At 33.4% G+C, this 57,671-nt stretch carries 50 protein-coding genes and 1 other RNA gene (2 of these 51 cut by a window edge); 19 read left to right on the top strand and 32 right to left on the bottom strand.

Annotation, left to right across the window (positions count from 1 at the left end; translation table 11 throughout):
* The 3 genes from BMX53_RS12750 to ggt form a co-directional block, all read right to left on the bottom strand.
* Positions 1-875 carry the 5' portion of a WG repeat-containing protein gene (locus tag BMX53_RS12750; protein ID WP_074746736.1) on the bottom strand. 649 nt of this gene lie to the left of the window's left edge, so the window shows 875 of its 1,524 coding nt (coding positions 1-875); the start codon lies at positions 873-875; the stop codon falls past the left edge of the window.
* Positions 876-1,009: 134 nt separating this feature from the next.
* Complete coding sequence (locus tag BMX53_RS12745; RefSeq protein WP_074746734.1) at positions 1,010-2,233, bottom strand: hypothetical protein; 1,224 nt, start codon at positions 2,231-2,233, stop codon at positions 1,010-1,012.
* 256 nt (positions 2,234-2,489) lie between these two features.
* Entirely contained in the window at positions 2,490-4,166 is a 1,677-nt protein-coding gene (gene ggt / locus BMX53_RS12740) for a gamma-glutamyltransferase (RefSeq protein ID WP_074746732.1), read from the bottom strand.
* 143 nt (positions 4,167-4,309) lie between these two features.
* Here ggt and BMX53_RS12735 point away from each other — a divergent pair, with 143 nt between their 5' ends.
* A complete protein-coding gene (locus BMX53_RS12735; protein WP_074746730.1) occupies positions 4,310-4,747 on the top strand; it encodes a hypothetical protein in 438 nt (145 codons plus the stop codon).
* Positions 4,748-4,861: 114 nt separating this feature from the next.
* Here BMX53_RS12735 and BMX53_RS12730 read toward each other — a convergent pair whose 3' ends face one another.
* Together BMX53_RS12730 and BMX53_RS12725 are read right to left on the bottom strand one after the other, a co-directional pair.
* The gene (locus tag BMX53_RS12730; RefSeq protein WP_074746728.1) at positions 4,862-5,371 is read right to left on the bottom strand and encodes an HPP family protein; all 510 of its coding nucleotides are present in this window, start codon (positions 5,369-5,371) and stop codon (positions 4,862-4,864) included.
* Entirely contained in the window at positions 5,372-5,905 is a 534-nt protein-coding gene (locus BMX53_RS12725) for a TetR/AcrR family transcriptional regulator (protein ID WP_074746726.1), read from the bottom strand. It lies immediately after the preceding gene.
* Positions 5,906-6,284: 379 nt separating this feature from the next.
* On the opposite strand from BMX53_RS12725, the gene BMX53_RS12720 reads away from it, so the two are divergent.
* Both BMX53_RS12720 and BMX53_RS12715 read left to right on the top strand, forming a co-directional pair.
* Positions 6,285-7,016: a hypothetical protein gene (locus tag BMX53_RS12720; RefSeq protein ID WP_074746724.1), complete on the top strand. Its 732-nt coding sequence runs from the start codon at positions 6,285-6,287 to the stop codon at positions 7,014-7,016.
* 67 nt (positions 7,017-7,083) lie between these two features.
* On the top strand, positions 7,084-8,337 hold the full coding sequence (locus BMX53_RS12715) for a hypothetical protein (RefSeq protein ID WP_074746722.1): 1,254 nt from the start codon (positions 7,084-7,086) through the stop codon (positions 8,335-8,337).
* Positions 8,338-8,354: 17 nt separating this feature from the next.
* Here the strand turns inward: BMX53_RS12715 and BMX53_RS12710 are convergent, their stop codons facing one another.
* From BMX53_RS12710 to BMX53_RS12700, 3 genes are all read right to left on the bottom strand, one after another.
* Positions 8,355-8,591 carry a hypothetical protein gene (locus BMX53_RS12710; protein ID WP_074746720.1) on the bottom strand — a complete coding sequence of 79 codons (237 nt, stop codon included), beginning with the start codon at positions 8,589-8,591 and terminating at the stop codon, positions 8,355-8,357.
* 144 nt (positions 8,592-8,735) lie between these two features.
* The gene (locus tag BMX53_RS12705; RefSeq protein WP_074746718.1) at positions 8,736-9,458 is read right to left on the bottom strand and encodes a ZIP family metal transporter; all 723 of its coding nucleotides are present in this window, start codon (positions 9,456-9,458) and stop codon (positions 8,736-8,738) included.
* 4 nt (positions 9,459-9,462) lie between these two features.
* On the bottom strand, positions 9,463-10,194 hold the full coding sequence (locus tag BMX53_RS12700; protein ID WP_038986398.1) for an SAM-dependent methyltransferase: 732 nt from the start codon (positions 10,192-10,194) through the stop codon (positions 9,463-9,465).
* A gap of 226 nt (positions 10,195-10,420) precedes the next feature.
* On the opposite strand from BMX53_RS12700, the gene BMX53_RS12695 reads away from it, so the two are divergent.
* Positions 10,421-11,569 carry a THUMP domain-containing class I SAM-dependent RNA methyltransferase gene (locus BMX53_RS12695; RefSeq protein WP_083394416.1) on the top strand — a complete coding sequence of 383 codons (1,149 nt, stop codon included), beginning with the start codon at positions 10,421-10,423 and terminating at the stop codon, positions 11,567-11,569.
* 2 nt (positions 11,570-11,571) lie between these two features.
* Positions 11,572-11,805, top strand: coding sequence for a hypothetical protein (locus BMX53_RS12690; RefSeq protein ID WP_038986396.1), 234 nt, complete (start codon positions 11,572-11,574; stop codon positions 11,803-11,805).
* Between the two features lie 220 nt (positions 11,806-12,025).
* On the opposite strand, the gene BMX53_RS12685 is transcribed toward BMX53_RS12690, so the two are convergent.
* Positions 12,026-12,571: a GNAT family N-acetyltransferase gene (locus tag BMX53_RS12685; protein ID WP_074746714.1), complete on the bottom strand. Its 546-nt coding sequence runs from the start codon at positions 12,569-12,571 to the stop codon at positions 12,026-12,028.
* Positions 12,572-12,737: 166 nt separating this feature from the next.
* Between BMX53_RS12685 and BMX53_RS12680 the strand changes: the two genes are divergently transcribed.
* A complete protein-coding gene (locus BMX53_RS12680; protein WP_074746713.1) occupies positions 12,738-14,108 on the top strand; it encodes a Gfo/Idh/MocA family protein in 1,371 nt (456 codons plus the stop codon).
* 61 nt (positions 14,109-14,169) lie between these two features.
* Here BMX53_RS12680 and BMX53_RS12675 read toward each other — a convergent pair whose 3' ends face one another.
* The gene (locus BMX53_RS12675; RefSeq protein WP_074746711.1) at positions 14,170-16,374 is read right to left on the bottom strand and encodes a S9 family peptidase; all 2,205 of its coding nucleotides are present in this window, start codon (positions 16,372-16,374) and stop codon (positions 14,170-14,172) included.
* A gap of 486 nt (positions 16,375-16,860) precedes the next feature.
* Between BMX53_RS12675 and BMX53_RS12670 the strand changes: the two genes are divergently transcribed.
* The gene (locus tag BMX53_RS12670) at positions 16,861-18,213 is read left to right on the top strand and encodes a glycosyltransferase family 2 protein (RefSeq protein ID WP_394333465.1); all 1,353 of its coding nucleotides are present in this window, start codon (positions 16,861-16,863) and stop codon (positions 18,211-18,213) included.
* A gap of 221 nt (positions 18,214-18,434) precedes the next feature.
* Here the strand turns inward: BMX53_RS12670 and BMX53_RS12665 are convergent, their stop codons facing one another.
* The 7 genes from BMX53_RS12665 to ffs form a co-directional block, all read right to left on the bottom strand.
* Complete coding sequence (locus BMX53_RS12665; RefSeq protein WP_074746707.1) at positions 18,435-21,395, bottom strand: S9 family peptidase; 2,961 nt, start codon at positions 21,393-21,395, stop codon at positions 18,435-18,437.
* 62 nt (positions 21,396-21,457) lie between these two features.
* On the bottom strand, positions 21,458-23,110 hold the full coding sequence (locus BMX53_RS12660; protein WP_074746705.1) for a fatty acid--CoA ligase: 1,653 nt from the start codon (positions 23,108-23,110) through the stop codon (positions 21,458-21,460).
* Positions 23,111-23,276: 166 nt separating this feature from the next.
* Positions 23,277-23,609: a hypothetical protein gene (locus BMX53_RS12655; protein ID WP_038986386.1), complete on the bottom strand. Its 333-nt coding sequence runs from the start codon at positions 23,607-23,609 to the stop codon at positions 23,277-23,279.
* A gap of 152 nt (positions 23,610-23,761) precedes the next feature.
* Positions 23,762-25,180, bottom strand: a complete 1,419-nt coding sequence (locus BMX53_RS12650) for a sigma-54-dependent transcriptional regulator (protein WP_074746703.1) — start codon at positions 25,178-25,180, stop codon at positions 23,762-23,764.
* Between the two features lie 412 nt (positions 25,181-25,592).
* A complete protein-coding gene (gene tamL, locus BMX53_RS12645) occupies positions 25,593-27,902 on the bottom strand; it encodes a translocation and assembly module lipoprotein TamL (protein ID WP_074746701.1) in 2,310 nt (769 codons plus the stop codon).
* Positions 27,883-32,943 carry a translocation/assembly module TamB domain-containing protein gene (locus BMX53_RS12640; RefSeq protein ID WP_074746699.1) on the bottom strand — a complete coding sequence of 1,687 codons (5,061 nt, stop codon included), beginning with the start codon at positions 32,941-32,943 and terminating at the stop codon, positions 27,883-27,885. The genes tamL and BMX53_RS12640 overlap by 20 nt, the downstream gene beginning before the upstream one ends.
* 121 nt (positions 32,944-33,064) lie before the next feature.
* Positions 33,065-33,163: signal recognition particle sRNA small type (ffs, locus tag BMX53_RS12635), an RNA gene on the bottom strand.
* 88 nt (positions 33,164-33,251) lie between these two features.
* Here ffs and BMX53_RS12630 point away from each other — a divergent pair.
* Positions 33,252-34,346 (top strand): glutaminyl-peptide cyclotransferase, encoded by a 1,095-nt coding sequence (locus tag BMX53_RS12630; protein ID WP_074746697.1) that lies wholly within the window; start codon positions 33,252-33,254, stop codon positions 34,344-34,346.
* A 59-nt stretch (positions 34,347-34,405) separates the two neighbouring features.
* Here BMX53_RS12630 and BMX53_RS12625 read toward each other — a convergent pair whose 3' ends face one another.
* The 4 genes from BMX53_RS12625 to BMX53_RS12610 form a co-directional block, all read right to left on the bottom strand.
* Positions 34,406-35,383 carry a hypothetical protein gene (locus tag BMX53_RS12625; protein WP_074746695.1) on the bottom strand — a complete coding sequence of 326 codons (978 nt, stop codon included), beginning with the start codon at positions 35,381-35,383 and terminating at the stop codon, positions 34,406-34,408.
* Positions 35,384-35,443: 60 nt separating this feature from the next.
* Positions 35,444-36,118 (bottom strand): DUF2461 domain-containing protein, encoded by a 675-nt coding sequence (locus BMX53_RS12620; protein WP_074746693.1) that lies wholly within the window; start codon positions 36,116-36,118, stop codon positions 35,444-35,446.
* Positions 36,115-36,612, bottom strand: a complete 498-nt coding sequence (locus BMX53_RS12615; RefSeq protein ID WP_074746691.1) for a DNA-deoxyinosine glycosylase — start codon at positions 36,610-36,612, stop codon at positions 36,115-36,117. The genes BMX53_RS12620 and BMX53_RS12615 overlap by 4 nt, the downstream gene beginning before the upstream one ends.
* Positions 36,613-36,700: 88 nt before the next feature.
* On the bottom strand, positions 36,701-37,513 hold the full coding sequence (locus BMX53_RS12610; RefSeq protein ID WP_074746689.1) for a helix-turn-helix domain-containing protein: 813 nt from the start codon (positions 37,511-37,513) through the stop codon (positions 36,701-36,703).
* A gap of 129 nt (positions 37,514-37,642) precedes the next feature.
* On the opposite strand from BMX53_RS12610, the gene BMX53_RS12605 reads away from it, so the two are divergent.
* On the top strand, positions 37,643-38,566 hold the full coding sequence (locus tag BMX53_RS12605) for a GNAT family N-acetyltransferase (RefSeq protein ID WP_074746687.1): 924 nt from the start codon (positions 37,643-37,645) through the stop codon (positions 38,564-38,566).
* Between the two features lie 70 nt (positions 38,567-38,636).
* On the opposite strand, the gene BMX53_RS12600 is transcribed toward BMX53_RS12605, so the two are convergent.
* The 4 genes from BMX53_RS12600 to BMX53_RS12585 form a co-directional block, all read right to left on the bottom strand.
* Positions 38,637-39,167, bottom strand: coding sequence for a GNAT family N-acetyltransferase (locus BMX53_RS12600; RefSeq protein WP_074746685.1), 531 nt, complete (start codon positions 39,165-39,167; stop codon positions 38,637-38,639).
* Between the two features lie 47 nt (positions 39,168-39,214).
* Positions 39,215-40,066: a pyridoxal kinase gene (pdxY, locus tag BMX53_RS12595; RefSeq protein WP_074746683.1), complete on the bottom strand. Its 852-nt coding sequence runs from the start codon at positions 40,064-40,066 to the stop codon at positions 39,215-39,217.
* A gap of 191 nt (positions 40,067-40,257) precedes the next feature.
* Positions 40,258-41,325 (bottom strand): SDR family oxidoreductase, encoded by a 1,068-nt coding sequence (locus BMX53_RS12590; protein ID WP_074746681.1) that lies wholly within the window; start codon positions 41,323-41,325, stop codon positions 40,258-40,260.
* A gap of 90 nt (positions 41,326-41,415) precedes the next feature.
* Positions 41,416-41,988 carry a Crp/Fnr family transcriptional regulator gene (locus tag BMX53_RS12585; protein WP_038986368.1) on the bottom strand — a complete coding sequence of 191 codons (573 nt, stop codon included), beginning with the start codon at positions 41,986-41,988 and terminating at the stop codon, positions 41,416-41,418.
* A gap of 82 nt (positions 41,989-42,070) precedes the next feature.
* Here BMX53_RS12585 and BMX53_RS12580 point away from each other — a divergent pair, with 82 nt between their 5' ends.
* From BMX53_RS12580 to BMX53_RS12565, 4 genes are read left to right on the top strand one after another with little or no spacing between them, the layout of a single operon-like run.
* A complete protein-coding gene (locus BMX53_RS12580; protein ID WP_074746679.1) occupies positions 42,071-42,445 on the top strand; it encodes a hypothetical protein in 375 nt (124 codons plus the stop codon).
* Between the two features lie 2 nt (positions 42,446-42,447).
* Positions 42,448-43,104 (top strand): hypothetical protein, encoded by a 657-nt coding sequence (locus tag BMX53_RS12575; protein WP_074746677.1) that lies wholly within the window; start codon positions 42,448-42,450, stop codon positions 43,102-43,104.
* A 6-nt stretch (positions 43,105-43,110) separates the two neighbouring features.
* On the top strand, positions 43,111-43,650 hold the full coding sequence (locus BMX53_RS12570) for an NADPH-dependent FMN reductase (protein ID WP_074746675.1): 540 nt from the start codon (positions 43,111-43,113) through the stop codon (positions 43,648-43,650).
* Positions 43,647-44,138 (top strand): GNAT family N-acetyltransferase, encoded by a 492-nt coding sequence (locus tag BMX53_RS12565; RefSeq protein ID WP_074746673.1) that lies wholly within the window; start codon positions 43,647-43,649, stop codon positions 44,136-44,138. Before BMX53_RS12570 ends, BMX53_RS12565 begins: the two co-directional genes overlap by 4 nt.
* Before the next feature lie 301 nt (positions 44,139-44,439).
* Here the strand turns inward: BMX53_RS12565 and BMX53_RS12560 are convergent, their stop codons facing one another.
* The 7 genes from BMX53_RS12560 to dnaK form a co-directional block, all read right to left on the bottom strand.
* A complete protein-coding gene (locus tag BMX53_RS12560) occupies positions 44,440-45,177 on the bottom strand; it encodes a hypothetical protein (RefSeq protein WP_074746671.1) in 738 nt (245 codons plus the stop codon).
* A gap of 15 nt (positions 45,178-45,192) precedes the next feature.
* Positions 45,193-45,930 carry a hypothetical protein gene (locus tag BMX53_RS12555; RefSeq protein ID WP_074746669.1) on the bottom strand — a complete coding sequence of 246 codons (738 nt, stop codon included), beginning with the start codon at positions 45,928-45,930 and terminating at the stop codon, positions 45,193-45,195.
* 42 nt (positions 45,931-45,972) lie between these two features.
* Positions 45,973-46,719 (bottom strand): hypothetical protein, encoded by a 747-nt coding sequence (locus BMX53_RS12550; RefSeq protein WP_074746667.1) that lies wholly within the window; start codon positions 46,717-46,719, stop codon positions 45,973-45,975.
* A gap of 347 nt (positions 46,720-47,066) precedes the next feature.
* The gene (locus BMX53_RS12545) at positions 47,067-47,771 is read right to left on the bottom strand and encodes a DUF1444 family protein (RefSeq protein WP_074746665.1); all 705 of its coding nucleotides are present in this window, start codon (positions 47,769-47,771) and stop codon (positions 47,067-47,069) included.
* A 69-nt stretch (positions 47,772-47,840) separates the two neighbouring features.
* Positions 47,841-48,176 carry a type II toxin-antitoxin system RelE/ParE family toxin gene (locus tag BMX53_RS12540; RefSeq protein ID WP_074746663.1) on the bottom strand — a complete coding sequence of 112 codons (336 nt, stop codon included), beginning with the start codon at positions 48,174-48,176 and terminating at the stop codon, positions 47,841-47,843.
* 4 nt (positions 48,177-48,180) lie between these two features.
* Positions 48,181-48,414, bottom strand: a complete 234-nt coding sequence (locus BMX53_RS12535; RefSeq protein ID WP_074746661.1) for a hypothetical protein — start codon at positions 48,412-48,414, stop codon at positions 48,181-48,183.
* 134 nt (positions 48,415-48,548) lie between these two features.
* Positions 48,549-50,444, bottom strand: coding sequence for a molecular chaperone DnaK (dnaK, locus tag BMX53_RS12530; RefSeq protein WP_074746659.1), 1,896 nt, complete (start codon positions 50,442-50,444; stop codon positions 48,549-48,551).
* 628 nt (positions 50,445-51,072) lie between these two features.
* Between dnaK and BMX53_RS12525 the strand changes: the two genes are divergently transcribed.
* From BMX53_RS12525 to BMX53_RS12500, 6 genes are all read left to right on the top strand, one after another.
* Positions 51,073-52,497, top strand: a complete 1,425-nt coding sequence (locus BMX53_RS12525) for an L-serine ammonia-lyase (RefSeq protein WP_074746657.1) — start codon at positions 51,073-51,075, stop codon at positions 52,495-52,497.
* A gap of 4 nt (positions 52,498-52,501) precedes the next feature.
* A complete protein-coding gene (locus BMX53_RS12520; protein ID WP_074746655.1) occupies positions 52,502-53,680 on the top strand; it encodes an SH3 domain-containing protein in 1,179 nt (392 codons plus the stop codon).
* 53 nt (positions 53,681-53,733) lie between these two features.
* The gene (gene panB / locus BMX53_RS12515) at positions 53,734-54,552 is read left to right on the top strand and encodes a 3-methyl-2-oxobutanoate hydroxymethyltransferase (RefSeq protein WP_038986350.1); all 819 of its coding nucleotides are present in this window, start codon (positions 53,734-53,736) and stop codon (positions 54,550-54,552) included.
* A 140-nt stretch (positions 54,553-54,692) separates the two neighbouring features.
* Positions 54,693-55,391 carry an RluA family pseudouridine synthase gene (locus tag BMX53_RS12510; RefSeq protein WP_074746653.1) on the top strand — a complete coding sequence of 233 codons (699 nt, stop codon included), beginning with the start codon at positions 54,693-54,695 and terminating at the stop codon, positions 55,389-55,391.
* A gap of 161 nt (positions 55,392-55,552) precedes the next feature.
* Entirely contained in the window at positions 55,553-57,079 is a 1,527-nt protein-coding gene (locus BMX53_RS12505) for an AbgT family transporter (protein WP_074746651.1), read from the top strand.
* Between the two features lie 112 nt (positions 57,080-57,191).
* Positions 57,192-57,671, top strand: the 5' end (the start) of a protein-coding gene (locus tag BMX53_RS12500) for a hypothetical protein (protein ID WP_074746649.1). Its footprint extends 600 nt past the window's final position; 480 of the gene's 1,080 nt are visible here — the first part of the coding sequence; its start codon is at positions 57,192-57,194; its stop codon lies off the right edge, out of view.

Raw genomic sequence — 57,671 nt, 5'->3', positions numbered from 1 at the left:
TCTTGTATACTTCTCTCACTCTTAATATTAATAACCTTTAAGTGAACAGGAATATACATATCAAACTCATAGTTAACATAGTAACGTCCATTACCTGTAGTATCACGGCAAATAATAGGTTTAGCCACTAAATGAGAATCCTCAGTATTCATCTGCACTTTGTACTCTTTTCCTTTATACGTAATCGGAAATATAGGTTTAGGGATAATCTCATAAGACTTAATGCGTTTTCCTTTTAGGTTATACACCCTTACTTCTTCCTCATTTACCTTACGCACCCATCTTAACCCATTATCATAAGTACTTACTACCTTTTTGACAATGCGTTTAAGCCTATCTTTTTTAGCAAAGTATAAGTCTTCATCTATCTGAATCAACTTAGCCCCTATCTGATTTATCTTAATAGATATACTTCCTAGATAAGGTCTTTCTTTAGTTGCCGTTTTAGTCTCCAAAACTTGCTTAGTATCTAAAACTAATACAATTAATTTCTCTCTTATTACCTCTGTTCCCCACAAAGGCATAAAAGAAGAACCAGAGTTCATAATATTAAAGTTTGGCAAAAACTTCCATTGCCAAAAACGACTGTGAACAGTATATGAATGGACAGTCATAGCAATTGTAAAGCTTCCTACTTCATACAACTCTATCTTGTCATACTTACATTTAAGGACTTCTTTATTATCTAGATCAATCACACCACACAGTCCTAACTTATCGCGCACTACAGCATAACCCGATTTTGTGAATAGCTCACCATCGGCATACTGTTGATTGATTACGATCTGTTTATCTTGATTACAATATCCATACATCCCTTTTTGATCTACAAAAGGGTATATAACAGCGGTCTTATTAGTTAAAGTGGTGTTCATAAGCCTGAAGTTTTAAAGTCTTCTAAATATAGTGATTTTATATAAATATATCACACTTATTTTACTCAATATCAACAAATAATACAACCTAAAAACAAAAAAGCAGATTATACAATCTGCTTTTCTTTTATCTCTTATTTCAACTTAGATTCTAAGCTCTTTACTTTTTTCTTTAATTTTTTAAGCTTATCATCAATCTCCTCTATCTGAAACTTTAATTCTGACTTCTTATTTTTCAACTTCCACTTCTTATTATATAGCTTTACTAGATCTAAACGCCTTCTACTTAGTTTTTTATTCTCTTTATCTCCTATTAAATCAAATACCTTAATACTCGAGGTCAACGTTTCTGAGGAATTAATATCTAATTTTTCAAAATTAGTTTGTAACCATTGAGCTGCTTCTTTAGAGATTACATTATCCATATCATTGATTTTCAGTATAAGTTTTACAATAATTTGTGTATAATTATTTACACAACTTTCTTCATACCAATTATCCATCTTCTCTAAACAAATTAATCCTTCGTAGAGTCTAGACCAACTCTTTTCAAAATCTTCTATATTCAGATAACAATCACCTAAACTATAAAATATGTCTACTCGTTGTTTATTTTCTAAATCAAAAGACAATAGCGCTTCTTGAGCTTTTACTATCTTATCTTTTTGATCTAATTCTTCATAAAACTCTAGAAACATTATCCATTGTTCTTCCTTCCATTCCTTAACTTGTTTCTCCCATTGTGATACAATCTCTGATGCTGTATCAGTATCCCCTATGCATGAAAAGAAATGAAAGAAACCATAGTCTCCTAACCCAGGTTCTATATACCATTTATTCATACATTTACCTACATTACCTTTCCATCTTTCAATATCTTCTTCATTCCATGTCAATGTGTTATCTGGCCCATTATATAGATACATGAAATCATCTTTCCATTCCAAATCATTGTTATTGACATAACTTAAAGTTTTCTCTACGCCATTGCTCAAGATATAATCTCTATCAAAAGCACAATGCATATCAAAATTAGAATTTTTAGCACGTATAAACAGAGGGATATATTCCATCTTTTGATATAGACTCACTAAATAGGCTCCTATCTTCACTGCATCACTAGTACCTCCCCAATTATCATTCTCTCTACTCTTTATTTCTTCTATAAAGAGATTTACTATCGCCTCTTCATTTCTCTGATCTGGATGAAGTAAAAAAGCATATAATCCCCAAGCTCTGTTTGCTCCATTCTTTCCTTCTGTTTCACTATCAATATATTGATAATCTTTCATAGAATAAGCAGATGCACGCATTCTTTCTAATACTCTAAGAGACTTATCAAACATCCATTCTTTCATATCTTTTTCACTTTATTTATTTACTCTAAATTGCATTAAGATAAAGGGTAAGGCACACTGTATAGTGTGTTCATATCATATATAATTAATGCCTTAGGCAACATTCTTAATTCCTCATTCCCTATGTTTAGGTGATATAGGGCAGTATAATTAATACCCTATGGACATAGATTGTGGATGTTGTTTGGGGTAGACGCAAAGTATTGCCTATACATTGACATAATGCCCTAAACAACATTCTTAATTCCTCATCCCCTTAATATCCCTTTGCTACATCATCACCACGAGTATCTGCACCTGCTTGATACGTTCCGTTCTTATTTACTAAGATACCCTCTACACGTCCATAAGGATTGCGTTCTTTTAAGATATATCCTTTCTCTTCAAGGGCTTTACGCACTCCTGCAGAAATAGCTGTTGGTTCATAATCTATATGATCTGGTAACCATTGATGGTGAAAACGAGGAGCTGCTACAGCTTCATGCATATTCATTCCAAACTCTGTTACATTAAGAATAGTCTGAAATACAGAAGTAATAATCGTCGAACCTCCAGGAGTTCCAACTACCATATACAGTTTTCCATTTTTCTCTAATATAGTAGGTGACATCGAACTTAGCATGCGCTTCTCTGGCTCTATTGCATTTGCCTTACCTCCTACTAGACCATACATATTAGGTGTACCTGGCTTTACTGAGAAATCATCCATCTCATTGTTTAATAAAAACCCAGCACCTCCTACAATAGTTCTTGAACCATATGAATTATTTAAAGTAGTAGTAGCAGACACAGCATTACCCCATTTATCTACTACACAGTAATGCGTAGTTTCGTCACTTTCATATCCACCAAGTTCACCAGCTTTTATATCTGAACTTTTACTTGCTTTATCAAAAGACATAGACTCCATACGACCTACGTTATATGCTTTATTTACTAATTGAGCCACAGGTACATTATAAAAATCAGAATCACCTAAATGTTCTGCTCTATCCGCATACACACGGCGTTCAGCCTCTACCATTACTTGTATTGCTTTCTCAGATTGGAATCCCCATTTTGCTAATGGATACTTCTCTATAGATTGAAATAATGAAATTAACGCTATTCCTCCACTACTCGGCGGTGGCATAGAGATAACTTTTAAACCTTTATACTCTCCTGTGATAGGAGTTCTCCACTTGGCCTCATAACGCTTAAGATCTTCTAACGTAATCATTCCATTTCCTCTCTGCATCTCTCCTACAATAAGCTCTGCTGTCTTTCCTTCATAGAATCCTTTGCGTCCCTCTTTCTGCACACGCTTCAACGTTTCTGCTAAATCAGGTTGAATAAATAACTCTTCTTTTACCCACTGTTCTTTAGCTGTCAAGGCAGTACCTTGTGTACTATACTTTACAAAATCATTGTGATATTTAGCAAATTCTCCTGCTTGCTTTTCTGTGATATTAAATCCTTTCTCTGCTAAATCTATAGCCGGTTGCACTAACTCTTCCCATGGTAGAGAACCATATTTAGCATGAGCCTTTATCATACCATCTATTGTACCAGGCACACCACTAGCTAAAGCCCCTTTCATACTCAATTCTGTTATTGCTTCTCCATCACCACCCCAATACATATTTTCTCTTGCTTGCATCGGTGCTTTCTCTCTATAATCTAATGCATCTATCTTACCATCATGACCGCGATACACCATAAATCCTCCTCCACCTATATTACCAGCATTTGGATATACTACAGCTAATGCCAATTCTACGGCTACAGCAGCATCTACTGCATTACCTCCTTTTTTAAGGATATCTACTCCTACTCTACTAGCCTCTGGATGTGCGGACACGATAACTCCATTTTTATACGCTTGAGGATTCTGTGCTACTACCTGTAACAAGCTTCCACAAAGGATAAAGGCTGATAATATTACTTTTTTCATGTATTGTTGATTTTGTTACCTGCAAGATAGATATTTTGAGTTTAGCACTAAAATACTTGTTCAGTTATCTTCAATAATTTTGTTCACATTAAAACAGATTATACTTTTGTTTATATATAAACACCACAATCTAATATTTACTAATGCATTTTAAAAATACTATTCTATTTATAGGCTTAACACTAACAATGGGAGCCTGTGCCACCTATACTTTACCTGTAAATAGCTTAACAGAACAACTACAAGAGGCTAAATCAAACCCTCAGCAAATCAACACTAAACTTAATGGCCCTACCGTTATGGGGAACTTCTCTTATCAAATGAATGGAGTAGATACACTTAAGGTTTATAATTCTAAAGGTCAAATAGTAAAAATCAAGAATGCTCCTTCTATAGAAATGCAATTAACACTCAAAAATGGCAAAATAAGGACTTACTACTTCGATTCTGTTACTTTAACAAACGATTCTATTAAAGGGTGTTATAGTCGTTTTCTAAATAGATACAGTACAATTGCTATAAAAGATATAGAATCCATTGGCGTACAAAATGCTAAAAAAGGATTTAACTATGATAAGTAAAATTATTCTTTACTTATCTATTTGAAGTATAGATTCACTTTATTTGAATTTATTAAATAACAAAAAAGGAGTATATAACTTAACGTTTATGTACTCCTTTTTTGTTTACATTACCTACCACCAATATTTAGGATATTTTCTGACTTTGCTAATATTATTAAACAGCAACGCGATAACTGTAATAATCACTGCACCTGTCAATACTGGATTAATCAGAAATGACCAACTAGCTCCCCCTAATATAATTACTAATGGATCTGCACCTGCGGGTGGATGCGTAGTTTTAGTTAGCAACATTAATCCAATAGCCGCTCCTACTCCTATAGCTAGAGAATACCACTCTGTACCAAACAATGTAAGACATAACAATCCTACTACACTTGCTAGTAGATGCCCTCCTATAATATTACGAGGTTGGGCTAACGGGCTATCAGGCACTCCGAATGCTAACACACAAGTAGCTCCAAATGGTGCCATAATTAATGGCATAGACAATTCTTTAGTCATATACGCGATAACACCTATAGCGATCATCCCTCCAATACCGGAGTAAATAGAATGCTGTGATGTAGCAGATTTAGGACTTACTTCATTCGTTTTAAACTTAGCTATATATCTTTTCATTTATAATAAATCGTTTTTAAGTAATTCTATTGTTTTGTTTACACAGTCAGAGTTTTGGTACACCTGACTCTCTGTTAGTGCTGCTTCAAATAACATATATAACATAAATGCTCTACCATTATCGTTAACTAAAGCTTTAAAGAACTCTTGCAGCTCTAATTTATGTTGATGGATAACATCGTATATCTTTCCTTTATGTTCTGGTAACTCTGATAACATATTGAGAAACGCACACCCTCTAAAGCCTTCTTTATCATTCATCTCTATAATATAAGTAAAGGCTGCTATGATGCGTTCTTTTACTGTGCGCTTCTTCTCTACTAATTCTCTCAATCCCATAAACCAATCATTATGTCTAGCTTTTAGATACTCCACTCCTAAGTCTTCTTTAGTTTTGTAGTGATCATAGAAGCTAGCCTTAGCTACTTTGGCTTCTTCTATTATGGCATTAATACCTGTGCTATTATATCCGTGTTGATGAAAAAGTAAAGTAGCTGCCTTTAAAACTCTTTCTTTAGGAGAATGTTCTTTCATAAGGCAAAGGTAATAATAAAACAGACAAGTCTGTCTGTTTTATTTAGTTCATACTAGTCCTATTTTGAGTCTTATAAGGGCTTTTTTTGCCCTTTTTTGCCCTTCCTTCAAAAAAAGATAACATAGTTCAATACTTTTCCAAAAGCAAATATCAACGAATAAATGTAGTAAACAGAACAAGTTATATTCGAGATTAGTTTTAGAACTAATTGAGTTTTGTTTTGTGTGAGTCCTTAGTGAGTCCGTAATGAGTCCGTAAATTCTTATCAAAATACGGACTCATCACATACTCATGATTAACTCAATACTGATACACCCCACACTAGATTAATACTGAAGTAACACTTGGATAAAAGATAACCACTAAAACTTAAATATTATGGCAATTATTGACACTAAAGGTAGGCCTAGAGGAAAGTTCCTAAATGCAACTTTCAGAGCACTAAATGGTAAATGTGTTATGCAAAGCAAATCTAATTCTCAAAAACAAACTGTTCGCACACGACAGGCTGCTTCAGACTTCGGTAAAGTCCAAAGTTATAATAAGCTACTGAGACGCCCAATACAATACGCTCTGAACAACAATCATTGTAAGAAGATGTATAAAAGACTAAACAGCCTTGTTTTAAAACAATTCCATCTTAATGAAAAAGTTCCGCTAGGTCAACGTACTTTCTTAAACACTGATTTAAGTAATCTAGTAGGATTTGATTTTAACTCAAACTCTCCATTTAATCAGTATTGCTCCTTACCAATTAAATTTGAGAAACAGGGTAATATGAAATTAAAAATCACAATACATAGTTTTACAGTCAATGACTATTTTAATTTTAAAGAGAACATATCCGAAATAAAAGTTGATTTATTTATACTTCACCAACAATTTAACTACCAGGAAACAAGAGAATACGAAACCATAAATTTTTCTGTTTATGACAATAAAAAAGTCTCAGCTAAAGAATGGATCATAGAGTTCCCTCTGAATGAAAGCCTTACAGTAATTATAGGACAACTATGGTGCATAAAAAAAACAATAACCCAACAGGCTGTAATGATTAACAATAAAGACTTCCATCCTAGTTGTATTCTATATCTTGATAATGGTATATAAACACAAGTAAAATAAAGGTAGAGATTAACTGATATTCTCTACCTTTATCTTTCTAAATAGATAAGCGATGGGTTTCTTTAAAAGAAAGAACAGATTTCCGACAGAAGATATAAACAGAGGTGAAGTACTACTAACGAATGATGAGATTATTATCAAAAATAACTCTTATGAGAGCGATGATGAAATTATCAAATTTAAAAGTATTGAATATATCTATCTAGAAACAAGTGATTATAGCGAACCTAGTATGTTTATCTACCAAGGAAGACAATACTACATCCCAGGTGATTATGTAGGTACTGAACGATTATGGACGTATTTAGCTGAGCGATTTAACTTTGATATGCATATTGTTTATGCTCATCTTCAAGACAGAAAGAATGCTATATATAAACTTTATCGCACTACATATACTAAGAACTATAGCATCACCTCAACCAATACTAATGACTACTTAGAAGGATTTGAAATACAATCTCCAACTCCTTTATTTATTCCATGGAATACTACTAAAGAAGATTTATTAAAATGTCCTTATATCTCATCTGATGGTTTTTACTTAGATATAACCTATCCAGTACGCATTGGTAATATTATCATAGATAACTTAGGTACTTATATCAATGATGTGAGATCTGATGTATCACCACAGAACTATTATGCCAAATGCTTCGCAACTGATGGTTCTGATAAAAGTCTTTATGAGTTAAAGAATACAATAGAACAAGACCTTGGTAGTAAAGCCTCTTATAGTTTTAACGATGATGGCAACTTATTCTTTTATGCAAAATCAAATGACATCACATTAGAAATAAGTTATTCTAATGATGATAATGATTGTAGAACGATAGCTTACAGCTTCACTTCTCTACACATATCTACCCACTATGAGTATCCTAATCTATTAAATGATACTAATTATATGAGTAAGTTAGAACTATCTAATACATTTATCTTTAAATACCCACTAAATACACCTACAAACTATCACAGAGATGATCGAATTAAACATACTCCTGAAATAATACAAAAACATAGTAAGGGTAAATCCATAATATGGATAGATAATGCTAATAACATACTAGGTTTTGCGGATAACGAATATGCTATTTGGTTTGATAGAATGGAGATTGATTCTCTTACTTTATGGAATATGTTACCAGCTAAAGGTGGTGGCTTTTGCAACTTGTCTATTAACCTAAATACAGGAGAGTCTGTCACTGTATTCGAAGGAGAACACGATACATTAAAGCATCAGTTGGAAGAATTAGAGAAGTTTTTAGGTTTAAAAGTAACCTTTTATGAGGATTATAACTGTTAGAGGAATTGATACATAGCTTACATTTTATCAACTAAATCATGAAACTCATCCTTACTAATAGTTTCTAAACCAATTTCATTCATTGCATCAATTGTCATTTGATTAGGTTCGTGATAATTAGTTGCTTGTATCAATAATATTTCTAACAAATTATTAAAACTATGATTATTCTTCTTTGCTAACTCTTCTATATGCTTATAAAGACCTCTATCTAATCTGAAAGAACCAGCCTTCTTTGTTTCTTTTGTATTCATATGTATGTAATTATATTATTTTGTATGACAAACATACTATTAAATCAATTTAAAATAAAAATCTTAACTCATTAATTTAAAAACAGATACAACAAAAAAAGACGACTCTTTCGAATCGTCTTTACTATATCTTCCTATTCTGTTTTATATAAAATAGGCAGCTACTACTCCTAGTATAATAGCAATTAACTTATTGATATTAAATGAATGTCCTTCATTACTCTCAAAGATAATAGTAGAAGAAATATGAAATAAAATACCTACTACTATAGCTGATATCTCTGCATAATATTTACTCAAAAACTCAACATTTCCAGAGACTAATGTACCTAGTGGTGTCATTAATGAAAATACTATCATAAATAAGAATACTACCTTCTTATTCATATGAGCATTAATAAAGAATGCTGTTAATATCACTGCTATAGGTAAATGGTGTATACCTATTCCCCATGCTAGCTCTTCGTGTTGACTCACTGGCATACCTTCAAACAAAGCGTGAATACACAAACTGATGAATAATAACCAAGGAACCTTATCTAATTTATCATGCGTATGTACATGTCCATGCTCTGCACCTTTAGAGAAAAACTCTAATACAATCTGAAAGACAATACCTATCATAATAAAAAAACCAATATTACCTGAGCTGTGACTATGGTCATGACTATGACCTGCATGCTCAGCTACAGATGCTGCTTCACTAGCAGCATATACATCTGGTAATAAATGGGTAACCGTAAGTGCTAGTAAAAATGATCCACTAAAGGCCATTAGCAACTTAAGGTTCTTCTTATTCTTAGGTTCTAATATCACTGCTATTAGATAACCTATTATTACTGCTAGTAAGGGTATAATATAAACCATAGGCTTATTTGAAAATCATAATTAATCTATCTGATTCTTTTTTATAAAACTTTCTCAACTTATAATCACCAAAAACATCTAATAAATAGATCTCTTTCTCGTTCATCATTGCTTCAAAGTCTTCTAATCTCAAAGCTTTCACTCGCTCTACGTATTCGTGGTGTTCACCATCTGCATCAAAGACTATTTCTTTAATGATAAAACCGTCTTCATATTTTCTAGTAATGTGAAACTCTATTCCATCTACAGTTTTTACTTCAGAAGGCACTAAGTTCTCTATCACTTTATCAACATTCATAAAGTCGATAACAGCTAGTCCAAACTCGTTTACACTCTTATGAATAGCATCTAGTGTACGCATATTATCTTCTGGATTAGGAAAATACCCAAAACTTGTAAACAAGTTAAATATAGCGTCATACTTTTCATTAGAAGGTTCGCGCATATCACGTACTTCAAAGTGAAGTGTATCCGTTGCATATTCACTTGCTTCTGCTATACTATTAGGAGACAAATCTACTCCTGTAACCTCATAGCCTAATGAATTTAAATATATAGAATGTCTTCCTTTTCCACAAGCTAAATCTAATACTTTAGCCCCTTCTTCTAAATTTAAATATTGAGTTAAATTATCAATTAACACTTGTGCTTCTTCGTAATCCCTATCTTTGTATAAAGTATGGTAATAAGTGGTGTCAAACCACGACTTATACCAATCTTTGTTCTCTTTTGACATACTTTTATTTTAAAACTATTTAATTAGCCTGCAAATTTACTTTATTTTTGCGGATTAAACCTAGGATATATCACAGACATATCAGGATTTTATATTATGGTATAATTACCTTGATATAACTGATAAATCGCTGTATATTATAGCATAATAGTCTAATATAAAATTATGGTTTAGAGACGAATAGTCAATTATTCCTTATATAAGAAGAAAGATGGAAAATTTTAAAATGGTGGCTAAAACCTTCTTTGGTTTCGAAGAAGTATTAGCAAAAGAATTGCAATTATTAGGTGCGGCAAATGTACAAGAAGGTACAAGAATGGTAAGTTTTAAAGGAGACAAAGGTTTTATGTATAAAGCTAACCTTGCATTGCGTACTGCTCTAAAAATCCTTAAACCTATCAAAACTTTTGCAGTTTATAATGAAGGGAATTTATATAAAGGAGTACAAAGTATTGACTGGAGTGAATATATTTCGCCTAACCAAACCTTTGTTATTGATGCGACTGTATTCTCTGATAACTTTAATAACTCACAATTTGTGTCTCTTAAAGCTAAAGATGCCATTGTGGATCAATTCAGAAACAAAACAGGGGCAAGACCTAGTATCGATAAAGATTACCCAGATCTAAGAATTAATATACACTTACAAAAAGATTTGTGTACTGTTTCTCTTGATACTTCTGGAGCATCTCTACACCACCGTGGATATAGAACAGCTACTAATATCGCTCCTATTAATGAGGTATTAGCTGCTGGAATGCTATTAATGTCAGGTTGGGATGGTCGTACAGATTTTATTGATCCCATGTGTGGTTCTGGTACTGTACTAATCGAAGCAGCTATGATTGCTTGTAATATCCCTGCGAATATCAATAGAAAAGAGTTTGCTTTTGAAAAATGGAATGATTGGGATGCTGAGTTATTTGACAAAGTTCAAGAATCTCTACTTAAGAAAATTAGAGAGTTCCACTACAGCATCAAAGGATATGATAAAGCTCCTTCTGCTGTATTAAAAGCATTAGACAATGCTAAAAATGCAAACTTAGATGATTATATAGAGATTAACACAGGTAATTTCTTTGATACACAAAAAGAAACTGATGGTCCTCTACATATGGTATTTAACCCACCTTATGGAGAGCGTCTAGATATCAACCTAGAGCGTTTTTACAGAGAGATTGGGGATACACTTAAACAAGGATATCCAGGAACAGAAGCTTGGTTCATCACTGGTAACGTTGAGGCATTAAAGTATGTAGGACTGCGTCCTTCTAGAAAAATTAAACTGTTCAATGGTAAACTAGAATCTCGTTTCGTAAAATATGAATTATACGAAGGAAGTAAAAAAGGAAAATATATTAATAAAGAAGAATAACTATGAGTGTAAGTACTAAAACTATCTTATTACAGTTTGCTAGCTTTGCTATACTATTTCTATTATGTCGTTTAGCATTAGCTACTTTTACACAATTAAGCGGTTTCTGGTTACCAGCAGCAAGTGCTGTAGCAGCTACTATATTAGCTCCTCAATTTAAAGTTTTCAAGACTGATCAAGGAGATAAAATATGTATGCGTTGGATATTTCTAAAAGGTGTAAAAGTTTTGAACTAAAAACTGTGTAGAATCTTAGAATATCCTAATTATTCTTTCAGTTTAAGGCCAAAAACCGAACTATCTGTAAAAGATTCAAAAAGACAACTTTTGACTTTTATTGTAAACAGAAATACAATACATTTGTCACATCCCTTTAAAAAATTGAAATACTTAAAAAGCCAATTGTATATCTAATCGATAACAATTGGCTTTTTTATTTTACTTTATTTATAACTTACTATTTATCAGTTATAATAGATAATAATTCTGCATCTACATATCTACCTTTCTCAAAGAAGTAATCTCTTAGTACTCCTTCTGTTTGCATACCACTTTTAGTCAATACTCTACGTGATGCATGGTGTTCTGGATCTATAAAAGCTTCTATACGATGTAAGTTTAACTCGTTAAAGCCAAAGTCTAACATCAGTTGTACTGCTTCACTCGCAATACCTTTCCCCCAATATGCTGGTGTAACCTCATATCCAATCTCTGCTCTACTATTCTCTTCTGAAAGGCTGTGAAACCCACAAGTACCAATTAATTCATCGCTTCCTTTAAGTGTTATTGCCCAACGAAGTCCCTGTCCTTCTACTACTCTAGTATTCCATATTTTAATCAATTCTTCTGCTTGAGTAATAGATGTAAATGTAGCCAGGTCATAATACAGTGTTACCTCATCCTTAGAGAAATAATTAAATACATTCTGAGCATCAGACATTCTCAATTCACGTAATACTAATCTCTCACTACTAATTACGGGTATCTCTTTTATTATCTTCATAATTCTACTTTTATACAAAGTACAACATTTTAAAGACTACAAGGCAAATATCTTTATACTAAAACCATTGATATAGATACAAATCGAGAAATAAATAGCTTTTTTTCTTTTTAATCCAAAGCTTATCTTCTATTTTTGAGTACTAACCTATTTAACTATAACAATTATGAACAGAAGAACTTTTCTTCAAAACACTAGTGTAGCTGGTATCGGAGCACTTATCCTCCCTAATTCCTTGTTTGCTTTCTCTAATACAACTAAAAAAGTACGTATCGGGATGATAGCTGTAGGGCTTAGAGGCCAGGTTCATTTAGATGAATTACTTAAACGAGATGATGTAGAGGTCATCGCTATGGCTGATCCTAGTGATAGAATGGTCAAGATGGCTCAAAAAATAGTAGATAAACACAATAAGAAGCAACCTGCCGTTTATAGCAATGGTGATTATGATTATCGCAATCTCCTTAAACGAGATGACATAGATGCTGTTATTATTTCCTCTCCTTGGGAATGGCACGAAAGACAAGGTACAGAAGCTATGCGCGCTGGTAAGATAGTGGGTATGGAAGTTTGTGGTGCTATGACTTTAGAAGAATGTTGGAAATATGTAGATGTTTATGAAGAAACAAAGGTTCCTCTAATGATGTTAGAGAATGTATGTTATAGACGTGATATCATGGCTGTATTTAATATGGCAAAGAAAGGAAAGTTCGGAGAGCTAATCCATGGTACTGGAGGGTATCAACACGATCTGCGCAATGTACTGTTTAACGATGGAGTAAAACCTTATGGTGGTGGTGTAGAGTTCGGTGAAAAAGGATTTAGTGAAGCGAAGTGGAGAACTGATCACTATGTAAACCGAAATGGAGAATTATATCCTACTCACGGGGTAGGTCCATTAGCTGCTATGTTTGATATCAATAGAGGAAATCGTATTACACACCTTACTTCTATGGCATCTAAGGCTAGAGGATTACATCAGTATATCGTAGATAATGGTGGTAAAGACCATCCTAATGCTAAGGTAAACTTTAAACAAGGAGACATTGTCACTACTACACTTAAATGTGAGAATGGCGAAACAATGGTATTGACGCATGACACGTCACTACAACGTCCATATAACCTAGGATTTAAAGTACAAGGTACAGAAGGTATTTGGCAAGAAATTAGTTCTGGTGCTTTTGAAAAAGGATACATTTACTTCGAAAAAGAAATGAATCACTCTCACCAATGGGCTAACTCAAAAGAATACTTAGAGAAGTACGATCACCCTCTATGGAAGAACAATGAAGCTAAAGCTGTAGGTGCTGGTCATGGCGGTATGGATTACTTTATGATTAATGCCTTTGTAGAAAGTATTAAACGAAATATAGAATTCCCTTTTGATATCTATGATTTGGCTACATGGTATGCTATCACTCCACTAAGCGAGAAATCTATAGAAGCACATGGTCAAGTACAAGAAATGCCTGACTTCACAAGAGGTAAATATGTGAATAGAAAAACAGTATTCGGATCTAACGATCAATATTAAAATAACACAGCCCATTAAGATTAGTTTCTCAATGGGCTGCTGTTTTTATAGTGGTTAGCAGTTACTTTAAATGTTCTGATACAAACCCCATCATACATTTATAAAAAGCTATACTATTCTCTTCTTTTGCAAAACCATGTCCCTCATCATACTTTACCATATATGGTACTTCAAAACCACGTTGACGCAATGCTTCTACAATCTGGTCTGACTCTGCTATCTTTACTCTAGGATCATTAGCTCCCTGTACTACAAAAAGAGGCTTGTTAATCTTGTCTAATTGATACACAGGTGATACCTCACGAGCTATTTCTCTCTCCTCTTCATTATCTAAGTCGTACCATATTTCTTTTACCATTTCTTTATAAGGTTTCCAATACTCTGGGAAAGATTCGAAGAAGGTGAATATACTAGATACTCCTACATAATCAATACCACATGTATAAAGGTCTGGTGTTTTCACTAATCCCATTAATGTAGCATACCCTCCGTGGCTAGCTCCATAGATAGCTATCTTAGATGCATCTACCCATCCTTGTTCTATCACATAGTGAACTCCATCTTCTACATCATCCATTACCTTACGTCCTATCTGCTTAAATCCAGAAGTAAAAAACTCCTTACCATAACCTCCTGATATACGGAAGTTAACTTGTAATGTAGCGTATCCTCTACTTGCGAATAACTGTGTCTCTGGATTAAAGCCCCAACTGTCTCTAATACCTTGTGGTCCTCCGTGAGGATTAACGATTAGAGGTACTTTATTTCCATCTTTAGCTGATTTAGGTAATGTGATATAGCCATGTAATTTAATACCATCACGACTCATAAAAGAGATAGGAAGCATCTCTGCCATATCTTCTTCTTTTAACTGAGGCATTAGGTCGTACAATAAACTTACATTACCTGTTTCTTTGTCATAATTATAGTACTTGCCATAAAGTTTATCACTTTGAACAATTATCAAATAGCGATCTTCTTTCTCTGTCTTTGCTGCTATAGAATACTCATAACCTGCAAAGTGTTTCTCTAAATCAGTACTGATTTTTTTGAATGTATCACTTACAGGTTCTATAACAACCTTCTCTCCTTCGTATCCTAAGTAGTCTATTTCCCAATTGCGATTACGTGATAATCCTATAATAGATGCATCATACTCCTCATTAGCATAAATTTCTTTTACAACAGTCTTTGTTTTAAAATCATATAGTACAATACGCTGCTTATCAGAATCTAAATTAGTCAATACATAGGCTTCATCTTTATTCGTAGAAGCATAGTTAAATGCCATTAATGAAAACGTATCTGACCAATTAATTGTATGAAATAACTCATACGCTGTACCGCCATCTACTTTATAGTAATACTGAGTCTGTACACCATTAAACATTTTAGAATATCCTCTAAGATTTCCATCCTTGTCAAAGTCATACCCTGCTACAGGGTTAGCTGGATCATCATTAGTGAATAGCTTGACATACTCACCTGTATTGATATTAATCTTATAAGGTTCGAATATCTGAGCATTCTCTAAGTTCATTGATATGATGATGTAATCTTTCTGCTCTTTAAGCATATTAAGAATACCTGCCTGTACTTTATCAAATGGTGTAAGATCTATATTGTTGGTTCCATCTACATTAACTGCATAGATATGGTAATTCTCATCTCCTCCATTGTCCATCATATAAGCTAGACGATCATCATTAATCCATCCATAACCTCTTACTAGCTCTTCTCCTTCTTCGATAACACGAATAACTTTACCACTTTCTATTTCTTTTACATATACATGGCGTTTGTTCTTTTCATCCTTCTCTCTATATGATAGATATTTCCCGTTAGGAGATAATTGAAAACTAGAAGAAGTAGGACGTTGAAAATAATCTTCAACTTTATACTTATAGTTACCTTGTTCCTTATTCGCTAATGCGATTAGTTCTTCTTCAGAAGACACTAAAGAGGGATTACCAGGTAAAGTAATTACTGCTTTTTCAAATACAATAGCAATCTCTTGCTCCATCTGTTTAATTGTTCCTTCAATACTATCCCCTGCTTTTTTACCTGAGAAACTCATTTGCATAGCAGTTATAGAAAAGTCTATACTTTCATTACTTACCACTATGTTAGACGCCTCAATTCCCATTGCTCCTTGACTAGGTAAATCAAGAGTAACTATATTATTCTCTACTATATGCAATACTAAATCTAGTTGCATTTCACCTAGATCTAATACTGCTTTATAATCTCCTATTATATCTTTCATATTTTATCTTTTTAGAACGTATTATACATATACCATTCCTTACAAAAATAGACTATTTAATGCTTTATTTAAAGCAATGAAAGCCTTTTCAAACACTAAGAAAAGACATCACAACAGCAAATAGACACCTCCAAACACACATTTTGTATATCAAATACCCCAACCAAATACACAAAACAGAGTATTATGACCTCACATCATTCCCCAATAATCTACATTATGTGTCATACGTTATGTTAAAAAGTGGCTCAAAAGCCGTAAAACGTAGATGGCATAACTATTGAATCATTCTTAATAGACTATTTGATGATTTAGTCTGCTCTTAAATATTCTACCAACTAACAACCTAAGTAGAATACTTCAGAATACAAACAGCAGAATAAGGAAACAAAACCACAAATAGTATAACAATTATTAAAGAATAAGGTTATGCAACAAAACAAAACAACTGATTCAGTACAAGCCACAAATGATAGCCAGAAAAGAATGAATATCTTAAATGGTAAATCACTATCTAAAACTGATTATATCGTATTAGGTGGTACATTTCTATTAATGGGAATAGGCTTATATCTTATTTATAGATTACAGCCCTATTTTGAGAAACTACACTTCGAGAGATTAAAATCATTCTGGGGAGCTGCAGTAATTAACTTTGGGTTAGTCCTATTTGTTTTACAGATTAGCTTCTTATTATATATTGTATATCTATACTTTAGATATAAACCAGTTGCTTCTGTAAGTGATGAAGAACTACCTACATGTACTGTGATTGTTCCTGCCTATAACGAGGGACGACTAGTATATGACACTTTAATTAGTTTAGTAAACAGTGATTATCCAGCTGAGAAAATAGAGATTATCTCTCTAGATGATGGTAGTAAAGATGATACATGGAACTGGATGATAAAAGCTAAGGCTGAATTAGGAGAGCGAGTAACGATCTTACAGCAAGAAAGAAACCAAGGTAAAAGACATGCTTTATACAGAGGGTTTAATATTGGTAAGGGTGAAGTGTTCATTACTGTAGATAGTGACTCTATTGTAGAGAAAGACACATTGAGAAACTTAGTTAGTCCATTCGTAAACAACGAGAAATGTGGTGCTGTTGGTGGTAATGTTAGAGTGTTAAATACTGCTGATGGGATTATCCCAAAAATGCTTAATGTAAGCTTTGTATTCAGTTTTGAATTTATTCGTTCTGCTCAGAGTGCTTTAGGTTCTGTATTATGTACTCCAGGGGCTTTAGCTGCTTATAGAAGAGATGCAGTTATGAACTGTCTAGAAGATTGGATTACACAGACATTTATGGGACAGCCTTCTGATATCGGTGAGGATAGAGCAATGACTAATATGATCTTAAAACAAGGATTTGATGTATTGTTCCAAAGAAATGCTTACGTACTTACGAATACTCCTGAAGAATATAGAACATTATACAAGATGTATATCCGTTGGGAAAGAAGTAATGTGAGAGAAAACATTGCGATGAGTAAGTTTGCATTCACTAAATTTAGAGAAGGTTCTACTATCGGACCTAGAATCTTATTACTAAACCAATGGTTACAAGTATTAATGGCTTATCCTATCACGATATTGATGTTGTACTTTGTAATTACTCAACCTGTAATGTTTATTAGCTCTGCTTTAGTAAGTATCTTTATTTTCTCTAGTATACAAGTATTCTTCTATTCTAAGAGATATAACCTACTTGAGTCATTCTGGGCATATCCATATAGTATATTCTATACGTTTACATTGTTCTGGATTACTCCTTATGCGATAGCAACAGCTAACAAAAAAGGATGGTTAACTCGTACATTACCTATTGAAAAATAGTTGATTATATATTGATTTATCAAAGGGACAGCAGATTACTGCTGTCCCTTTTTTTGATATATACTTAAAGTATCAACTCTTCAAAAAGTACAAATAGAAAACATTCTCTCTTCTCTATCTTATTTAATAGGTATATTATACTCTTAGTTATACAGCTATTACTAATAAAATAAGGGCTATTCTTTTCAGAATAGCCCTTATTTATATACTACATTGACTAATTATTTTACTTGCTCATCTGTCAAGTCAAATCCCCAATCTTTACCTTTCATCGTTGCAGGAACTCCTTTTACCATCCATACTGGTGCTTTACCATCTTTTAGATAATAATCGAAGAACTGTTGTTGACGAATTTGAATGTCTTTTCTATTTTGACGTTTCATTAAGTTGTGTTCGTCTCCATTATAGTTTAACATCCATGCTGGTTTACCTAAACGTCTTAATGCCATAAACATCTCAATACCTTGGTACCATGGCACTGCTCCATCATTATCATTAGCCATAATAACTACAGGAGTTTTTACATTTGGCATTTTAAACAATGGTGAGTTTTCTACATATAAATCGTATCCATCCCAAAGTGTCTTACCAATTCTACTTTGTGTCTTCTCATATTGGAACTGACGACTCATACCACTTTGCCAACGAATACCTCCATAAGCAGAAGTCATATTAGATACTGGTGCTCCAGACCAAGCTGCAGCATACATATCTGTAACTGTTATTAAGTGAGCGACTTGATATCCTCCCCAGCTTTGCCCTTGGATAGCTATCTTAGATCCATTCACCCAACTATTTTTCTTTAAGTGTTCAACACCTGAGTTGATATACTCCTCAGCTGATTTACCTGGTTGACCATCTACATAGCTAATATCTGGAGTGAACACTAAATATCCATTACTCACAAAGAAAGGAATATTTAGACGAGATGGTGTTGGTGCAGGAGACTCATATCTATTTAGGTTCTCAGATACTTTCTCATAGAAATAAACAATCATTGGATACTTGTTCGTTGCATCAAAATCCTCTGGTTTATATAATACTCCAGTAGAAGTATATCCTTTAGGTGTAGTCCAATGAACTAATTCAGAAGTTCCCCAGTTATAATCTTTCTGTTGTTTATTAATATCGCTTATTTGCGTAGCCTTAGCTAAATCTTCAGTCACAAATAAGTTAGTTGGCTCTACGAAAGAACCTTTTACATATCCATAAACATTAGCCTCTTTTGCTTTAAACAATGAACTATATCCATTATAAGCATTCATTAATACTTCTTTTGGAGCTTTTGTACTACTAACTTCTGTTGTATAGAATCCAGCATCTTTAGTCGTCTCGTTAAAAGCAGCTAATACTAATTGCTCACTTCTACTGAATGAACGCTTTTCGTCATCTAGTTTTAAGATATCAAATGCAATATTATTCTGACGTCCGTATCCGTTAGTAATCATTCTAGGAGCTTTATTGCTCTTTAAATAGAATTCCCAAATATCAAAACGATCTCTAATTAATACTGATTCATCATTATCTGTCCAAGCTTGAATACCATAAGCAGAAGCATTGTCTGGCATATCAAAAGTCTCATCAGCAAATGACACATTTAATCCTTTGTTTAATTGCTTTGTGATTTTAGTCTTCACATCATAAGCATACCAGTTACCTTCTTCACTATTGTAATAAACTACAGCAGTTCCTTTAGGAGAAATACGTGCAGAACCAGCAAGATTAGCTACTACTTCTACTTCTTTTCCTGTATTCACATCTACGATGTAGTAAGAAGATACACCTGAGATATCCCATTGTCTCTCTACTCTACGTCCGTAGTCAGATGAATTAAATACTATATTAGCATTCCCTTCATCAACTAGCTGACTACCATTAACATTATCATTTGCCAATGGAACTAGTTTACTCTTATCTTTTAAGTTAATAGTCGCTAAGAAGCTTCTTTTTAATTCTTTATCTAAGTTCACTAACTGTTGTGGTTGGATATAGTCTTCACTATAATGCCATACATCCACTACTGCATGATCTTCTGCGATTAACGTTGTATCTTTTGCTACTGGCTGTGGTGCGATACCTAAGTATAAACGTCCTCCGTTTTTACTAAAGCGAGGCTTGTTATTCTCTGATACCACCCAGTCTTTAGGCATACCTTTAATTGTATTAGAAGCTAATACAGTAGCACCCGTAGTTAAGTTAGTATAGTATAATTCATATTTCTTAACTAATGCTTTTTCATCGTCATTAGTTCCCATAAACACTAATTGTTTACCACTGTCATCAAAAGAGAATTGTGAATATTTACCACTACCTTCTAAAATAGTTTTAACTGCTTTCGTTTTTAAGTCCACTACGAACACACCGAAAGGCCCTTTGGCTTTCTCTTCCTCTTTTGTTTTTTCTTCAGTAGCTACTTCTTTCGTTTCTTCTACTTTACCTTCTTCTTTCTTATCGTCCTTTTTATCTTCTTTTTTCTTTTCCGTAGGATCTTTAGTTACGAATACAAGGTATTGACCATTATCATCGAAATAATAGTCTGTAACGTTTTTATAAGAGATTTTCTCTCCCGTTACTAAATTTTCTAATACTAATTCTAATGGAGCATCTTTACCTGGCTTTTTAGCAGCAGGTTTCTTTACATCCTTTTTATCTTTTGATTTAGCTGTATCTTTTACTGGTTCTAACAAATAAGCTAAAAAGTCTCCTTTTTTCTCAGGCACTTTAAATGACTTAATATCTGACTTCTTAACTAAAGCACCTGTCTTTAAGTTGTAAATACCTAATGAGTCTTTCGCTATCTCATCTTCTTTCTTTTTCTTTATTCTTACTGCTTTTAGATCAGCATAAGTTGGTCGAATAGAGAAAACAGAATAGTTAGAAGTACCAGTGAACACAGGCTTCTCTCCTCTAGGTACTACTAATTGTTTTGTTTTTTTGGCTGTTTCGATATAAAGAGTTTTATCTCCTTCTTGAGGGTTTACTTGATACAACACCCATTCTCCATTGTTAGAAAATGCTTTTGCACCGATACTTTGCCATCCGTCATAAACGGAATGGTCTAATGGCTTCTTTTGTGCTTGAGCTGTTAGGGTCCCAAACACAAAAAGACCTAATCCTAACTGCTTCCAAAAGTAGCTCGGATTAGATCTTTTTGATTGTTTTGTTGTTGGTGTTAATTTCATATTACGTTAGTTAATTTACGGTTCGGAAGTTAACGCAAATTTACTATATGACCAAACACCTGTTAGAATTGGTTATTCTCGTGTAATTCTCTTATTCGTTTCTTATTAATTTTACCAACACTTGTCTTCGGAATATCTGCCACCAATACAAAGCGATCAGGGATAGCCCATTTATTAATAACAGCCTTATCTACATAAGTTTGCATATGTTCTATTAGCTGTTCTTCTGTGATATCTACTTCTGTTTTTGCAACTACCAAAGCAAATGGTCTTTCTCCCCATTTATCATCAGGAATACCTATAACAGCTACATCTACTATACCTGGATAACTACCTATCATATCTTCTAGAGCGAGTGAAGACATCCATTCTCCACCTGTTTTGATCACATCTTTAGAACGATCCACTATCTTTAAATCATTATTCTCATCTATCCATGCTATATCTCCAGTGTGTAAATACCCACCTTTCCACAGCTCTTCGCTCTTCTGCTTATCTTTATAATATCCCATCGTCAGATAAGGTGCTCTTACTACGACCTCCCCTAATGTCTTACCATCTTTAGGCACTTCTACTCCTTCTTCATTCACTACTTTAAGATCTACCAACAAGGCTGCACGACCTGTCATTGTTCTAATCTTTAACTGTGATTCTAGGTTGTCTTGTATTGTCTCGAGAGATAGATATGAAGTCGTTAATAGTGGGCAAGTTTCAGACATTCCATATCCTGTCACTACAGATATTCCTCTTTCCATCGCTCTACGAGCTAAGGGCTTACTTAATGCAGAACCACCTATAAGAACACTCCAATTACCAAAGTCAATATCACTAGCTGCAGGACTAGTTAATAGCATGTTTAAGATTGTAGGTACACAGTGTGAAATAGTTGGTTTCTCTTTTCTGAAGATATCTAAAAAGCTCTTTGGTTCAAACTTACCTACATAGACCTGTTTTAAACTCAATGATGTAGCAACATAAGGCAGACCCCAAGCGTGCACATGAAACATTGGAGTCAATGGTAAATACACATCACTTGAGGTAATCTTAAAAGCTTCGTTCATCAGCGATAATACACTCATCTCAACCATCGTATGCAGTACTAACTGACGATGTGTAAAATACACTGCCTTTGGGTCTCCAGTGGTCCCTGTTGTATAGAATAATGTCGCTACTGCTTCTTCAGAAAACTCAGGAAATGTGTACTCCGTAGAACTTGTAGCTACTAGGTCATCAAAATAACCTTTCACATTCAACTTCGTCTCTACAGTATTCTTATGATCACGTATCACAATTATTTCTTTCACTGTAGTCATCTTATCACTTATAGCTTCCACTACAGGTAAGAAATCTTCGTGTACTATTAATACCTCATCTTCTGCATGATTAATGGTATAAAGCATTTGCTCTGGTGCTAAACGCCAGTTAATAGTATGTAATACATTACCTGTAATAGGAACAGAGAAGTAATTCATCAGATAGCGATGACTGTCATAATCTATTACACCTACTACACTACCTCCATCTAAACCTACTGTTACATACAAATTACACAGTTGTTTAATCCTTTTGTACAACTCAAAATAATCAAATCTCACTTGATCTTTGTATACTATCTCGTGTTTTGGATTTACTCGTAGGGAATTCTCTAAGATATCTTTTATCAGCAATTGGTATGCGTGCGCATTACTAGCCGATTCTATAGTTTTGATTTTCATAAGTTGTCATTTATTGGTTAACCACAATATAATAAAAATATTCCTCACTTACGAACCTACCCTTTCAAAACCAAACAGATACACAATAAAAATCACATTGATACACATAACGAAAAAACCCTGTGAACGACTATCCACAGGGTTTAATATATTTTCTAGTATTATTTTAGCTTCTAAGTGAAGCTATAAACTCTTCTACATCTGAATCAAATGTTGTTTCTTGAACTAATTCTAAAGCTAATTTAGTCATCTTGTTAAAATGTACTTTAGAAAAGCTTCTACCTCCGAAGCTATCTCTACAGAAATCACCTATCACACCAAATACTCCATTAACTTCTTCCATAGTAACCTCTTTTTGATCTGCATAACGCCCTCTTAAGACAGCAGCTCCTACATAGGCTCCTATTTTAACAACCAACTCTGTATCTAGTATTTCTTTTTTATCTGCTAAATAAAATAACTCATCTAAATTATGATGTATTAGCGTTTTTATATCCATAATCTCTAACTCTCTATTATTTGACAAAGGTAAAAAGAAAATAACAGATATGCTTATAGTTAACAAAGAGAACTTTGACACAGTTCAATTCCTTCTCTTACAAATCAAAAAAGGTATTGAAACCTATCTAGTTACAATACCTTTTCTTTATTTTATAATTCTATATTATATAACTTCATTTTATTATATAATGTCTTTCTGTCAATTCCTAAGACTTGTGCAGCCTTTGTTTTATTAAACTTAACCTTCTCTAAAGCTGTACGAATAGCTTGTTCTTCATTACGAGAAGAAAACAGCTTTAAATCATCCTCTATAGAATCATTAGATAAACTAGTATTACTTGAAGAAATCATCTCTGATTTAGGGACTAATATCTCTTGTGGTAATACTTCTTTTTCTATTACTTCACCACGAGTTAAAAGGACTGAACGTTTAATAATATTCTTCATTTCTCTTAAGTTCCCTGGCCAATCATACGTCAAGAATATACATTCTACTTCAGAAGAGAACTTCTTCACTTTCTTCTCTAACTCTATATTTGATTCATTCAAAAAGTGCATAGCAAACATTAAGATATCTGCACCTCTATCTGCTAATCTAGGAGCTACTATACCAAACTCATTAAGCCTATGGTACAAATCTTCTCTAAACTCACCTTCTCTAACAGCTTTAGGTAAATCTTCGTTAGTAGCAGCAATAACTCTAATATCTACATCTATTTCATTACTACTTCCTACCGGTTTAACTTTGCGTTCTTGTAAAGCACGTAACAACTGAACTTGTACTTCATAAGATAAATTACCTACCTCATCTAAGAATATAGTTCCACCATTAGCTGCTTCAAAGTGTCCTACTTTATCAGTTACTGCTCCAGTAAACGAACCTTTAATATGTCCAAAAAACTCACTAGAAGCTAAATCTTTAGGTATAGCCCCACAGTCTACAGCGATATATGGCTTATCTTTTCTTTTACTTTTTAAATGTATAGAATGTGCTATATTTTCTTTACCTGTTCCACTATCTCCGATAATCAATACGGACATATTAGTAGGAGCTACTAAGTCTATATATTCATGTAACTGAGTAGATACACTACTCTCTCCACGAACATAGCTTAACTCTAGTTCTACCTCATCAGTATCTACTTCTTCACTAATTAATGCTTTCTTTACTTTAGGTTTTACTACTTCCCCACTATCCATACTTGCTTTTCTCTCTAAAGCTTGCTTTATAGTTAACAGTATTTCATCTGGATTAATAGGTTTAGCTACATAATCAAAAGCCCCCAACTTCATCGCATTCACAGCTGTTTTAATTTCAGTATAACCTGTCATTAAAATTACTTGTGCCGTTCTACATTTTGATTTAATATATTTTAATAGTTCTAAACCATTACTATCAGGTAAGCGAACATCAGTAAGAACAATATCATAGCACCCTTCATTGATGCATTGTTCCGCTTCTGTACTACTAAATGCATTTGAAACTATATAACCTTTCTTAGTTAAAAAAGTTTTTAGCATTTCGCAAAAAGGAACATCATCATCTATTACCAGAATCTTGTGACTCATACTTTATTTTTTTAAGTGCTAAATGCAAATTTAAACTTTTTATCATTCAATACCAATTGAGACCTAAATTTAACCTTCCTTAAACAACAAAAGGGAGCCTAAGCTCCCTATTTGCTTGAAGATTTCTCTTCTTCACCTTACTAACGATCTAACTGTTATCTCTCGATAACATAACTTTTTAAATAAACACTTAAATTTTCTTTTTCAAAAGCATGAGTTTTTCAACTCTTCACTTTTTTTATAACACCTTACTGTAATAGTATATATACAAAACTGTGCCAAATCTTAAACACATAAGTATTTTAGATTTATAGTATTTATTTTCAATACCTTATAATAAAACTAAAAATGCTCATCACTTTTTCATAGTATGAAAAAATGAGGAGCATTCTGTGTATTGTTTCCACACTTATTAGAACGGATACCCAATAGCGAAGTTAAACATCAAATTATCTTTTCTCCATTTGCTATCACCAAACTTGATATCATCTACAACCCAACGATCACCAGATTGATTATAAGGAACTCGAAGTGGAAAAGCAAAATCAAAACGAACTACTAAAAACGTTATATCAAAACGCAATCCTGCTCCTGCTCCGACTGCAAACTCATTCATAAAGTCTCCACTAAATTTACCACCAGGTCTATCTGATACTTCATTAAGGTTCCATATATTTCCTGCATCGACAAATAAAGCTCCATGTACGATACTAAACAACTTCTTACGATATTCTAAGTTCATTTCGATCAACATATCTCCTGACTGATCTGGAATAAACTTAGCGTTGTTTATACTAGGATCAAAAGAACCTGGACCTATTGTACGTGCTCTAAAAGCTCTAATACTATTAGACCCTCCTACATAAAACTGTTTAGTATAAGGCATCTGTTGTGAATTACCATATGCAAAACCAACTCCTGCATGTATTCTACTTACCAATTGGCTAGTCTTACCTAACTTTAAATAATGTCTAAAGTCATGTTCTGTCTTCACATATTGACTAAATGGTACACCTATTATACTTTTTTCCTTATCCTTATCTGCATTAGCTCCCATCAAAAGTCCTGTGATATTACCTGATAAATCTAATGATCCTCTATAATATATTGTACTCTTCTTAAATCTCTTAGACGTATTTGTATAAGTATAGGTATAAGTTGGACCGAAGGTTAATTGCTTATCTAATACCCTTTCTAAAGAAGGGTTACCAGCAGCATACTCTTTATAGTAATCCGTTACATTACCAGGCTTAACATAATTAATATCTAGTATTTTAAGATCATGTTCTCTAAAAGCATTTTCTTTCCATAAATAGCCCCACGATGCTTTAAATGATTGCAAAGAATATAACTGACTTCTCTCTAAGTACTCCCCTCCTAAAGTAGCTCTTGTCTTAGGAATATAAGCACTCGTAGATTCAATATTAAATGGTGATATAATCTTTGGCCAAGTCAAACTAGTTTCTAAACCGACCTTATAAACGTTATATCCATTATTAGCCGATGACATCTGAAAGTCAGCTCCTCCATAAGCAGATACAGAAAATACTTCAGCTCCTTTAAAGAAGTTCTTATTACTCCAGTTTAGGTTTAGCTCTGCTCCATTATAGCTAGCAGAGTTCATTTTACCTAATAATTCTAAACGTAATGCTTTTGGATTATCTGGGGTTAAGAAATAATAAGCATCTAACTTATGATTTAAGCTATCTGAAATTTCAAACTGATTTTTCACAAACTTAAACACTCCTAAACTCACTAATCTATTTAAAGATAAATTGTGGTCATTTCTATTATATGTTTCCCCACTCTTTAAGTGAATAGCTTTATCATAAATAGAAGGTTTAAATTTCCCCTTAGGATCTACAATAGTAAAATCTTTGTACTTCTGTGCTGACACTAAAGCTTCTTTAGCATTACCATCTGATAACACATAATCTGAAAATATATAGATATTATCAATCGTATAAGGCTCTAAAGCTAACTTAGGTGTATTATCTTTTACTTTTAGACGTAAGTCAACCTCATGTTTACCTACTGTACTATCTACCTGTACCAATAAATTATCGGCACTAAAGAAGTAATACCCTTTATTTTTTAAGTAATTATCAAAACGAGTTCGCTCTTCTTTAATCTGATCTAAGTCATACGCTCTTCCTTTTTTCAATCTAGTAAAACGCATTGCTTTACTTAAGTTCTTACTTAAATCAGTAGAGTCTTTAGCGAAGTTAAATTCACGTATTCTATACTGGTCTCCAGGTTTAATAGTATACTGAATACCTTTTTTCTTATCTCCTGGTATTAAAGTATCATGAGATACATTTACATTAAAGTATCCTTGATTCTCTAATCTATTAGATAAAATAGCGGTATTTTTATCTACATCCACTTGATCAAACAGTACTGGTGGTTCTCCCATCTTATCACGCATCCACCTACGAAGTTTATTACTTTTCTCTGGATCACCTGCTAGATTATAAAAGAACAACTTAGAATGAAATCCAAAAATAGAAGCATTAGGTACAGGTCTCATTAAACTACTCAATTCCTCATTCATTGAAGATTTCTTTGCTTTAGACAGAGAGTCTCCTTCAAACACTAACTTAGCTCCTGAATACAAATATTCATCATCATCTAAATGACGAGTTGAATTACACGAGAATAAAGACAAGAATACAACACATCCTATCAATCCATTATATAGTTTATTCTGCTTTAGCCTCATTTCTCAATTGTTTTTTTAATTGTCTCTTATCCTTACTTCGTTCAAATAATTCTCTAAACTTCTCATAGCTCATCGTAATGATAAAACCTACTCCTGTTTCTACTATTTGCCCTTGTAAAGCCACTTCATATCTATTTTTTCTATACACCCTCATTAAGTATCTACCATCTTGAGATAGTGCATATTCTAGCTCAATATCTCCTGCAATATTAGCTGCCTGTTCATTTTGGCGAGCATTACCTTCTACCTCAAAACTACTACCTACAGTTACCTTTAATCGATCAGAAAACAATCTTTTAGACACAGCTACATTTAAATCTGTTCTATTTTCTCTATTTCCAGTAGAAAAGTCTTCTGAGGATTCTAAATTAAAATTCAGTTCAACTCCAGAGATTAGATTACTTGCTAAATTGTTTAATTGATCAGATAATAATCTACTCACACTCTGTCTAGCCATAGTACCTGCAGAGGCACCACCCGCACTACTTTCAAATGGGTTCTCCCCAATAAATCTATTCAATAATAACAAAGCAAACACCTGCTTATTCATTTCAGATTCATTCTGTCTAAGCTGTTCTAGTTTTGTCTTAGTATTACTTAAGACATCTCCAGACACACTTGTAATTCCTTCTTTAAGTTGAACATCAAATGATATCTCTGGTTTTAGAAGTTCTCCCTTCATTTTTAATAATGCTTGGAATGGAATCTTTTGTTTGTACATATTTTGCTGCGTTGGAGACAATCCACTTAACTGATTACCTAACAAATCTATTGGTGCAGTCTTTGTCTCATAAATAGCAGTCAAGCTCATTGTGGCATCAGTAGGATCACCAGCCCAAAGGATATAACTACCTTTTTCTACTTCAAATCTTCGCTTCAACATATTAAACGATAAATCGTAAGATCCTTCAGAGAACTCATAACGTCCAGCTAAAGTAACCTTACCAGATGGGTCTATACCTCCTACTAAGTCACCTTCACCTTTTAGAACAATCTTATCTCCACTAGATTTATCCATAATCATCGTAAAAGTTGCTTCTTTATCCACTTTAATAGACACCGAAACATCCAATCCTTTCAGAGCAGAATTATTAAAGTCTTCTTGATATTTCTGCAACTCTGCCATTTGTAAACTGTGTTCATCTACAAACTCAACAATACCCTCTCTATCTGCTATACTAGGATCTTCTTGTGGCAACACAAAAGAAAAATTAGTCTTCTTACCTATCTCAATACCTCCAGTTACAATTGGTTTATTTAAATCGCCTTTAATCTTAATATCACTATCGAATACTAATTTTCCATAGTACATATCATTATCCTTAGATGTAGAATTAACAGCTTTAAAATCAACAGCCTTTATACTAAGATTAAAAGCATAATCTTTATACGTCTTAGTCAATACCTGTCCATCTATAACTAATATATTCCCGTCGACATCAGTTATACTAAATTTATCTAATTCAATACCTCTGTCTGTAAATGATATTCTCTCATTGATCTTTTTAAAGTCCGCATTTAATTGATTTACATGAAGACCTACGTTATTAAAGTCCATTGCACCTAAGATCTTAGGATCAGTAAACTTACCTCCTACTTTCAGATTTCCAGAGAAGTATCCTTCTGTCTCGGAGATAAAGTCTTTAGCAAAGTACTCTAAAGCTCCCATCTGAAACTTAGCCAAATCAATATTCATATTCATCTCCTGCGTATCAGCATCAGCCCATCCATCTATTGAGATTTTATTCTCTCCTCCTTGAAGAACAATATCAGTTACAAACTTACTAGCACTCTCATTTTTCACACCAACGTGCAAGTTCCCTAAGCCTATTTCCATTACATGTAGCTTATTAATATCAATGTCAGATATAAATCTAAAGTCTGTTGCCAAATCTTTTAAATACACCTCTCCATTGACAAAACCACTAGCTAATAGAACATCTTTTTTAACCATTTTAGTAAGTGTCTCAATACTAAAATCTTTAAACGATATTTTCATTGGACTATTAGCTTCCTCAGATCTAGATTCTACTGCCAATAAACTATTATTATAAGCCAATTCAAAATCCTTAATAAAGAACCCATTCGGCTTCATTACAAATCTGTTCTCTGGATTAACCACCCATTTCTGATAATCTAACATAAAACCATCAGGATACAGACGAGCTATAATATCCCCTTTACTAGTACTTAAATCACCTGCTATTAAATAACACGGAGCCCCTGTTTTATCTTTTAAGTTAAGATTATAGGTTAGTTTATTATCTTTTATATCTCCTTCTAAAGACATTCTTCTAAGTGCTACACTAGCATTGTTTATTTTCTCCACCGCTAATGCATACGTTAGTGCTCCATCTTCCGGATGAATATCTAACGAGATATTATTAATCACATTTTCTCCATACTGAATAGCAGGTATTACTCCATTAAAACTTATAAAGTTAATACTAGACTCATATCTCCCTTTAAAGTTAATAGGTTGTAATTCCTTCAACTCTGGTACAAAAGAGTGAATTAACGAATTGTCTTTTACCTGTAAATTATAGGTAAAGTAGTGATTTAAGTTACCTAATTTTGCTTTAGTCTCTGCTATTTGTTTCTCTGTCTTATTTTCGTCTGTGTCGAAATAACTCTTAAATGTATTAGTTAATAAATCAGCTAGCAAAGTCAGTTTATACTGCCCTTGCATATCAAAATCAATTAACTCTGAATTTAAAGCAAGTGATTTATCATTACCGTTATTTATAGCAGTTATCTCTATTGGCTTTAAACTCAATACCTGATCTTTTGTCGTATAAGATAAGTCACTCAATACAATACTACCATCTAGATCATCTGGAGTAACATTACTAAGCTTAGTACTGATTTTACCTTTAAACACCGAAGGCTCCTCAACTAACTTTAACTGATATAAATCTATATGCTTAAAGTCAGCTAATAAATCTAAACTTATATTATAATCTGTCCACTTACCACTAGCATCAATTCCAAAGTTTAAATTAGGATCATCATTTATAGAACTAATCTTGTAAGTACTATTATCTAAGGCAGCATTAAGTACTATATTATTATAATTATATCCATTATACTCAGCCCTATCTATCTTAATCTCTCCTTTAGCCTGAGCCTTATCAGGGTTAAAGCTTGTTCCTGCAACATTAGCAGACATACTTAGTACTCCTATAGAATCATTCTTTAGAATCTCTCCTAATTTTAAATTATCTAACCTAGCCACTAAAGAGTACTTTTCTGCTCCTTTTTTGCGCTGATCTAAGAATGCATCTACAGTAGCATTACCAGAAGTTGTTTTTAAAGCTAACTTAGTATCAATCGTTTTCATGTTTCCCTTTACGTTACCAGATAGGAACATATGAGCAGGAATAGCAATATTATTTGGTATAACACCCTTAGGGGCTATACTAAAGATATCTTTAGCAGAAGTCTGAAATTTATTAAGATTAAGGTTAATGGACGCCGTCTCAGGCTTTGTAGCTCCCTTGATATTACCATTCACATTGATCGCTGTAGAATTAAGTCCCGTTAATAAAAACTTCTCTATAGATAAATCACCTATCAAACCTTTTATTACAACATCAACACTCAACTCATTTTTAGTCAATGCTCCTAGCCCTGCCTGTTCAAACACAGTTGGCATCGCTAGATAAATATCTCTAAGTCCTAAATGAGACTCAGTAATTTTTACATCAATAGAAGTGTCATCTAATTTGTCTTTTAGCTTATTGACATCTTTATAATTTAAAACAACGCTAGCGTCAAACTTAGAGTTAGGTGTTTCTAATAAAAAGTCTTTAATAAACGCAGTCTGATCTCCGTACAGGAAGTAAGTCTTAAACTGGTTTAACTGCAGTCCGCTTTTCTCTTTAAACGAGAACTTTTCTAAATTACCTGTTATGGTATTAGGAGAGAACTGAAAGTCCTTTAAATCAAAGTTAATATCTGTAAATTCGATATGATTAGGGTCTAAACCAAACGCTACTGGTTTAAAGTTAGAATTATCAAACTTAACATCTATAGAATTTAAAGCGAAGTGGCTAATTCCAAGTTTCCAAGGAGTACTCGCTTCTTCTACTTTAGGAGTATCATTTTCTTTTACAGCAGTTATTTCTTTAACTTGTTTAAGAGGTAACAAATGAACAATAGCTTTGGTATCATCCAAACGTATTTCTTTTATATCTATTTGTTGATTAACTAAATCAATGTGATCAAAGGTAGTTTGAAAGTTTCCTAAAGCTAACTTAGCATACATTTTACTCTCTTCATCGTCAAACTGTATCTTACTATCTGTCCACTCAATAGTACCTAATTCTACATTAGGCAATGCTGCTTCAGTGTTATTTTCTTCTTTTGGTGTATCTACCTTAATGGCATTCTGTGATGCTATTGATGCAGGTTTCTTTTTATAATCTAAGTCTATACCTGCAATTGCTATTTTAGGGATAGCAAATTTCATCTGATCTAAATCAAACTGCTTAAATCGAGTTATAAACTTCTTTAGACCAAATTTCACATGATGACCGTCATAGTCATCATTATATTTTACCTCAATATTACTAAGACTAATCTCTCCCACTTCTATTTTCATAGAACTAGGATCATCCTCTTTCTCTTCTTCAGAAGCAAAAGCCTCTACAATATAATCGAAGTTAAAACGCCCAGTACTATCGCGTTTCACATCAGTCTTTAGTCCATCTAGCTGCACTCCATTTACACTAACTGTGTTTTTTAAAAGAGCAAATAAGCTAATATCTACACCTAAATGATTGGTGTATAACAGTGTATCCTGCTCTTGAGACTCTACATATAGATTTTTAACAACGATTTTTTTAGGAAAGGCAATTTCGATTCTCTCTAAAGAAACAGGAGTACCGATTTTATCTTGTACAAAAGAGATAGCCACATCCTTTACCTTATTCTGAACATAAGGAATCTGGATAGCAACTATAATTAATAGTAATATAAGGACTAAACTAAATAAGAACCAGCCAAGTATCTTACCTATTTTAATAGTTATCTTCTTCAAAACAAATTTTTTAAACAAAAATAACAAAAATCATTCCTACCGAAAAATGATTATCACATATATACCGAAAAAGTTTAAGCAAAAAAAAATCTCCAACATGGAGATCGCTATAAAAAGAAAAAAATGGCAAGCTACCTACATCGCACCGCTACAACCTCAGACCTTTGCTGCGTTCCCACCCTGGAGGATTAAGAGGGAGCTGGTCGTGTAGGACTTGCCACTGCAAATATACAACGGTTTTTTATTTTTCCAAGCTTTTTCAACTATTCGCATTAGATTTGTATATTGTATCAAATTAAAAAAAGAAGATGAAAAAATATAACATTCTAATTCCGTTAGTTTTAGGAGTAGCATTTATCAGCTGTTCGAATAAAAAAAATTTAGAAAAAAATGTTCTTTCGATAGAAACTGGACATCTAAAGCAGCTATATAAGGCGAGTGAAGACATAAAATTGAGTCTAAAAACGACAGAAAAAGCACAAGTTGACTCTGTAGTTTATTACTTCAATGATAAAAAAGTTGGTGCGTCTATCAAAAATGAAGTGCTAAATCTGAACTTAACTGAACAAAAATTAGGTAAAACAACAATCAAAGCTGTTGCTTACTCTGATAATTCATCTAAAGATTTTACAACTGAGATAGAAATAACTGCTCCTAATGCTCCGAAGTTTTACTCTTATAAAATCGTAAATACTTTCCCTCATGATCAGGAAGCTTATACACAAGGATTAGAATTCTACAATGGTATCTTATACGAAAGTACTGGTAACGGAGAAGGTGGAGGTAGTACTACAGGTAGAGGAACTGGTAAAAAAGGAGTATCTAGTGTGCGTCAAGTAGATTATAAAACAGGTAAAGTAATTAAGATACACAATCAAGCAATGGAAATATTCGGTGAAGGATGTACTATCTTAAACAATAAACTTTATCAACTAACTTATCAGAACAATGAGGCGTATGTCTTCAACCCTGAAACTTTAGATCTAGAGAAAACCCTTCCTTACTTTAAAAAGATGGAAGGATGGGGACTAGCTAATGATGGTAAACATCTATATATGACTGAAGGTACCGAGTTTATTTATAAACTAGATCCTGAGACCTTTAAAGAAGTAGATAGAGTAAGTGTATATACAGATAAGAACGTTATCCCTTACGCTAACGAGTTAGAATGGGTAGACGGTATGTTATATGCTAACTTCTATGGTCAAAACGCTGTAGCTGTCATTAATCCTAAAAATGGAGCTATAGAAGCTGTCATAGACTTTAGTGAATTAGTAAACTTAACGACTTACCACGCAGACAGAGATGTTATGAATGGTATCGCTTATAACCCACAGACTAAGACTTTCTTCTTAACAGGAAAGAACTGGGACAAGATGTTTGAAGTACAAATAATAAAATAGATATATTCTCATAAACAAAAAATGCTGACCATTGGTCAGCATTTTTTGTATCTCTATAGCTATCCTTCATAAAAATTCCCTTCATTAATAGCTATAAGGTTTAATTTTTCATCATAGATAAAGTGAATACCATACTCATTCTCCCAATAACAGTCATTATAGTGAATAAGAATCAACCTATCTCCTTTTAAAGCTATCTCAATCCTATTTGGAGGAGCTACCAATTGATTTAATAAGTGTCTGTTTTCATTAACTTTATCTAAAATTAAATCCTCTTCGTGTACCTTATCATAATCCTGCCAAGTATAATCAAAAGAAATTCCTAACCAAGAAGCTCCTTCCAAAAAAACCTCTTCTATATCCTTCAGTTTCAACTGATGAATACAGTTGATTATTCTCTTTTCAATTCCCGCTATAGCAAATACATCCTCTCCAATATAAAGTCTACATCCACTAGTATTCCATAATTTAGTAGATATGACTTGTGTACTCACCCATTGATCTATATCTTCATAAAAATATAACCTTAAATCTGGAGATAGTACTTTGTATTCTGTATTTAAAGGAGTTCTCCAATCATTCACTTCTCGAGCAACTAATACACCTAAAGTTGTATATACTACATCTAATTGAGTTTTAAAGCCTTCAACATTAAACTTAAAAGACCATTCGTTTAAATCTTCCTCTAACAAAACAACCACCTCTACCTCTAAATAATTCCATAACTGATGAAGTGGTACGTTCTCTAATGGTGTCGTATATCTAAACTTATGTTCATCAAAATCATATCCTTTTTTCAGTATCAATTGATAATATAAATACTCTGTCAGTTCCTCAAAAGCAAGCTTCCATCCTGCTGATAAAACTTGCTTTACAAAGAGATCAACTTGTTCAATCAACTGAACATTATCACTTAAGAAGTAATTATCTACTACTACACTTACAGCTATATTGTCTGCTAATTGTAGTCTTTTTTCAAACTTCCAAATTGCAAATTGAGAAAGAACAAGATTTCCTAAATATTTAGAATACGTCATCTTAAAACTTTTTATACATCAATAAATACTTTTACCTATAGCTTCACTATTACAAATTACTTATTCATATAAACTCATTCCATTCACATCAGTAGTCAACACATCTGACATATAGTCAAATAATGGTCTCATCGCTATAAATGTCTTGATAACCTCTTCTTTAAAATTAGGAGCTAATACTTCTTTATCTGTAAAAGAACGCATCACTAAATACTGCTTTTTACGCAACAAATCAATTGCAGGATGCTCTTTATCAAATCCTTTAGGAGCAGTCTTTAATTCTTCTCCTTGAAGCTCTCCGAAGTACTTTTGAAACTGTTCAGCTGCAATAATATCTCTTAACTCACTATCATCAGCTTCTATTTCTTTGCGAATACGCAGTAAGTCTTCTTTATTAGGCTCCCAAAAACCACCACCTACAAAACTTCTACCTGGTTCTATATTTAGATAATACCCTCCTCTAAGCATTGGTTTAGTACGCCCTAAGTGCAGTCCGAAATATGTTTTATAAGGAGTTTTATCCTTAGAGAATCTCACATCTCTATAGATGCGGTGTACATGTAGTAAATCTATACTATCGTGCTGTAGCATCTCGTCGTGTACTACTTTGAAAAAAGCTTTAACCTCTCCAAAAAGCTTATCAAACTCAGGTTTATGGTCTGCAAACCAAGGTTTGTTATTATTCTTTTCTAAGATTAGTAAAAAGTCAATATGTTCTTTCTTTAGCTGCTTCATAATTTTGTTTTTAATTCTTGCCAATGCTCTGCTTTCTCCTTAAAAGTCATTCTCGCATTCGCTCCACTTGGTGATGGTAAAGTTAATAAACTCACTCCCTCTATCTCGCCTATATATTTAGTAAAATACTGTCTTGCCTTTTGACTACTAAAAGCAATTGTTTTAATAGTAGGATACTCCTGTATTAATCCTTGTATATCATTCGCCTGTTCTTTTATAATATCGCTATCTAAACTACTCTTGCGCTCACAGGACTGTAATACATCCCACAATCCAATTCCCCTTTCTCTAATCAATATCATCTTCTCTGTATAGGATTCTTGGTAAGGTTGATCAAAAATAGTGAACAACAATTTCCAAAACACATTCTGTTTATTGCCATAATATTCTTGATGTTCTAAAGATTTAATACTCGGCATAGTCCCTAATATCAATACTTTAGTTTGATCATTTACAATTGGTTTAAAAGATTGTATTCTCTTATTATCTGTCATACTTCAAAGTTATTATTATTTATCACAAAACAATAATTATCAACTTCTTATCCCTCAATTTGCTATAATTTAGAACAAAATCCTTTTCTTACAGATGAGCTTGTCTATAAGCTAATGGTGATTGTCCTGTGTGTTTTTTAAAATAACGACAGAAACTGGTACTGTCTAAGAACTTCAATTCTTCTGCAATAAGATAAATTGGTTTATCTGTAGCGATTAGATAAGACTGAGCCTGTGTAATCAACAACTCATTAATAATCGCAGAGACAGTTTTACCAGTTTGCTTTCTTACCAACGTAGTTAAGTATTTAGGTGTTAGTTTTAATTTGTTTGCATAGTAAGCTACACTGTGCTCTGTCAAATAGTCTTGATGTATCAAATTATACAATCTAAAGATGATAGTTTCTTTCTTAGAACTCGGTTTTAGATTAACCTCATCTTGTTCATAAAACCGATTGATGTGAGCAATAAGCGAGTACAATAGATACTTTATAGCATCTGTATAAAACACAGAATTTGTAAATGAAGTATTCTGTTCCAGCAACTCGTAATAATCAATAAATACCTTCTGATTTCCTTCATTTAACTGTATGATTGGTCTTCTCACCAGTTCGTTTAAGAATTGATAGTTGGTAGGTAATATCAAATCTTTAATTACATCCAAATCAAATAATATACATAGATACTCCCCTTCCTCTTCTGAGTGTGGTATAGAGAAAATACGTTGTGGAAACACTGTTAGTAGCGAACCTTTAGTCAATGCTATATCTACATTATTCACCTTCACTTTAGTCTCTCCATTTAGACAGAAAGAAAGCAATATCCCCTTATTTGTAAACTTTTCGGTCTGAAAAGAAGTGGGAATAATACGATTTGACTTTATAATTTGAATGGAATCCATAACTGATACACACATTGCTTACTTATTCAAAGTTAAGAATAAAAACAACTTTTTGCACATATATTAAACAAAACAGTCATGTAGTAATATCGCTATAATACAGACCTTTGTGCCAAATATAAAGTACCAATGACAAGCAAAACAATAAATATAAACAACGAAGAGTATATACTACATATTCGCTATCAAGAGAACGATTCACTACGTCAAGAATTTAATCGTATGTGTAAAGAAGTGTGGGAGTTTGACTTTGAAGCTTTTTACCAATCTGGATATTGGGGAGAAGATTGTATCATTTATTCTCTGTTCAAAAATGATCAAATAGTTTCTCATACCACATTAAGTATTTTTGATCTGACAAAAGGTGGTCAAACAATAAAAGTAGGTCAATTGGGAACAGTGATGACAGCTCCTACTTATCAGAAAAAAGGATTATCCCGTTTCTTATTAGACTATATAAAAGAAGAATATAACACAATACTAAAAGGCTATTTCTTATTCGCTAATGATACTGTGTTAGAATACTATCCTAAGTTTGGCTATACTGCTATAGACGAGTACCAAGCAAGTATTTCTATCAATAATACCCAGTCCTCTACTACTACTTTTGAAAGTTTAGACTTAGATGATACCAACTCTCGTTTATTGTTTAAACAATATGTAGAAGAGGGATATACATATAACAGACTTCAGACTAAAAATGTGGGATTAGCATTCTTTTATTGCTATGCTAACTACGATTTTAGCTTTAAAGGATCTGTGTATTATTCTAAAGAATTAGATACTGTTGTCCTATACGAGCGTGAAGGAGAAGAGTTAACGATATATGCTATTTATCAGAAAAATCACAGTACACGCCAAATGCAAGAGATAATCAACGCTTGTGTAAACAAGGATACAAAAACAGTGTACTTTGCATTCACTCCAGAATTAGAAGGAGTTACATATAACATCTATAAAGAAGATGATGATATCACTCTTATGGTAACTAATGAGCTTCTCTCATTATTTGACGATAAACAGACAATGGTAGCCTCTCTTTCACATACTTAAATCCAGATTCAACAGTATTCAAATACTGGGTAATATATAAAAAAAGGAGTGCTCTATTGCACTCCTTTTACTATTCCATAAACTCTTTTGGATACTCTACTACTCCACTAATCTCATCTAAAGCATGTGGTACTAATTCAATAGCCATACTATTCTGATCAGGAACATCAAATGGTAAACGAATACCATATTTACTTGCTCGTTGATACCCAAACTTAGGGTAATAAGCTTCATGTCCTAAAACCACTACTGATGTATAACCTAACTCCTTAGCTTGCTTATGCCCTTCTGTAATAAGCGCTCCTCCAATTCCTTGTTTCTGATACTTTGGTAATACAGAGACTGGTGCCAATGCTAAAGATTCGAATACACTTGTAGATGATACAATCTTTATCTTCGTAAATAAGATATGTCCTACCACCTCCCCATCTATTTCACAAACTAATGATAACGCTGGAACAAAATCTTTAGACTGACGCAAACGTTGTACTAATAGATGCTCTCTGTGATCGCTCATTTCTTCTGATTCAAAGGCTAATCTGACAATATTCTCTACTACTTGATAATCCTTTGACTGTTCTGTTCTTATTGTTTTATTCATATCATTTTTTCTTATTACAATAAAAGCAGGTATCTACCTGCTTCCTGTTATTCACATACTACTTCCAAGACATCTTGTGCCTGTAAGATAGCCATTGCATTCATTTCTTTTAATTGGTGACTATGCACATATTTCAACGCTTTAGATAAGAAGTTCATGCTTATCTGTATAGCGTCCTCTAAAGTACGCCCTAAAGTCAATTGTGCTGATAAAGTTCCTGTAAATAAGTCACCTGTACCTACTACTTCTACTGGGATATTCTCTGCATAAAAATGTTTCAACTGCCCGTTGCTAATCAAGATTACTTCCACTCGATGCTCTTCATTCTCCGTCATCTCAGCTGTAGTCAGTACTATCTGCTTATCTCTTAATTGCTCGTTTGTATTTACAGCTTCTAAAAGTTCCTTTTCATTAGTAATACTCACTCCTGTGATATACTCTAACTCAAAGTGATTAGGTGTAAGAATATCACTTAATGGAAGCAATCTATCCTTAGAATAATCTGCTTGTTCCTTAGGAATATATAGTCCATCTGTACGAGTATCTCCAAAAACAGGGTCATAGATATACGTAATATTGTTCTGTCTCTTTAATTCTGTAATTAAATGAGCTGTAGAATCAATAATATCTTGACTCTTTAAATAACCACTTACTGCATATTGTGTTTGTTTGGCTGTATCTATTTCTAATACTCCCTTAGCTAACTTCTCAAACAACTCTTGAGAAACAGCCTCTCCATAATAGACAGGTTTATCTGTATGACTGGACAACAATATAGTGGGTATAGCAACACAATTAATTCCGTGAAGCTGTATAGCAAAGCTGGCTGAATTATTACCTACATAACCTGTAGATACGGTACTCTGAATAGAGATTATATGAGGTTCTGACTTATTCATTATGTATTTAACTCTTGTTAAACTATCGTGTTTTATACTCGCTAAAGAACGAAATACAAAAGTACAATTCACTTCTGTTATACGTTCTTTATTTCACACAATATTACGATTATAATGATGAAGACAGATAGTCCAGTTTTGAGAAATACGAAAGCATAAAAAAAGCAGGCTCTCACCTGCTTTATATAATTCTATGGAATTAACTGCTCTTCTCTTAACTGCTCAAATAACTCTATAAAAGAATCTTTTGTACTCTTATATGCAGTAAAACCAAGTTTTCTACTCTTAGACATATCGGTAAACACCTCTATTGGGCGACCTAAATCTGCGTCTGTATGCCATGGAGAAACTAAAGTGCTTAATGTATTGGGTTGTAATTGACATTGTTGTACAATACTCTGCCACACTTTCTCTTTAGATAATAACACAGACTCTAAAGGTCTAACACTACCATTATACCCTTCAAAAGGTATCTCAAAGTAATTTGCTATCTCTTCCCATAACCACTTCCATCTAAATACATCTCCATTAGTCACGTTAAACGCTTGATTGGCTGCCTCAGGTGTAGTAGCTGCCCATACTAATTGCTTAGCTAATATTCTAACATCTGTTATATCTGATACCCCATTCCACTGGGCTTCTGATCCTGGCCACACCATAGGCAAACCTTCTACTTTACAAATACTCGCGTTTACGGCAAGGGTTATCCCCATATTCATCAAGTTACCTACTGCATGCCCAATCAAAGTATGTGGACGGTGTATACTCCAAGTAAAACCATCTCGCTCAGCAGCAGCATAGACTTCGTCTTCTTGTGCATAATAAAAGTTCTCTAAATCTAAACGAGGGTGTTCTTCTCTTACAGGTGTTTTAGGTAGTGTCCCTGAGCTTGCATAAGCTTCAAAAGGTCCTAAGTAATGCTTTAGTCCAGTAACTAAAGCTACATGCATCACACACTTTTTAGGAGATAAGGTATCTAATAAGTTTCTTACTAAAGTAGCATTGACGATTATATTCTCTGCTTCTGTAGCTTGTCGCATCCACGTGGTAAAGAATACATGTGTAGGTGTTATCTCTTTTAAGGCAATAGCCAAACCTTCTGTATCTAATAAATCTGCTACAACAGGGATAACTCCCTCTATGCTACCTTTTGGATTACGTGCTAATCCATATACTATCCAATCTTGGGCAATTAGTTCTTTTGCTAAGTTACTACCAGCAATACCACTAACACCAACTACTAATGCGATGTTCTTCATAATTAATTTCTTTGAGAACAAAGCTAAAGCATCCTAAATACCTGTGCATTGATCTAAAACAAGGCATTCCATTGATCTACATCAATGAGATTATTTCATCTTTTTCTTTATACGGCTAACTGTCTCTGGGGTTAGTCCTAAATAAGAAGCTAATAGGTGCTGTGGAACTCTATTGAGCAATTCAGGGTAACAAGTAATAATCTGTGCATACTTCTCTTCTGCATTATAAGCTATATTACTCAGAATACGTCTGTCTTTATTAGATAAGCTGCGCTCATATAGTATTCTAAAATAGGTACTCATTACAGGCATATCCACTACTAACTTATCATAGTCTTCTTTTGAAATTAACAACAGTTCTACATCTTCTAAAGCGTCTATATTTAGCACTCCTTTCTCTCCTGTAAAGAAGCTATACGAATCTGCTATCCACCAGCCTTCCCAACCTAGAAAATTGATATTCTCCACTCCTTTTTCGTCTATAACATATGATTTCAGCACTCCTTTATTTACAAAAGTCATATACTTACACACTTCTCCTTCTTGTAAGAGATACTGTTTTTTTCTTAGCTTCTTAAATGTAAAATACGCTTCTAATTGAATCGCTTCTTCTGAAGTTAGTTGTACTTTCTCTTGAATGTGCTGAATTAATAAATCGAACATAATAAGTTGTAAAAATATCCTATCTACAAAAATAAGCAATTAAGCCTGCAATTGTTTACCTTTAGCTATTCATTACAATATTATGCCTATAATCACTCAACACGATTTGGTTATCCCTTATCCCAAAAAAGTAACGCTATCTATACAATTTAGCTACGCCATCGTGGATATACACAATAGCTTTGACTACTTAGAGGAGTTATGGGAAAACATTGTCAATACTATCACTAATGCGATTACAGATAGAGGTATTACTATATTAGAAGGTACTACAGATATTAATGATGATTATACTATTATCGCCTATAACTTAGTGATATTAGCTGTACCTCCATACATCAATTTCTCATTCATATACGATGAACTTGTAGCTAGTGAACTACCTAACCAATTGAGATTAACCACTCCTAATTACTACAATAATGAAGAACTAGATATATTATTAGAAACGAAATAACTATGAAACTAAATACCACAAATAGAGGGAATCTACCAAATCCTAAAGAACTAAAAGAATTGTGTAAATCACTTGCCACATTAGATGCTATACTATGTCAAGATTGGGAATATAGATACTACTTATACAATCATATTTGGTCTGATGATGAAGAATTCTTTCAGATGCGAGATGGTGAAGGCAATGATATGGTTATACTGTTTAGAAATGACGGAGTAGTAATCAATGGCTTTGACCATGAACTATATGATTTTGAAGAGAGCCTCCCTAATAAAGAAGATCTAACAGCAGGGCTCCCTAGTCAATACATAGAGTTTATTTTTGGAGAGTATATTAGTGGTATTGGTACAACTTATTGTATCTGGAGTGACAACAACCAACAATGGACAATAGGTCAAGTAGATAATCAGCAGGATGGTTCTGATGATCAATTATACATCTTTGACAATAATCCGGATACATATATTAATTGGGCAACCAACTATTACTTCGATGAAGAAGAAGAGTCTATGACAGCTCAAAAGAAAGAGATTATCAGACAAATTTATCAAGGCACAACACTAACTAAAGAAATGATATTAACTCTAAATCCGGAACTAGAAGATTGGGAGTTACTAAAAGAAGATATCATTGAGATTAATTACCCTCATACTTTATAATTACAAATGAAAAACATAGTTGCCATTATAGGGAGTGCAAGTGCTAATTCCTCTAATCATACACTGATTAACTACATTAAACAGCAAGCAAAAACTGAACTAAACATCACTGTTTATGACAGTCTAAAGGAGCTACCTCACTTTGACCCTATACTTACTGATGAAAACACACCTATTGAAATCACTAAGTTTAGAGAGCTAATTCTAAATGCTGATGGAGTCTTAATCTCTACACCTGAGTATATATTCAGTATTCCGAGTGGTTTAAAGAATGCTTTAGAATGGTGTGTCTCTTCGCCTACCTTTATGCATAAGCCTTTAGGGATAATTACAGCATCAGCTAATGGAGAAAAGGGACATGAAGAACTACAACTCATTATGCAAACACTAATGGCTATTTTTACTTCTGACACAACACTCTTAATTCGTGGAGCAAAAGGCAAAACAAGTTTGCCTAATGAAGTAATAGACATAGAAACAAAAGAAACATTAGATGCTTTCATCTCTTCTTTTATAGAACTAATCAACACAAGTCAAAAACAATGATAAAACCAATTGATATTACCGACTTATCTCAAACTTTAAAAGTATTAGAAGAAGTAAAACAACATATGCTCAGTCAAGGGATTGATCAATGGGATGAATCTTATCCTAATAAAGATATTATCTCTAATGACATTCAAAAGAAGCAAGCTTATATCTACACAGAAAACGAACAGGTCTTAGCCTATATGGTCTTAAACGAAGAGTACGATATAGAATACGATGACCTCAACTGGAATACTCCTACTCCGTTTGTCGTAATTCATCGCTTATTCGTTAAACCTACCGCTCAAGGAAAAGGAATATCAAGCCAAATGATACAATATGCAGAAGAATATGCCAAGACAAATATGTACGCCTCTATTCGCTTTGATGCGTACTCTCTAAACAATACTGCAAATGCAGTCTACCTAAAGAAAGGATACACCTTAGTAGGCACAGTACAATTCAGAAAAGGAGTGTTTAACTGTTATGAAAAGACATTATACTAAAAAAGCTGACTCGTAAAAGAGTCAGCTTTTTTAGTATATAACATTACCATTTATTACTAATTTCTATAACATCACCTAAAGTATAATATCTTCCCTTCTTCATAATCTTTACGAGAAATAGCCTGTCAATACTCTACATCCTCTGTCTCTTTCTTTGTTCCTACACTTATAACCTATTCATTTTTAAAGCACAAATACAACGATCACTCATTCATATAAAAACACTATAAATCAAACACTAACAACAAAAAACCGAGTCTATATAGACTCGGTTTTTTTATATAAATCTTATTACACATTCTTATTTAAAAGGAATAGCATATAAATAATTTTCCCAAGAAGAAGGAGTAAAACTCCAATCGTGAGTATTCTTAACTAATATATTTATTGTTACTTCTGCATTAGTAACTTCAATTAATGAGCTTCCCCATAGAAAAGCATAACCTGGCCATAAATTTCCTCCAATAGAAGGTTTAGAAGCTCCTCCATTTAAAAATATAAAACCATTCTCTGCCCTAGTAGTAGTTGCTGTTGATAAATATGAAGTTAACCATATAGGGTTTGTTCTTACACTTAAAGTTAACCCCCAATTTACTATCCATTTTCCTTTCTTCAGTGTAATCGTCGCATTAGTAAAAATTGACCCTTCAGGATTTGTAGTAGTACTATTTACTCCACCTGGATTAAACTTTCCGATCACAGCAGGTAAAACACTTGGTAGCGATTTAATCTCAGCTATGCCATCTCCATTTGATGTTAAAACTTTCCCTGCATCATTACCAGTACTTACAACTTTTAAACTACCTCCATTGATATCTAACCTAACAGTAGGATTCAATACACCTATACCTACGTTCCCCTCTTTAGTGACTACAAAATCATCTTGAGCCTCAATTGCACTTGGTGCTTTATCTTTTGGATTATTACCTTTTCCATCTACATGTAATGGATGCATTGGTAAACTAGTATTAACACTAATTTGACCAAATCCTAAGATTGAATAAAAACACAATATTACTAGTACAGCTACTTTTTTCATAATCAATATTTTAAATTAAAGAACTGGTGTTGCATAGAAATAATTTTGCTCCCCTTTAGGATCAAATACCCCAATTCCTTTTTTTCTAATTAACACATACAAATCAACTATATCATTTGTTACCTCTATAATAGAACTCCCTGATAAAAATCCTTTTCCGGGTCTTAAATATGCAGCGTAAGAAGTATTTGTCTTTGCTACTGTATTAAAAACAAATCCACTCTGCTGTTTTACAGTCTTTGAAGAAGAAATAATTGAAAGAAACCATGTATCTGAATTTGTAATATCTACTACTATCCCTAAGTTTACTACCCAACGTCCTTTTGTAAGGGTTATTTTATAATTTGAATAAAGGAATACATCATCAGTTTCATTAGTCCATAATACTGAACTTAAACTTTCAAAATTTCCAATAACAGTTGGAATATCATATGGAACTTTTTCCCAGTGAGCAAGTCCCTGTCCATCTGACATTAAAATTTTGTTTTCTCCTTCTGTACCATCCTTTAAACGAATAGTTCCGTCTACTTCTAACTTCACTGTTGGATTAACAACTCCTATTCCAACCTCACCGTTCTTTGTCACAACAAAATCATCTTTAACTTCAATAGTACTAACAGCTCTATCTACTGGATTATTCCCCTTAGAATCAATATGCAACATTTGCATTGGTACTTTTGCATTAATACCTGTTTGAGCATAGCCTAAACTAAAAGCCAAGATGTGTACTAATAAAACTATTTTATTTCTCATAACTCACTTTTCTAAATAAATTTACTTGATACTCATCATTCACTAGAGTACTGGTATAGCATAAAAATAATTTTCCCATGATCCTGAGCTAAAACTCCAATCACCTAAGTTATCAATCATAAGGTAAAGTGTAACTGTATCAGCTGTAACATCTATAACTGAACTTCCAGAAAGTAAAGAGTAATTAGTTGCTACAACTTTCATACGAGACGCATAAGCTGTATTATTACCTGCATTACCTTGAAATCTAAAACCTATTTGCTCTTTACTAGTCTTAGAGCTTGATAATATAGCTTGTAACCAAAGATCTTGATTAGCTGAAATAACAAGAGTTAATCCAGCATTGACAATCCATCTTCCTTTTGACAAAGTAATATATCCTTTAGAATGTATATATTTTATACCTGTATTACTTTTATCACTCCTTGCTGTTCCTGATTCAAACTGCCCCAATACAGTAGGAACAATATAAGGGATAGACTGCCATTTAAGATTACCTACAGCATCTGACATCATTACCTTACTATTTCCTTCATTTCCATCTACTATACGCATTTTACCCTCTATATCTAATTTGGCTTTTGGTTCGAAAGTACCTAGTCCCACATTTCCTTCTTTAGTAATAACAAAATCATCTTTTGCTTGATCAACACTTGGTTTTACACCAACAGGATTATTCTTACTTCCATCAATATGTAATGCTTCTAAAGGTATAGGTACATTTATACCAACTTGCCCAAAACTAAATAAAGAATAAAAAAAACAACATAAAATAACACAACCTCTCATATACAAAATTAATTTTATTAAAAGTAACTATAATCAAATAAAATAAATTATTTAATAAAATTAATAAAAAAAACAATGATTAAAAGCACAAATTAACAATGATAAATATTTTAAATTACAATCAATTAACACAATAATTACACATTAAACATCCTCTATACAAACATAATTAACAGAAAAAACACACTTACAACCAATAATCTCAAAAGAACAAAAACTCTAAATTATACCTATAAATTATACAATGAGCTATAAAAATCAAATACAAACTAAATACCCCTGACAAACAACATAACTTCTATATAAAAAAAACGAGCTATGGTAGCTCGTTTTTTCTATGCATTAAACTATATTAATTCCTCATTAAACAACTCTTCTAACTGCTCTGGAGTATCTAAGTATAAAACCCATTCCCCATTCTTGCGTATATATATCTTTTCTGTTACTTCTCTTTCTTTACTTTTAGCGGTAATATAAGTTCCTTGCCCCATACCTCTCATAAGGTTAAAATCTTCTTGCTCACGAAAATTAGTAAACAAACAAATATCCATTGCAGGGATACTAATAGCAATTAAATCAGAATTTACTGTTGATGTAGCATCTATTCTCCAGAACGGTTCAATAAGCATCACAGAAGCATTTAAATTATCATCGAAGTTAATAGTATAAAAAGGAGGTCTATCCGTTTCTTGTTCATCGAATTCAAATTCTCCAACTTGACTGTGTTTTTTAAACCTTTGTACTAAGTTCTGATAAGCTATTTTTCTTACCTCTTCAAATTCTACTCCATATTCTATTAGATGTCGTTTAGTTAACTGTTCAAAGCCTTCTCCATTATCTAACACATAACAAATAACAAGTCCATCTACAAAGTTCTCTGTTAGCACATCACTATTAGTTATATCTTCAATAAAACTACTATCATCAGTTGATCTTATTTGAGGATAAAGACAACTTAAATCATTCTTTTGTTGCTTATTGGTATTCTTTGATGTTGTAGAAGAAGTTACCTGATGTTGTTTATTACCAAACAGTTTACTAAAAATTCCCATAGTTTTTATTTAAATATACAGTTTCTATATCAAACAAAAAAAAACGAGTCTATACAGACTCGGTTCTTCTTATATATTTCTTTTTATAACATATTCACTTGGTTCTTCATTCAAGTACATCTTGTGAGGTGATTGTTTAGTATGAAAGATATCTAAAACAACAACACTATCATCTACAATTTCATACAGTATCTTATAATTTAAAGTTAATAGATACCTTCTTTCATACCTACTGTGGAAAGACAACTCTTTTTGCCCTAAAAACGGGAAGTCTATTAATTGCATAATGGAAGCTAACAAAACTCCCTTTACCTCTTTCGCTTTCTCAACATCTACATAACAACTATAATAGCTATAGATTTCTTTTAGCTTCTTTGTTGTGAATTGAGATAATATAACCTTCATGATCTTACCACTTATCACTCATCTCTATAACCTCATCTAAAGTATAGTATCTCCCTTCTTCATAATCTTTACGAGAAATAGCTAAGCGCTCTTCTAACTCTTCTTCTGTCATAGGAACAAACATTGCCTCTTCCTCTAATAAAGAAGTCACATAACTACTAATCTTATCTAATAGCTTCTCATCCTGAATACCTTTTAAGTAATCGACCAACTGCTCTTTCTTCGCTTCTATACTCATAACCTATTCATTTTAAAAGTACAAAGATAATGATTACTCAACTACGCAAAGCACTATCAATCAAATATTAACAACAAAAAAACCGAGTCCATACAGACTCGGTTTCTCTCTTTATAACTATAAAACGGGGAGGATTATTTCACCTCTTCGTATTCTACGTCTTGTGTACCATCAGCATCACCACCTTGGTTTGGCTGTCCTTGTTGAGGACCTGCTTGACCACCTTCAGCTTGTGCTTTGTACATTTCTTCAGATGCTGCTTTCCAAGCTTCGTTGATTTTATCTAAAGCTGGTTGGATAGTATCTAAGTTCTTAGTTTCAAAAGCTGTTTTTAATTCAGCTAAAGCTCCTTCGATGTTAGATTTATTACCATCAGATAATTTATCTCCGAACTCTTTTAATTGTTTTTCTGTTTGGAAAATCATAGCATCAGCCTCATTGATTTTCTCTACAGTTTCTTTTGCTTTTTTATCAGCATCAGCATTAGCTTCAGCTTCTTTTTTCATTCTTTGGATTTCTTCTTCAGTTAATCCAGATGAAGCTTCGATACGAATATCGTGAGATTTACCAGTTCCTTTATCTGTAGCAGATACTTTGATAATACCGTTAGCATCGATATCGAAAGTTACTTCGATTTGAGGCACACCTCTTTGTGCTGGTGGTAAACCATCTAAGTGGAAACGACCGATTGTTTTGTTATCGTTTGCCATTGGTCTCTCTCCTTGTAATACGTGGATTTCAACCGATGGTTGGTTATCTGCAGCAGTAGAGAATACTTGAGATTTCTTAGTTGGGATAGTCGTGTTAGACTCAATCAACTTAGTGAATACACCTCCCATAGTCTCGATACCTAATGAAAGTGGAGTAACGTCTAATAATAATACGTCTTTTACATCTCCTGTTAATACACCACCTTGGATAGCAGCACCGATAGCTACAACCTCATCAGGGTTAACTCCTTTGTGTGGTTTTTTACCGAAGAATTTCTCTACTTCCTCTTGGATTCTTGGGATACGTGTAGATCCACCTACTAAGATTACCTCATCGATATCTGATTTAGATAAACCAGCATCTTTTAACGCTTTCTCACATGGAATCATAGAACGACGTACTAAATCATCTGATAATTGCTCAAATTTAGCTCTTGTCAATGTTTGTACCAAGTGTTTTGGTCCTGAAGCAGTAGCTGTAACGTAAGGTAAGTTAATCTCTGTTTGTGTAGCAGATGACAACTCAACTTTTGCTTTCTCAGCAGCTTCTTTTAAACGTTGTAATGCCATAGCATCTTTACGTAAATCTACACCTTCAGCAGCGTTAAACTCATCTGCTAACCAGTTGATGATTACGTTATCAAAGTCATCTCCTCCTAAGTGAGTATCTCCATTAGTAGATAATACTTCGAATACACCGTCTCCTAACTCAAGGATAGAGATATCGAATGTACCACCACCTAAGTCATATACTACTACTTTTTGATCTGTTCCTTTTTTATCTAATCCGTATGCTAACGCAGCAGCTGTAGGCTCGTTAATAATACGTCTAACTTTTAATCCTGCGATTTCACCTGCTTCTTTTGTCGCTTGACGTTGTGCGTCATTAAAGTAAGCTGGTACAGTAATTACAGCTTCAGTTACTTCTTGTCCTAAGAAATCCTCAGCTGTTTTTTTCATTTTTTGTAGAGTCATTGCAGAAATCTCTTGTGGCGTATATAAACGTCCGTCGATATCTACACGTGGAGTATCATTATCTCCTCTTACTACTTGGTAAGGCACAGCATCAACTTCTTTAGCTGATGTACTGAACTTCTCTCCCATAAAACGTTTGATAGAAGCAACTGTTTTTGTTGGGTTAGTTACTGCCTGACGTTTTGCTGGATCACCAACTTTAATCTCTCCACCTTCTACGAAAGCTACGATAGATGGTGTAGTTCTTTTTCCTTCAGCGTTTGAAATTACTACTGGCTCATTTCCTTCCATTACAGAAACACAAGAGTTAGTAGTTCCTAAGTCAATACCAATTATTTTACTCATAATATTTTTATAGTTTATTTTTATACTTATTTAAATGTTTTAAGCTTCAAGCTCGGTTACTACTAAACAATCTTTGTGCCAACAGAAAAAAAGGAATCTTTTGTCTGTTTTTGCGTTTAAATAATGTCATAATGTCATTTTAAAAACTATAGCAGCCTATTTTATTACATCTTTCGTCAGTTTTTACTGACACCCTATTTACTAATTCCTTTTACCTAAATGAGTATGAATACTTAAACTCCACTTTTAAAGAATATCACTATTCACACATTAGATTTTTTACTCACTATGGGTCACTTCTCTATGCAGTGTTAGTACAATGCTAGTATAGTGTAAGTATAGTGCAAGTACCAAAACACTGTAAAATGGTACTTAAACTATACTTACATTATTACTTAACTATGCTTACAATCCGTAGCAAATTGAAACAAATCAAATAGTCATTCATACCAGTTTAAACATTTTTGCCCTATATAAGTACTCTAATAAGCAGTACTCTATTCTAAGGCTTAGAAAATCAAAAACTCCATATCAAAAAACAATTCTCATCCTGCGTTAAATAAATCGAGAAAAGTTGTGCCTGATTAGAATTTAGCTATCTTCGTATTATTAAAATCACTACTATTTTATGGAATGTATTTCTGTATTTGATATGCTTAAGATTGGTGTAGGTCCTTCGAGTTCACATACTTTAGGACCTTGGAGAGCCGCTGAGCAGTTTTTAAAAGAATTGCGCGAACGCCAAATCTTTGATCAAGTTAATTACTTAAAAATTGACTTATTTGGTTCACTTTCTCTTACTGGAGTTGGTCATGCTACTGACTTAGCTGTTATGTTAGGATTAAGTGGAGCTGACCCAGAATATGTACCTGTAGAAGATATCAGTGGAATTATAGAGAAGATTAATAATTCTCAATCACTGGCTCTAGGTGGTAATAAACCTATTACATTTAACCCAAAAGAACATATTGTCTTTAATAGAAACTTTCTTCCATTTCATGCTAACGGAATGACATTCACTGTAAAATATGGTGAACACGAACTATATGAGTCTACGTTCTACTCTATAGGTGGAGGATTCGTAGTAAAAGAAGAAAGTGCACAGAATGTGGAAAATGATGAAATCAAAGCTACCTTCCCATTCCCTATTGATAAAGCAACAGAGTTATTAGCATACTGTAAAGAACAAAACAAATCTATATCTGAAATCGTATACGAAAACGAAAAGTCTATTCGTACAGAGGATGAGATACATCACGAACTTATGCGTGTATGGAATACTATGCTAGAATGTATGTACATAGGTTGTCATACAGAAGGTATACTACCAGGAGGACTTAATGTGCGCAGACGTGCTTATGACACTCACCTTAAACTGAAAGGTGAATTGCCATATAATACTCCTCAAGAATGGTTACAGACTATTAGAAAAACTAAAGTATATTTCAGACAAATCCTTAAATGGGTAAGTTGTTTTGCACTAGCTGTAAATGAAGTAAATGCTTCATTAGGTCGTGTTGTTACAGCTCCTACTAATGGTAGTGCCGGAGTTATACCAGCTGTATTAATGTATTACCTAGTAATAGAGAATCACAAAGCTGGAGAAAAAGAAATTAAACAGTTCCTTATGGTAGCTGGTGAGATAGGTAGTATCTTCAAAAAAGGAGCTACTATATCTGCTGCTATGGGTGGATGTCAGGCAGAGATCGGTGTATCTAGTGCTATGGCTGCAGGAGCATTATGTGAACTTATGGGTGGAACACCAGAACAAGTGACTGTAGCTGCGGAGATAGCTATGGAACACCACTTAGGACTTACATGTGATCCTATCGGAGGTTTAGTACAGGTACCGTGTATCGAAAGAAATACTATGGGAGCTATTAAAGCTATTAATGCGGCCGAACTAGCTTTAGATACTGATCCTAAAAATGCTAAAGTTCCTTTAGACAAAGTAGTAAATACAATGTGGGAAACTGCAAAAGACATGAATAATAAATACAAAGAGACTTCAGAAGGTGGTCTTGCTGTAGCTGTAAACTTATCAGACTGTTAATCAGATGAAACAAACAATCGGAATATTATGTTTCCTTATCTCTGCCTACGCTTTAGGTCAGAGCAAACTTTATGTATCTACTCCTACAGTAGCCTATAATGATGCTACTGGTACTACACAGGTCGGTATCTATACACGTGGAGCCTACTTAGAAAATGTAGAAAAAGTGAATAAAGATGTTTTTAAAATTACTAATGAGTTCTTAGGAACAACATACATCTTAGACACAGAAAATTTAAAAGAAGTATTAGTATCACAGGATGTTTCTGAAGCATCTCCTGCTCCTATTATAGACTTCGATGATTACTATGGTAGCCCTCACCTATTTACAGTAGTAGGAGGTCTAAAAGTGCGAAAAGAACCTAACCATCAGTCAGAGACTATCGGTGTTCTATATAATGGTACACCTGTAGGGATAGATTACTATCCTTACGACAAAGAAGCTTGGACTAAAATACAGTTTAACGAAGGTCAAGGATATATCCCTGTTAAGTACTTAGGAAAAAGACCAAACTTAAACAGTCTTATCACTAGCTATAAAAAAGCAACAGAAGCTAAGGATCAAAAAAGATTTATGCAGCGTATAGTAGAGCTAGGATGGAACAGTAATGATGATGATAATGCTAAGGCACTATTGATATTTGCAGACTATGCAGATAAGAATGCTCAACCAGAACGCGCTGCTATCGCAAGGTTACAATCAGAGGTGCTAAAAGCTATTCCTGAGGATGAAGAGTTTGACAAAACGTTAAGTTTGATTTCTAAAAAACTGTTTGGTTTTACGTTAAATAATGTGATAGAACCAAAAAAAGGGTTTAGCTTAGCCACGTTAGAAAAGACTTTCGGCAAGGTAAAAGATAGCTATGCTCATTTAGATGATTGTGCTTTAGGAGACTATGAGAGTAATATCTTATTCGCTTCTGCAGAGTGTATCGGGCATGATATCAATAAAACATATACCCTAAGAATTGTGCAAATGGGTAATGGTGCTGGATTTAAGATCAACAATAGTATTCTAGATGAGAATACTACAGAAAAAGAGTTTTTAAAAACTGGAAAAGGATTAATTAATACAATTCTATCTACTGATAAAGCTTATCAAATACCTACAGGTGATTCGGCATATCGCTTCACATTCAAGGATGGTAAGCTGAGTAAAATAGAGTTGATTTATTTCTGTTAATCAACAATTCTAGTTATTAATATAGTTTTACAATAACCCTAAAAACAAGAAAAATGTCTGTAGCAAAAAAAGACTATAAAAAAGTGACAACTAAGTCGCTAATAGATATGAAAGCTAATGGAGAGAAGATATCAATGCTAACGTGTTATGACTACTCTATGGCTAAAGTATTAGAAGCTGGTGGAGTTGACGTTATGCTTGTTGGAGATTCTGCTAGTAACGTAATGGCTGGTCATGAGACTACATTACCGATCACATTAGACCAGATGATCTACCATGCACAGTCTGTAGTACGTGGAGCTGACAGAGCGCTAATTGTTGTGGATTTACCTTTTGGTTCTTACCAATCTGATCCAAAAGAAGCTTTGCGTTCAGCTATTCGTATCATGAAAGAAAGTGGTGCTCACGCTGTAAAAATGGAAGGTGGAGAAGAAATTAAAGATGGTATTAAGCGCATCTTAGATGCTGGTATACCTGTAATGGGACACTTAGGTCTTACTCCTCAATCTATCTATAAATTTGGTACTTACACAGTAAGAGCTAAAGAAGAAGAAGAAGCTAATCAACTTATCAAAGACGCTAAAATGTTAGAAGAAATTGGTTGTTTTGCTCTAGTATTAGAGAAAATACCAGCTGCATTAGCTAAGAAAGTTGCTGAGAGTATCTCTATCCCTGTTATCGGTATTGGTGCAGGTAATGGTGTAGACGGGCAAGTATTAGTAATACATGATATGATCGGTCTTACTCATGAGTTTAGTCCTAAATTCTTACGCCGTTATATGAATATCTACGAAGATATGAAAAACGCAGTAGCTCAATATGTTGATGATGTAAAGTCTGTTGATTTCCCTAACGAGAACGAACAGTACTAGAATAACTTACATATTAAAAATACAGAGAATATCCTTTTTTAAGCCTAGAATATATGGTAACTAATTAACTCACAGTAAAAGGTTAACGTAAATTCTAGGTTTATCTAAAAAAGGATATTTTTGTTTAAAATTATTACAAAATGAAGATTGTCTCTACACCCGAAAACCTACAAGTACTACACGAGGATAACCATATCATCGTCATTAATAAACGCGTAGGCGATATCGTACAAGGGGATCAGACAGGCGATATACCACTTAGTGATATCGTCAAACTATACTTAAAAAAGAAGTACAATAAACCTGGTGAAGTATATTTAGGTGTAGTACACAGATTAGACCGTCCTACATCAGGATTAGTAGTATTCGCTAAAACATCTAAGGCTCTTAGTAGATTAAACGAATCGTTTAAAAACAGAGAAACTCAAAAGACTTATTGGGCTGTGGTAAAAGATGCTCCTCCTAAAGTAGAAGACACCCTAGAACACTTCTTAGTTAGAAATCAGAAGAACAATACTTCTAAAGCACATAACAAGGAAGTTCCTAATAGTAAAAAAGCTAAGCTAACGTACAGAATGTTCCATCAGTTAAAGACTTATTCTGCTTTAGAAATAGACCTTTACACTGGACGTCATCATCAGATACGCTGTCAGCTATCAGCTGTAGGTTGTCCTATAAAAGGTGACTTAAAGTATGGTGCCGATAGAAGTAATCCTGATGGAGGTATTCACTTACATGCTCGTAAACTTACCTTTATTCATCCTGTGACGAAAGAAACACTAACAATAGTAGCCCCTACTCCTGATGAAGTAATTTGGAATAATATAGAAAGTAAATAACATCGTATAGATATCCCTCTCTTTTTTACATAAAATCGAGAGGGATTTTTATATAATAATCAATTAAAGAATACACTAAACATATTTCGTTTCTTCTTAATACACCTATTTGATAATTGACAAATTTCACTATCTTTCATTTTTACATAATTTTTTGATAAATGAATGATAAACCTAAAAAAAGTTTAGTAGATAGATTCTTATCTAGTGTGGAGAAGATCGGTAATATGTTACCTCATCCAGCAACTTTGTTTGCTAGTTTTGCCTTATTAGTTATTATTGCCTCATGGATAGCGAGCTTCTTCGATCTCTCCGTTATACATCCTGGTACCAAAGAAGAGATTAAATCATTTAACTTAGTAAGTGCAGAAGGTCTTCATCTAATCCTATCTAAGATGGTTACCAACTTTACTAACTTCGCACCATTAGGTACTGTTTTAGTTTCATTATTAGGTATTGGTATTGCAGAAGGTTCTGGGCTAATTGGTACTATACTAAAGAAGATAGTACTATCATCACCTAAAAAATTACTAACATTCGTTATCGTATTCGCTGGTATTTTATCTAATACTGCTAGTGAAGTAGGTTATGTATTATTAGTTCCTTTAGCGGCTATTATTTTCTTAGCGGCTGGGAGACACCCTATCGCTGGATTAGCTGCAGCATTCGCTGGTGTATCTGGTGGTTATAGCGCTAACCTATTATTAGGTACTATAGATCCTCTATTAGCAGGTCTATCAGAAGAAGCTGCTAGAATTATAGATCCTACTTATGTAGTTAATCCTGCCTCTAACTATTACTTCCTTTTTGTTTCTACCTTTATTATTGCCATACTAGGAACATGGGTTACGGAGCGTATAGTAGTCCCAAGATTAGGTGAGTATACTGGTGAAGAAAAAGCTATCTCTATCGATCCTTTAACTAAAGAAGAAAAGAAAGGTCTAATCTATACTATTATCGCAGGTGCATTATTTACAGCTTTTATACTGGGAGGACTTATTCCAGAGAATGGTTATTTAAGAGGAACTGACGGTGGTATTCTGAAATCGCCATTTATGTCAGGTATTGTGGCCCTCTTATTTATTGGAGCAGCAGTAGCAGGTATTGCTTATGGAATAGGTGCTAAGACAATAAAGAACGATACAGATGTAATGAAGGGTATGTCTAAAGCAATGGAAACTCTGGGTTCTTATATTGTACTAGTATTTTTCGCTGCGCAATTTGTTGCTTATTTTAACTGGACGAATTTAGGGTTAATCTTTGCTATCGAAGGTGCTGAGACTTTACAAAGTTCTGGATTAGGAGCTATTCCATTAATGTTGATGTTTATTGTTGTATCAGCATTGATTAACCTAATTATGGGAAGTGCTTCTGCTAAATGGGCAATCATGGCTCCTGTATTTATTCCTATGTTTATGTTATTAGGATATTCACCTGAATTAGTTCAAGTCGCTTATAGAATTGGTGATAGCGTTACTAATATCATCTCTCCTATGATGAGTTATTTTGCTTTAATAGTGGCCTTTATGCAACGTTATGATAAAAAAGCAGGAATAGGAACTATTGTATCTACGATGCTACCATATACGATTACATTCTTTATTGGTTGGTCTATATTATTTGTTATCTGGCTATTACTAGAATTACCTATCGGGCCAGGTGCTCAGTTGTTCTACAGTGCACAATAGTACTCCACATCAAAATACACAATAAAAGCTATTCGACATCGAATAGCTTTTGTTCATTTATAACTCTACTTATAATGTTTTGTTCATAACTTAGTTGTCACAAAAAAAGAAGATGAAAATAGAAAAGAAACATAGTAAAACATTTGCAACTGAAGATACTATCCTATCTGCTACCCTAGCACAATCCGATGAAGCAGTACTGGTAATGAGTAATGGTGATGTCGTGAGGTATAACTTTGTGACTGATGAGACACATACAGTAAGTACACTGAAAGACAGTATGGGTTATACTGATGGAGGATTTGACTTGACAAGTCCAATCTCTATTTACACATTAGATGATATAATAGTGGCAGTTAACGATTTTACTAGACATGGATATATCTTTAATCCTACACAAAAGTATAGACTACACTTATGGAGAGGAGAATACTACGCTAAAATAACGAAATACCCTATTGCATTATACAAAGATACGCAACAGGTACCTCATCTGATCTATGCCAATGATTGGAATCATGTTCATATAATGAATCTCAACACTCGTCAGATATTAACGGCTGCCAAATCATTGATAGAACAAAATGCAGAA

The sequence above is a fragment of the Myroides marinus genome (assembly GCF_900109075.1).
In the GTDB taxonomy this organism is placed as follows: Bacteria; Bacteroidota; Bacteroidia; order Flavobacteriales; family Flavobacteriaceae; genus Flavobacterium; species Flavobacterium marinum_A.
The sequence above is the reverse complement of the archived record's forward strand: the minus strand, read 5'-3'. Positions and strand labels throughout refer to the sequence as shown.

Coding starts and splice junctions, on each gene's coding strand:
- BMX53_RS12745 (WP_074746734.1), bottom strand. CDS start 2,233: ATGAAAGAATGGATGTTTGATAAGTCTCTTAGAGTATTAGAAAGAATG.
- ggt (WP_074746732.1), bottom strand. CDS start 4,166: ATGAAAAAAGTAATATTATCAGCCTTTATCCTTTGTGGAAGCTTGTTA.
- BMX53_RS12735 (WP_074746730.1), top strand. CDS start 4,310: ATGCATTTTAAAAATACTATTCTATTTATAGGCTTAACACTAACAATG.
- BMX53_RS12730 (WP_074746728.1), bottom strand. CDS start 5,371: ATGAAAAGATATATAGCTAAGTTTAAAACGAATGAAGTAAGTCCTAAA.
- BMX53_RS12725 (WP_074746726.1), bottom strand. CDS start 5,905: ATGAAAGAACATTCTCCTAAAGAAAGAGTTTTAAAGGCAGCTACTTTA.
- BMX53_RS12720 (WP_074746724.1), top strand. CDS start 6,285: ATGGCAATTATTGACACTAAAGGTAGGCCTAGAGGAAAGTTCCTAAAT.
- BMX53_RS12715 (WP_074746722.1), top strand. CDS start 7,084: ATGGGTTTCTTTAAAAGAAAGAACAGATTTCCGACAGAAGATATAAAC.
- BMX53_RS12710 (WP_074746720.1), bottom strand. CDS start 8,591: ATGAATACAAAAGAAACAAAGAAGGCTGGTTCTTTCAGATTAGATAGA.
- BMX53_RS12705 (WP_074746718.1), bottom strand. CDS start 9,458: ATGGTTTATATTATACCCTTACTAGCAGTAATAATAGGTTATCTAATA.
- BMX53_RS12700 (WP_038986398.1), bottom strand. CDS start 10,194: ATGTCAAAAGAGAACAAAGATTGGTATAAGTCGTGGTTTGACACCACT.
- BMX53_RS12695 (WP_083394416.1), top strand. CDS start 10,421: ATGGTGGCTAAAACCTTCTTTGGTTTCGAAGAAGTATTAGCAAAAGAA.
- BMX53_RS12690 (WP_038986396.1), top strand. CDS start 11,572: ATGAGTGTAAGTACTAAAACTATCTTATTACAGTTTGCTAGCTTTGCT.
- BMX53_RS12685 (WP_074746714.1), bottom strand. CDS start 12,571: ATGAAGATAATAAAAGAGATACCCGTAATTAGTAGTGAGAGATTAGTA.
- BMX53_RS12680 (WP_074746713.1), top strand. CDS start 12,738: ATGAACAGAAGAACTTTTCTTCAAAACACTAGTGTAGCTGGTATCGGA.
- BMX53_RS12675 (WP_074746711.1), bottom strand. CDS start 16,374: ATGAAAGATATAATAGGAGATTATAAAGCAGTATTAGATCTAGGTGAA.
- BMX53_RS12670 (WP_394333465.1), top strand. CDS start 16,861: ATGAATATCTTAAATGGTAAATCACTATCTAAAACTGATTATATCGTA.
- BMX53_RS12665 (WP_074746707.1), bottom strand. CDS start 21,395: ATGAAATTAACACCAACAACAAAACAATCAAAAAGATCTAATCCGAGC.
- BMX53_RS12660 (WP_074746705.1), bottom strand. CDS start 23,110: ATGAAAATCAAAACTATAGAATCGGCTAGTAATGCGCACGCATACCAA.
- BMX53_RS12655 (WP_038986386.1), bottom strand. CDS start 23,609: ATGGATATAAAAACGCTAATACATCATAATTTAGATGAGTTATTTTAT.
- BMX53_RS12650 (WP_074746703.1), bottom strand. CDS start 25,180: ATGAGTCACAAGATTCTGGTAATAGATGATGATGTTCCTTTTTGCGAA.
- tamL (WP_074746701.1), bottom strand. CDS start 27,902: ATGAGGCTAAAGCAGAATAAACTATATAATGGATTGATAGGATGTGTT.
- BMX53_RS12630 (WP_074746697.1), top strand. CDS start 33,252: ATGAAAAAATATAACATTCTAATTCCGTTAGTTTTAGGAGTAGCATTT.
- BMX53_RS12625 (WP_074746695.1), bottom strand. CDS start 35,383: ATGACGTATTCTAAATATTTAGGAAATCTTGTTCTTTCTCAATTTGCA.
- BMX53_RS12620 (WP_074746693.1), bottom strand. CDS start 36,118: ATGAAGCAGCTAAAGAAAGAACATATTGACTTTTTACTAATCTTAGAA.
- BMX53_RS12615 (WP_074746691.1), bottom strand. CDS start 36,612: ATGACAGATAATAAGAGAATACAATCTTTTAAACCAATTGTAAATGAT.
- BMX53_RS12610 (WP_074746689.1), bottom strand. CDS start 37,513: ATGGATTCCATTCAAATTATAAAGTCAAATCGTATTATTCCCACTTCT.
- BMX53_RS12605 (WP_074746687.1), top strand. CDS start 37,643: ATGACAAGCAAAACAATAAATATAAACAACGAAGAGTATATACTACAT.
- BMX53_RS12600 (WP_074746685.1), bottom strand. CDS start 39,167: ATGAATAAAACAATAAGAACAGAACAGTCAAAGGATTATCAAGTAGTA.
- pdxY (WP_074746683.1), bottom strand. CDS start 40,066: ATGAATAAGTCAGAACCTCATATAATCTCTATTCAGAGTACCGTATCT.
- BMX53_RS12590 (WP_074746681.1), bottom strand. CDS start 41,325: ATGAAGAACATCGCATTAGTAGTTGGTGTTAGTGGTATTGCTGGTAGT.
- BMX53_RS12585 (WP_038986368.1), bottom strand. CDS start 41,988: ATGTTCGATTTATTAATTCAGCACATTCAAGAGAAAGTACAACTAACT.
- BMX53_RS12580 (WP_074746679.1), top strand. CDS start 42,071: ATGCCTATAATCACTCAACACGATTTGGTTATCCCTTATCCCAAAAAA.
- BMX53_RS12575 (WP_074746677.1), top strand. CDS start 42,448: ATGAAACTAAATACCACAAATAGAGGGAATCTACCAAATCCTAAAGAA.
- BMX53_RS12570 (WP_074746675.1), top strand. CDS start 43,111: ATGAAAAACATAGTTGCCATTATAGGGAGTGCAAGTGCTAATTCCTCT.
- BMX53_RS12565 (WP_074746673.1), top strand. CDS start 43,647: ATGATAAAACCAATTGATATTACCGACTTATCTCAAACTTTAAAAGTA.
- BMX53_RS12560 (WP_074746671.1), bottom strand. CDS start 45,177: ATGAAAAAAGTAGCTGTACTAGTAATATTGTGTTTTTATTCAATCTTA.
- BMX53_RS12555 (WP_074746669.1), bottom strand. CDS start 45,930: ATGAGAAATAAAATAGTTTTATTAGTACACATCTTGGCTTTTAGTTTA.
- BMX53_RS12550 (WP_074746667.1), bottom strand. CDS start 46,719: ATGAGAGGTTGTGTTATTTTATGTTGTTTTTTTTATTCTTTATTTAGT.
- BMX53_RS12545 (WP_074746665.1), bottom strand. CDS start 47,771: ATGGGAATTTTTAGTAAACTGTTTGGTAATAAACAACATCAGGTAACT.
- BMX53_RS12540 (WP_074746663.1), bottom strand. CDS start 48,176: ATGAAGGTTATATTATCTCAATTCACAACAAAGAAGCTAAAAGAAATC.
- BMX53_RS12535 (WP_074746661.1), bottom strand. CDS start 48,414: ATGAGTATAGAAGCGAAGAAAGAGCAGTTGGTCGATTACTTAAAAGGT.
- dnaK (WP_074746659.1), bottom strand. CDS start 50,444: ATGAGTAAAATAATTGGTATTGACTTAGGAACTACTAACTCTTGTGTT.
- BMX53_RS12525 (WP_074746657.1), top strand. CDS start 51,073: ATGGAATGTATTTCTGTATTTGATATGCTTAAGATTGGTGTAGGTCCT.
- BMX53_RS12520 (WP_074746655.1), top strand. CDS start 52,502: ATGAAACAAACAATCGGAATATTATGTTTCCTTATCTCTGCCTACGCT.
- panB (WP_038986350.1), top strand. CDS start 53,734: ATGTCTGTAGCAAAAAAAGACTATAAAAAAGTGACAACTAAGTCGCTA.
- BMX53_RS12510 (WP_074746653.1), top strand. CDS start 54,693: ATGAAGATTGTCTCTACACCCGAAAACCTACAAGTACTACACGAGGAT.
- BMX53_RS12505 (WP_074746651.1), top strand. CDS start 55,553: ATGAATGATAAACCTAAAAAAAGTTTAGTAGATAGATTCTTATCTAGT.